The organism is Aeromonas sp., from assembly GCF_051657805.1.
In the GTDB taxonomy this organism is placed as follows: Bacteria; Pseudomonadota; Gammaproteobacteria; order Enterobacterales; family Aeromonadaceae; genus Aeromonas.
In genome coordinates, this window is the sequence record NZ_JBOFLJ010000047.1 from 1 (window position 1) to 57,671 (window position 57,671).

A 57,671-nucleotide genomic window follows, 5' to 3' on the forward strand; every position below is an offset into this window, starting at 1 on the left:
AGCTGCACAGTCGGGAAGGGCTACAGTGGCTGGGTCAGCATCTGACCACGGGTCAACACAGCGAACTGATTGCGAACCAGGGGGTCACGCTTGAGGGTGAGCAACTGACGCTGGGTGGCACTATCGGTGCCGGCAATGCACTGAGCATCCAGGGTAAAGAGGTCAGCCAGAGCGGCGCTCTGGTCAGCGGCCAGGCCATGGTCATCAAGGCCGATGACTTGTCATTGGCGGGGCAGGTTCAGGGGCAGTCCGTTCAACTGACCAGCGACCGTGGTCATCAGCATGGTCGATTGCTGGCATCAGACAATCTGGTATGGCAAAGCACGCAGCTTGAAGGTAATGGCTGGATGCAGGCGGGGGCCGATCTGACCCTGTCAGGAGATACCCTGATCCACAAGGACACGGCACTGGCACAGGGGCGTATGGCGCTCGATTTTACCGAGCTTAGCAGCCAAGGGGGACTGTTTGCCCGTGATATGGCCTTGACAGGCTCTCGGTTGACCCTGAATGGGGTGCTGGAGACGACTCAGGGCGCTCACTTGCAGGGGGATACCTTGCAGCTCGGTGGCGAGTCCCGCATCGGTACGGATCTGACCCTGGGGGCCACTCTGTTAAGCCTGACTGGTGTGCAGCAAGTCGGTGGCACGCTGCAATTGGGGGCGAAAGAGGCCGATCTCGGCGGTGAATTGGAGGTGGGCGAGGCTCTCAACGTGAAGACGGAAGTCCTGCGCAGCACCGGCAAAGTGCTGGCCAAGCAGGCTGACATCGAAGCAGATCAGTGGGATCAACTGGGATCACTGGCAGCGGACGATGCACTGGTCTGGCGTGGAACACGGCTGACCCAGCAAGGCAAAGGCGTGTTGCAGGCAGGTGGCCAGGTATCGCTGGCCGGTAAGACGGTGAACCTGGCGGGAACCTTGGCAGCCAAGGGGAACGTGGGCATTACCGCGGACAACTATGCCCAGCTTGGCACGCTGAGCACAACCCTGGATCTCAGTATTAAGGCCGACAAGCTGCAGCTGGGTGGCTCGACACAAGCCAGGACGGCTGAGTTGCAAAGTCGTGAGGGTCTGAGCAGTGGCCAGCACCTCATTGCAGATGGCTTTAGCTGGCAGAGCGATCTGCTGACCAATAAGGGGTGGTTGCAGGCAGGCAAGGATCTGACTCTGACTACTCGTACTCTCGATAACGATGGAACCCTCATTGCCGGTGGCAAGCACAGCATCGAGGCCGAGGATCGCCTGACCAACCAGGGGAGCCTCGCGGGTAGCCAACTCTCCCTGACCAGCAAAGAGCTGAAAAACGGTGGATTGCTGCAAGGCAAACTGGGAGTCGATCTTTCGGCGAAGAGCGCCACCCTGACCGGGCGTTTCACCAGTCAGGGGGCTGTCCAGCTTGGTGCCAGCCTGCTGGCCCTGGGAGGGAATGCCGATATCGGTGGCTCTTTGACCCTGACAGGGGATGAGCAGCAGTGGTCTGGTAACTGGCGCGTTGGCGGCCTGCTGCAGAGCACGGGCAAACAACTGACGCTCGATGGGGACTGGCAAGCCAGCCAATGGCTGCTGTTGGCCGATTCCCTGGTCAACAAGGGGCGTTTGGCGAGCGAACAGGCGGTGAACTTTAACGTCGGAGCAGTGCATAACCAGCAGGGGGCGACTCTGGTGGCCGGTGGGCCGCTCACTCTGGTCGGCAAGAGCCTGTTGCAAGAAGGCTCTTGGCTCGGTGCAGGCGACCAGTCCATCAAGGTTGATGATGTGCAGCAGCACGGCCAGTGGATCGGTGATGGTGCGCTGCAGATGGAAGGCGCCCAATTCAACAACAGCGGCGCTTTGCGTGCGGCCAGCATGGAGCTGGCATTCGACCAACTGACAAACCGCGGGCGGATGGAGAGTCTGGGGGAATTCGGTTGGGAGGGGAAACAATGGCACAACCTGGGTGCCTTGATCGCCAAAGGAGCGACCCTGTCGGGCCAGCACCTCATCAACAGCGGTGATGTGGGGGTGCATAGCTTGACCATGGTGGCCACGGATCGCCTCGAGAATAATGGGGTCCTGGTTGGCAAGGAGCTCATCAATCTGAGCGCCACAACCCTGGACTCCCAAGGAGACATGCTAAGCAGTGGCGATCTGGTGCTGGGAGCCGACGCCTTGACCCTGGGTGGTCTCACCCAGGCCAAAAACCAACTCACACTGACTGCGGGTCAGGCAACGCTGGCAGGCAATGTCGTGGCCGATCGTCTGCAATGGAGTGGTCAGCATCTGGCCATGGGAGGGACAACCGTCGCCCGCGAAGCTGAACTCAGTGGCACTCAGATCTCTCTGGAGGGGACCCTCAAAGGGGATCGCCAGACACTGGAAGCCGGCACCCTGACTACAGGCAAGGCAAGCAGCTTGCTGGCCAAGGAAAAGCAGCAGCTAAAAGCCGACCAGATGACATTGCAGGGCAGCATAGTGGCTGGCCAGCAGCAGAGAATCCTGGCGACAGCCTTGACCCAGCAGGGTGTGCTGGCCAGCGGGGGGAGCCTGGCATTGCAGGTGGCGGATACCCTGCGTAACGAAGGCAAGATCTCGAGCGAGACGCTTGCGCTGGAAGCCGGTCATATCGACAACGGTGGTGCGTTGGTCAGCAAGGGTGCGCTGGCCTTGAAAACTGGCGATCTGATCAATCGTGGCCATTGGCAATCCGATCAGGGCATCACGCTGACGGCAACTCGTCTGCTCAATAGCGGGCACTGGGTCAGTGGCTTGGCGCAGAACCTGACGCTGGATGAATTGGACAACAGCGGTACGCTGCAATCTGGTAGCGCAATGACCCTGACGGCGGAGCACCTCAATAGCCGTGGCAAGTTGTTGGCCAACCAGGATATGTCCCTGACTGCCGACGAGATCATTCTTGAGAGCGGCAGCACCACGGCCACTAACGGCCGGTTGGCACTCAAGGGGGCTGATGTCAGCAGCGCCGGCATGCTCTCCGCCGCGGATGATCTGAGTTGGCAGGGGCAACGCTTCAACCACAGTGGCACGATTGTCACGGATGGGGCGCTGCGACTAGAAGGCGAGACCTTGACCTTGGATGGCGCCTTGCAGGGGGGAACTGTCGCTCTCGATACGAACAGCCTGACGACAGGAGGCAGCCTCAACAGCCAGGGTAATCTGGTGGTTAACGCCCGGGGTGCGGTTCAGCATGGCGGGCAGTTGCAAGGCGGCAATCTCGTTTTGAACAGTGCGAGCTGGCAAGGGGCGGGCACTCTGGGTAGCAACGGCACTCTGACGCTGCGCACCGGCCAACTGCAACAACAGGGTCCATGGCGTATCCTCGGCGTGACCGATATCCAGGCGGATACAGTCACGTTAAACGGTTCATTGATAAGCGGCGGCGATCTAACGCTGCTGAGCCGCGGCGATCTGGGCAGCAAGAGTGGCAGCCAGCTGGTATCTGGCGGTAACTTGTCGGTCGAAGGCAAGCAGCTGACTCAACAGGGGCTCTGGCAGTCCGAGCGAGCGATGCAGATCAAGGGCAGCCGCTTTGAACAGCAGGGGGATCTGCTGGCAGGGACCGATCTCGGACTGCGCAGCGGCAGCTGGCAACAGAGCGGCAAGACCCGCGCCAACGGCACCTTGAATGCCACATTCACCGAGAATTCGGTACTTGCGGGCACGGTACAGGCCGATGGGGGCATCCTTCTCTCCGCGCCTTCACTGACTCTCAAAGGAACCTTGGCCTCCAAGGGCAATGTAAATCTCACCACCACCTCCCAGCTAAGCCAGTTGGGTAATCTGCTCAGTGGCGGTGAACTGACTCTGGGGGTGGCTCGCATCGACCAGCAAGGCCGTATTGAGGCTGGCAGCCTGCAGAGCCGCGGCGAGCTGCAAAACGACGGCATCATGCTGGTTGCCGGTCAAGGGAGTTTGAGTGGCGCCCGACTGGATAACCGGGGAACCTTGCAAGGGGATGGCCTCACCATCACGAATGCTCAACTCGATAACCGGGGGGCGTTACTCGCCAATAATCTGGCCATCATCAATGCCGGGGTTCAGAACCGTGGGCGCGTACAAGGGGGCTCTGTGCGCCTTGAGACACAGTCCCTCGACAATCAGCAGGGTGCCGTGCTGCGAGCACAGAACCAGGGAGATATCTCTGCTACCACGCTGAGCAATGCCGGCGAGCTCTCATCCGGCAATCGGTTGGTCCTCAAGGGAAATCAGTTCAGCAATTCGGGCCTCGTCAGCGCCAACTGGCTGGAGGCCTCGCCACTTGCACGTCTGGTCAATACCGGCACCCTGTTTGGGCAGCAGCTGACCCTGCGCAGTGCCGACATCCATGCGCCCGGCAAGATCCTGGCGGGGCAGAAGGCCACATTGGAGGCAAACCAGGTAACAGGCATAGGTGAATGGCTGTCCGGTGGCGATCTCTCCCTCAAGGTAGGTTCATCGCTCAATAGTCAGGGGACCCTGAGTGCCAAGGGCATACTGGACTTGCAGGTGCAAGGCAACTGGCAACATCAGGGTCAGTGGGGGGCTGGTCAACGTTTTAATGCGGGCGCCACCGGTCAGCTCATCAATAGCGGGGCTCTGGTGAGCAACGGCGTGATGCAACTTAGCGCCCAGCGACTGGAGAACAATGGCAGCGTCCAGTCCAGTCAGGGTCTGACTCTGAATACCCAGGGTGAGCTGCGCAATACCGGGCTGATGGCCAGCAACGGAAATATGGGGTGGCAAGGTGACTCCCTTTATAACCGAGGGACTATCTATAGTGGTGGCACCCAGAATCTAACGGCCAACAGTAATTTGGCCAATGAATATGGCACTATTTTGGCTGAACGAGATGCGAATATTCGAGTTAACAATGGAAGCATAACTAACTCATCAGGAACCATAGAAGTTAGCGGAAGTTTGATGCTGACGGCTAATGACATTCTTAACCAACGAGCCAAGTTTGTGGTGAGTCGCCTGGGAGGTGAGAGTGCTCAACCATCGCAGACCAAGGTCGTCATGCCAACACTGTCTGTTTCTGTTAGGGGCGGTGCTGCTGATCATGATGATCAATATACTATTTGGGCAAACTACTCACGTACAGTGGCAGAAGCGGTCACTGGTGCCGAGATTCGAGTGTCGGAAGCTTCCGCAGAAGGTCAAATTACCGCGGGTCAACATCTACAATTGGCGTCGACGCATCTTAATAACGTTTACTCGAATATCACTGCCGGTGGCAATATTACCATTCAGTCCGGCGACGTAAAAAATGAGTCTCTATCAGAGGGAAAAGTTGAGCTTCAGTTGGAATATGGTCCTGCTGATGGATTCGGTCTGCGTAAGGTGGTGGGGGGGGGGCGCGGCTCTGGCCCCAGCGATCCTGGTGCCCCAAAGGCATCTCTGGCAGCGACTTATGTGTTACGTGCTGTCAATGAGGTCCAGCTTGAAGCTGGCAGGACGTTCAATAGCCTCATCTCCGCCGGTGGCAATCTAACCGGCACCGTTGCCGGAATGGTAGATAACGTCACTATCAAAGCCAATGCTGGCCCGGTCAGCAGCACCACCCAACGTCCCGGTATGTCATTGCCTCAAGCTCAGGGCGCAGGTACGGCCCCTGGAGTGCAGGGTGATGCCCAATATCTTTCACAGGTACTCAAGCCGGTCGGCCCCGATAACGGGGTACCGATGCCGGACTTCCAGTTGCCCTCGGGAGACAAGGGTCTCTTTACCATCAATGACAGCGGTGACAGTCCTTATCTGATCGAGGTCAATCCTCTGCTGGCCAACCTGGGGCAATCCGGCAACGGCATGATGGATCGTATCGATGCAGCTCTCCAGCAGCAGTTGCAGGGTGCTGGGCAACTCTCCTTCGATAGCATTTCTGGCAATGGCGGTATCACCCAGGCTAATGGTCAGAACGCGAACTGGTCGTTGCCTGGGCGTGTGATTGGCGAAGCTGTATCCCCCGATTTCCAAGGCTTGAATGGCGTCAAGCCAGTCAACAATGGCCATGCCACCGTCTCTCAGCAATGGCAGCAGAGTTTGCAACCAGGCTTTGATTCCAATGTACAGGGTCCTCAGGTCGGGTCTGGCACGACCGGTGTCTCAGGACAATGGCAACAGAGCTTGCAACAGGGCTTCAATCCCAGTGGGCAGGGGCCGCACATTTCGGGTGGACATTCGGGGGCAGCCGGTCAATGGGAGCAAAGCCTGCAGGATGGATTCACCCATACTGGTAGTGGGCCACAAGTCAGCGGAGGAGGGGGACAAGTCGCCGGCCAATGGCAACAGAGTCTGCAAAATGGCTGGCAGGGTCAACCCGTCAGCGGCGTGACGGTGACGACGCCAGGCGCCGTGCAGATAAACAACCAGCCCGTGCCAGCCGTGGTAACGGCTCCAGTGGTTGAAACCAGTCCGGTTCTGACCCAGGTCGACCAGTTCCTTGGTTCCAATTACTTCTTCGATCAGGTGAACTTCACCCCGGAGAAAGACATCAAGCTGCTCGGGGATGCGGCTTTTGATACCCGCGTTATCCGTGATGCGGTATTGGCCCAGACCGGTCGGCGCTTCATCAACAACGAGATGGGGTCTGATCTGGCTCAGATGAAGGCTCTGATCGACAACGCGGCCAGGAACCAGCGTGAGCTTGGGCTCTCTCCAGGGGTTGCCTTGAGCGCCGAGCAGGTGGCCCAACTCGGCCGCAGCATGGTGTGGTGGGAGCCAGTCTGGTATCAGGGCAAGATAGTGCTCGCCCCCAAGCTCTACCTGACCGAAGCCGACAAACGCCACCTCTCCGGTAGTGTCATCACTGCCGCCAATATCGATCTGACTGCGGGGGGCATCAACAACAGCGGTACCCTGCTGGCCGATGGCACCCTATCCCTCAAGAGCGGCAGCACCCTGGTCAACCAGGGCCAGATCCAGGCCGGTGGGCGTCTCGAGCTGATCGCCAAGGGAGACATCCTTAATCAGAACCTCATCAAGGGGGGAGATGTCGCCATTGCCTCGCTGGACGGCTCGGTTCGCAACGAAACCCAGACTGCTCAGCGTCATGTGGATGTCAACGGCGTGCTGTCGAGCGAACTCACCGATCAGACCCGCTTCAGCCGTACTGACGTGGGGGACATCGCCCGTATCGAGTCAACCGGCAACCTCTTGCTGCAGGCCGGGCAGGATATCTCCTTGTCGGCCAGCAATCTCCTCGCGGGCCTCGACATGTCTCTGTCGGCAGGGCGGGATATCATCATTGGCAGCCTGGAAGATCGAAGCAAGTGGGAAGAGGGCCAGAACCGCTTCACCCGGGTCGAGCAGCTGATGAGCAGCCTGGATGCGGGTCGTTCATTGGCCCTCTCGGCAGACAGGGATCTGAATATCAGTGCCACCTCCCTCACGGCGAAAGGGGATGCACTGTTGCAGGCTGGCAACGAACTCAGTTTGAAAACCGCGGATAACCAAGCCTCCTTGCATACCACTCGCCGCAATGGCTATGACATCGAACGTCAGAGTGAAGAGGTGGGGGTCAACCTGACCGCCAGCAACATAGCGCTGCGTTCGGGCGGGGATCTCAGCCTGCGCGCCGCCAGCGTACAGGCGACAGAGCAGCTATCGGCCACTGCTGGGCGAGATCTTCTGGTCGAGTCCGGTGAGACCACCGACTACCGTGAGTCTTATACCAAGGAGACCAAGAAAAAGGCGTTCAGCAAGAAGACCACCACCACCCATGACATCGTCGAGCAGCATGCCGCCCAGGCCAGCGATCTGGGTGGCCAGTATGTGTTGCTCAAGGCGCAGCAGGATATGGATATCAAGGGAAGCAATGTGATCGGGGATCTCGGTGCTACCTTGCTGGCGGGCCGCGATCTGAATATTTCCGCTGTCGATCTGCTGAGCCGCGAGATGCACTTCAGCGAGACCAAACGCTCCGGCCTGATGGGCGGCGGCGGTCTGGCGGTCACCATCGGCAAGCAGCAGCAAAGCAGCGACATGATGGGCACCACTCTGGCCAAAGAGGGCTCCAGCGTCGGCAGCGTGCAGGGAAATGTTACCCTGCAGGCGGGCAATCAACTGGTGGTGACAGGCAGCGATGTCATCGCCGGCAAGGATATCCTGATGACGGGCAAGGATGTCGCCATCCTGTCCGAGCAGCAGATCATCACGCGCAAGGAGGAGTTCAAGAGCCAGAAATCTGGTCTGACCCTGGCCTTGACCGGGGGGGCCGTCACCGCCGTACAGGCTGCCTATGATACCGCCAAGACCAGCAAGGAGAGCAGCAACGATCGTCTGGTCGCCCTGCAAGGCACCAAGGCGGCGATGAGTGGTTACCAGGCCTGGGAGGCATTGCAATCCAGCTCGGGAGGCCCCGGCGGAGTGCCTGACGCCTCCTTCGTTGGCATCGCCATTTCGGTGGGTAACCAGCGCAGCCACTCGAGCAGCCAGAGCAGTGAGAGCAATGCCTTCACCTCAGAGATCAACGCAGGCGGTGATGTGACCATAGTTGCGAAAGGGGATGCAGCCAATACCTCGGGTGACCTCCTGATGACAGGCAGTAGCGTCAAGGGGCAGAACGTGACCCTGGGCGCGGCCCGTGATCTGGTGTTGCAATCGGCAGTCAACAGCAGCGATAGCAAGGGCAGCAACCATAGCAGCGGCTGGAATGTGGGGCTCAGTATCGGGGTGTCCCAAGGCAGCTTCGGGATCAGCATCTTTGCCAATATGAATGCCGCCAAGGGCAAGGAGAATGGCGATTCGGATCGCTATACCGAAACCAATGTCACCGCCGGCAATGCGCTGACACTTACCTCGGGCCGTGATGCAACCCTGCTCGGGGCCATGGTCAGCGGCGACAAGGTCAGTGCCGATATAGGCCGCAACCTGACCCTCACCAGTCAGCAGGATAACGATCACTACCAGAGCAAGCAGAGCAGCATAGCAGCGGGAGGCAGCTTCACCTTTGGCTCCATGTCAGGCTCTGGCTACATCAATGCCAGTCGTCAGAAGATTAATAGCGACTTCGAGAGCGTGGTGGAACAGACCGGGGTCTTTGCCGGCAAGCAAGGCTTCGATATCCGGGTCGGTGAGCATACCCAGCTCAATGGTGCCGTGCTGGCGGGCAGTGAGGACGATAGCAAGAACCGGCTCTCTACCGGCACGCTGGGCTGGAGCGACTTGGTCAACCGCGCCGATTACAAGGTCGAAAGCCAGAGCATAGGCATCAGTAGCAGTGGTGGATCCAAGGAGGAGGGATTCTCAGGTAAAGGCGCAATGACAGCCGCCGCCATGCTGGGGGGGGGCAACAGTAGCGGCAGTGCCAGCTCGACCACTCATGCATCCATCAGCGCGGGTCAGATAGAGATCCGTAACGAAGAGGCGCAGCAGCAGGATCTAGTGACTCTGCACCGGGATCCGACCCAGGCGGCCAACGGCCTTTCACCCATCTTCGACAAGCAGAAAGAGCTGGAGAGGATGCAGGAGGCCCAGATGATCGGCGAAGTCGGGCAGCAGGCGACCCAGTTGGTGGTGACCAAATATCTGGGGGAGGCAAACGAGCAGGCCAAGAAGGATCCCAAGTATGCCCAGAGCAAGGAGTACAAGGAGCTCCAAGCAAAATGGGGGGTCGGCAGTGACTTCCAGCGGGGCATGCAGGCGGCGACAGCCGCCCTGCAAGGACTGGCCGGCGGGGATATCACTCAGGCCGCTGCCGGTGCCGCGGCCCCTTATCTGGCTCAGTTGATTAAACAGCAAACCCCGGAGGGTCCATCCAGGGTGATGGCCCATGCCCTGGTTCAGGGAGCCCTGGCCGCCGCCCAGAACAAGAATGCCATGGTCAGCGCTACCGGCGCCGCCACCGGCGAGTTGGTCGGCATGTTGGCGACTGAACTCTACCACAAAGATGCCAGCCAACTGACCGAAGGAGAGAAGGAGACCGTCTCGACTCTGGCCACCCTCTCCGCCGGTTTGGCCGGTGGCTTGACCGGCGCTGATGGTACCGATGTGCTGGCAGGCGCTCAGACCGGCAAGACGGTGGTGGAGAATAACTTCTTGAGTAGTAAATCATCTGAAAGGCGCGATGTTTTGGCAGACAAAGTGCTATCTGGTGACCGCTCTTTGACGACAGCGAGAGAGTTTTTAGCACTGGAAAATGCAGATCGACGTAGCGAAGCTCTTTTGGCTAAATATGTTATCGATCAAAAATCAATGACAGCCACAGAGATAGCAGAGCTGACCAGCTATTTGAAAATATATGCATCAGAAATGCAAGCTACCAAAACTGATGAACAAATCCAAACGCTGGTTGATGGTATGCTACGAGGTGATAATGGATTGAAGTCTGCCCCGAATAGAGAAGCACAAAACATTGCCAAAAGCACAATGACTGAGTGGAGGTATCATACATCCAATGCCAGTATAGGTGATCCGGTGATCTTATATGGGTTAGGTCCGCTAGGAAATTCAATTAAAACTGGAATGTTAACGAATGCTGCAATTGGTGCTGGTGTCAACACAGCCGTGCAATTGGCTGGGAACAAGAACTTTGACTACATAGATGTTATGGTTGCTGGAGTTACTTCAGCGGCAACAACAGGTAAAGGAATGTTGCCATCAATTGGAATTAATGCTGGTGGTGCAGCATTGGGTAGCTTGATCAAGGGGGAAGATCCAACAAACTCCGTAATAGGCGCAGGGGCAGGTACTGTAGTTGGAGGTTTGGGTGGGCCGCTAATAAAAGTAGGGCTATCCAAAGTCACCAAGGAAAGTACTGCTGAGTTATCAGGGTCTGTTCTTGGCTCATATATAGGTGAAAAAACAAGCAAGTATACCGAAGAAATGCTCAAAGGTACGGATAACCATAATGAAGAAAATTGATCTGCGCAGTCTAATTAAACTGGTTTTTATTTGTTCCTTATTTATGATTGCAGCAGGGCCTCTGGGTTATTTTATTTCATCGGTAATAGTGTATTTCAAAATAGGGATTTTCATTTTTAATTGGCATGAGTTCCTTTATGGTTCTCTAAGACAAGGCATCGCAGGAGGGGCTGTATTTGGTATTGGTCTTTGGATCAAAGACAAGCTATTAGAGAAACAGGAACAGAAAAACCAAGACCCGTAGGTTCGAAGCGTAATCGGGTATTTGCGAAGATCTGCCTATCATAAAACACCGGCCTTTAGCCGGTGTTTATATTGTCCACCAGCTCTGCTGGCAAGCGGGTCGTTCAAGCAGACTCCCACCTGGTCCTGAAAGTGGATGCCGAGCCGGCGTAGGGTTGGCTCGAGCGGGAAGTGCCCGAGCACTGGGCGGCATTGCTCCAATGGCCGCTGTTGGTACGGCGTTGGTATCAGCGATATTAATTAGGCATATTGGAACACATCTTTTTGATAGGGTCCCGCCAGTCTGGTGGGGTTTTGTCTTATCGGGGATGTGATTATTCCCCATAGAGCCTTATCTCGAGCACATTGGCGATGGCGCTGCCGTTCCAGTGGTATTCCAGATGCTGGGTCTGATGGATCTTGGTGATGAGGCGGGGGCGGTAGAGCACGTAGCAGTCGTGGCCGCTGTGGCGCACCGAGCGGTAGTGGATGCCATCCTGGCCCTGGGTCTGCTGCTCCCGGGCAAACTCCTGGGAGTGGCCGTAGTCGGTGGCGTGATAGAGGGGGGAGGCGAGATAACCATCCCCCCGGATATCGACGAGGCGAGCGCAAAACTCGGTGTGGAGCACCCGCATCTGCAGCTTCTGGGCCGGTTCCTGGGTGTAGCCGAAGACGCGCTCCTGGTGATAGACGGTCTCTTTCACCGCGGTATCGAGGACGGGGGCGCAGTAGTAGCCGCCAAAATCCCCCGTGGTGAAGCGGGCCCCCTCGGGATTGAGGTGAGTGAAGGTCGCCATCACATAGCTGCCACCGGCCAACCCTACCAACCAGTCCGCCTTTGGCACCCGGCCAAGATCTCCGGCTTCCTCTCGCAATCTGTCGTTGGTGAGGGCCTCGACGGCCCAGACCGCCTCCAGCTCGTCGGCGTTGGCCACGTCCTCATAGAGGCAGATGGGGGGATAGCGGCTCGGGATGATGCGAAAGGCGTGTTGATCGTCCAACTCGCTTAAGGGCGGGGCGGATGTCATCAGGCTTGGCCCCCACGCCAGGCGTGCAAGCGGGTCGCGACCTCATAGAGATCGGCCACGCGCCCTCCCTGCATGACGTCCATGGCGCTGCGCCCGGCGAAGAAGGGGTGGCTGTTGGGTTTGCGCACCCAGCCGTAGATGCTCTCATCGAGGCTGAACAGCAGTCGCAGGCTCTTGTGGATGTTGAGGATGTAGCTCATCCGCTCCTGCAGATCGACCCCCAGACGTATGCCACCGCTCGATTCCTTGTACTTGTTCAAAGTTGAACGGGACGAGATGCCAAGCAGGGTCAGCTGTTCATCTGTGCTGCACTGCCATTTATCCAGGATGCGAAACACCACTGGCAGCGCCTTGCTGGGATCGATGGCGTTCTCTTGCCGGGATATCTGTGCTATTGCGACCATGATGCCTCCTGAATCTCTGTGCCGAAGCGGGCACGGATACGACTATCGCTTGGCTATCAGTGTAGAAGAGTTGTGTATATATGTACATATGTATACAAAATCGCACGCATATGTTCATTGTTGCTATGGATGGATCTATTGGCCGGTCTATGGCTGGGATCAGAAAGGGGACCAATAAAAAGCCCCGCCAATGGGGCGGGGCTTTGTCTTCAACAACCTATGGCTATCAGAGCGCGGGCAGGAAGCCGAGGCTCACGCTGACCTGAACGCCGACAATCAGCACCCCCATGGCGCCGGCCAGACCCAGGGCCAGCACGCCACCCGGGGCGCGGTAGTGGTGCGCCTCGGCCCGTTTGCGGCTCTGCCACACCAGGGCCACCGGCAGCAGCACCGCCAGCACCGCCAGCGCAATGGCGGCGTAGCCCAGCGCCATGATGAAGCCCTGCGGGAAGTAGAGGGCAAATAGCAGGGGCGGCACAAAGGTGATCATGCCTGTTTGCACGCGGCCGCTGGCGTTGTCCTTGCGGCGGGTCACCTTGGCCATGAAGTCGAACAGGCCGAGCGTCACCCCGAGGAAGGAGGTGGCGAGCGCCAGGTCTGCAAACAGGTGCATCGCCTGATTGAAAGCCGGCCAGCTGACCAGGTTGCCGACGTTGGCGAGCAGGCTGTCCAGCGCCCCGCCGGTCTGGATCAGGCTCTCTTGACCGAGCAGGCCCAGGATGGCGACCTGCCACAGCACGTAGAGGATGAGAGGCAGGGCGGAGCCCCACACGAAGACCCGGCGCAGTCGCTTGGGGCAGTCGCCGAGGTAGAGCATCACGCTCGGGATGGAGCCGTGGAAGCCGAAGGAGGTGAAGATGACCGGCAGGCCCGCCAGCAGCAGTCCCTGGCCGAGGGGCATGGAGAGCAGGTGCTGGCCCTCGGCGCGGGGCAGCAGCAGCGCCAGCACCCCTACCATGATCACCAGTTTCACGGTGAACATCAGCCGATTGAGGTAATCCACCTGTTTGGTGCCGACGCAGACCATGCCGCCGAACAGCAGGGTGAAGGCCCAGGCGGCCTGCTCCTGGCTGACGGTCATGCCGGCGTCGGTCAGGGCCTGCACCAGCAGGCTGCTGCCGCCGCTGATGTAGGCGGAGGCGAGGGCGTAGAACAGCATCAGGATGCAGAAGGAGGCGACGCGCTTGCCCCAGGGGCCGAGCAGGTGATCCGCGAGCTGGTGCAGGTACCACTTGCCGGTATTGAGGCTGGCCTCCACCTGCAGCATGGCGGTGAAGGCCATCAGGGCCCAGAGCCCGACCATCAGCAGCAGGGTGGCGGGGCCGCCGAGGGAGGAGGAAGCCAGCGGCAGGGCCAGCATGCCGGCGCCGATCGTGGTGCCGGCGATGAGCAGGGTACAACCCAGGGTCTTGGTGTTCATGATGTCCATCCGAATTCAGAGAAAGGGTGCCAGGGGCAGGAGCGGGAGGCGCCTCCGGGATCGAGACCGGAGGCTAGGGATATCGGAATGGCTGCATCTGTACAAAAGACCTGTCGATTGTAAAAGAGGGTTGCCAAGTTAACGGATAAAAATATCGTAAACAAGCTATAACGGCTGGATCTTGTTCTGATGACGGCGAAAGAGTGGAAACAAAAGCTGACGGCAGGCGAGGTGAGCGAGCGGGAGAAAGAAGGAGGGCATGGTCGATGGTGAAGGGCGGTGGGCCGCTCTTCACCATCAGGCACGATTAGCGACGGCGTTTGAGGGTGCGGCTGATGAGGTGCTGGCCGCTCTGGTATTCACCGCCGATCGCCTTGAGGGCGAGCTCCAGCGCCTGGCTGGCGAGGGCGTCGTGCTGCTGGGGCAGGGAGTTGATGCCGAAGGGGAGGAAGTCGAGCAGCCTGTCGTCGCCAAAGGTGGCCATGGCGAGCCGGCTCATGTCGCTCTCCTGCTCCAGCTCTGTTTCCAGCAAATAATCGAGCACCCCCTCCATCAGGATGTAGGAGGTGGCGACCAGCGCCTCGGGCAGCTGGCCGAGCCGTTGATGGAGCGCCTTGATCAACCGGTACCCCTCCAGCCGGGAGAAGTGATCCCCCTCGCAGAGGTGGGCCGAGAGCCGGGCACCGTCGTAGCCTGCCAGCGCCTGCTCGAAGCCCGCCTTGCGCTCCCGGCTGATCGTGAGATCCGGCAGGGCGGTGATCAGCGCCACATGGCGGATGGTCGGGCCGAGCAGGGAGGCGGTGAGATCGCAGCTCGCCTTCTGGTTCTCGCTCGCCACCGTGATGAAGTGGGCGGCGTCCATGGCCCGGTCGATGGCCAGGATCTGCACCCCTTGGGCCTGCTGCTGCAAATAGAAGGGATCTGCCGGCGGCAGGCAGCTCGCCACCAGCAGCGCATCCACGTGGCGGCTGACCAGCATGCGGGCCAGCTCCTTCTCGGTATCCGGCTCATCCTCCGAGCAGACGATCAGCAACTGGTAACCCTGAGCTCGAGCCCCTTGCTCGAGCCGCTTGGCGAGCTTGGCATAACTGGCGTTCTCCAGATCCGGCAGGATGAAACCGAGCGTCCTGGTCTGGCCGCCGCGCAGGGAGGCGGCGCGGCTGTCCGGTTGATAGTTGTGGGCATTGACCACCGCCATCACCTTGTCGCGGGTGGCCTGGCTGATGCGGTATTGATCGGCCTTGCCGTTGATCACATAGCTGGCGGTGGTGCGCGAGACGCCAGCCAGGGCGGCGATTTCATCCAGTTTCATCATATTGGCTCTGTTTGAGTTACAAGGCCCGCGACTGCCCGAGGCAGGGGCACCGAAAAGTGTGCGCGGGATCATATCATTGAAAAGCACTCTCTGCGGGCACTTGATCAATTGGCTGAAACGATTCAGTCTGAGTGTAAGTGAAACGATTCAGCTTGTCAGCAAGCAATGACCGACCGGGTTTAAAAACGGGCCCTGGATCACCAGAGGACACATTCCGGTCTACTTTTGGCAGGCAAGTTTCCTGAAATTCAAATTGTGTTGAGCAGAACCCGCTGTCAGGCGAGGTCGACTCTTGAGGAGAATCTCTATGTTGAAGTTGGCGCGACAGCAGATCCTGCTGGGGCAATCGGTCGGGACCAAGGCGGAGGCCATCGCCCTGCTGGCCGGCAAACTGACCGAGGCCGGTCTGGTGGAAGCCGGGTATGTGGATGGCATGCTGGCCCGTGAGGCGCAGCACGCCACCTACCTTGGCAGCGGCATCGCCATTCCCCACGGCACCACGGACACCCGTCATCTGGTCAAGAGCACAGGTGTCATGGTGGCCCAGTTCCCGCAGGGGATAGAGTGGGACGAGGGCCAGATTGCCTATGTGGCCATCGGCATTGCCGCCAAGTCCGACGAGCATCTGGGGATCTTGCGTCAGCTCACCCATGTGCTGGGTGACGATCAGGCCGCTCAAACGCTCAGAACTGCCACCGATGAAGAGACCATCATCAAGATCCTGACTGGTGCCAACGAGGCGAAAGAGGTGCAATTCTTGACCCTGGCCGATTTCCCGGCCGACGATCGCGATCAGCTGCTGCTGGGGGCTGCCGCCCGTGCCAAGTCCGCCGGCTGGGGGGACGCAGCCATGGTGAGCGCACTGCTGGCAAGGGAGCCCGCCTATCTGGGGGAGGGTGTCTGGCTGGCCCGTGCCAATGTGCAGCACACCGCCTCCGCCCAGACCGGCTGGGTATTGGCGACCCCGAGCAGCGTATTGAGTGCCGGCGAGCTGCCGGTGAGCGCCCTGCTGCTGCTGTGCGCCGTCGATGCCAGCCACCTGCCGCAGCTGGAGAATCTCGCCAAGCTTGCCGCCGCATCCCAGCTCGCGACCTTGACGGGCAGCGAGGGGCTCGCCATGTTGCAGGCGGGGCCGGCATCTGGCCTGTCAGATACCTTCACCATCATCAATCCCCACGGCCTGCACGCCCGCCCGGGCGCCATGCTGGTCAAGGTGGCCAAGGAGTTTGAATCCGACATCCGGGTGGCGAACCTGGATGGCAGCGGCGAGGCCGTCTCCGCCAAGAGCCTGATGAAGGTCATCGGCCTGGGTGTGAAATGCGGTCACCGCTTGGCGTTTCGCGCCGAAGGGGCGGACGCCGAGGCCGCCCTCAAGGGCATAGGCGCCGCCATTGCCGCCGGTCTGGGCGAGGGGGCGCTCTCATGACACTAATGACCATCACCCTGAACCCGGCGCTGGATCTCACCACCCGCCTCGAGGCCCTGGCCCCTGGTGAGGTGAACCTGGTGAGCGAGGCCAACCTGCGAGCCGCCGGCAAGGGGATCAATGTCGCCATGGTCTTGAAAGATCTTGGCCGCGAGGTGGGGCTGAGCGGCTGGCTCGGCGCCGATAACCAGCAGAGCTTCGTGTCGCTGTTTGCCGAGCGGGGCTTGGCCGATCACTTCGTGCGGGTCGCGGGCAGCACCCGCATCAACGTCAAGATCTCCGAGCAATCGGGGCGGGTCACGGATCTCAATTTGCCGGGACTGGACATCAGCGATGAGGCCATTCATCAGCTGGAGGCGGCCATCGACGAGCTGGCCCCTCATGCCGACTGGTTCGTGCTGGCGGGCAGCCTGCCCAAGGGCGTGGAGCCTGCCTACTGCGCCCGTCTCATCACCCTGCTCAAGGCCAAGGGCAAGAAGGTCATTTTCGATTGCAGTGGCGCGGCGCTTAAAGCCGGCCTTAGCGCCGCTCCGACCCTGGTCAAACCGAATCTCGAGGAGCTTGAGCAGTGGGCCGGGCGCCCCATCAAGACCCTGAAAGAGCAGGCCGAGTGTGCCCGCGCCCTGCAGGCGGACGGCATAGAACACGTAGTGGTCTCCAACGGCGCCGATGGCCTCATCTGGTTTGGCCCGGATGCCGTCTGGCAGGCCGTACCGCCGCGCATGCAGGTGGTCAGCACGGTCGGCGCCGGTGATTCTCTGGTTGCAGGGCTCGCCCATGGCCTCAGCCTCGGCTGGGCGCCGGAGCAGACCCTGCGCCTCGCCACCGCCGTCTCGGCCCTGGCGGTGAGCCAGGTCGCGGTGGGCTTTAGCGACATCCGCGTCTTGACCCCCTTACTGGAGCAGGTTCGGGTACAACGCCTCGATCCCGCTCAATGTGATCCCATGGAACCTTCAGGAGATGCCCAATGAAAGCAATCTTGGTCACGGCTTGCCCCGCGGGCATCGCCACCAGCTTTCTCGTTGCCAAACGAATAGAACAACAGGCCAAGCTGGCCGGTTGGGAGCTGCAACTCGACGTTGACTCGAGCGTGCAGCCACGCCAGCAGCCATCGGCCGCCGACATCGCCGCCGCCGATCTGGTGCTGGTGGTGGCAAGTGCCCCGGTGGATCTCGCCGCCTATGACGGCAAGCGCCTCTACCAGGGCAGCATGGATCTCGCCTTGCAGGATCCCGCCAACCTGCTGAGCGCAGCCGAGGGGGAGGCCAAGGTCTATCGCCATCAGGCCGCGCCGGTCGTTGCCGCGACGCCTGCGAGTGCAACCAAGCGCATCGTGGCGGTCACCGCCTGCCCGACCGGGGTGGCACACACCTTTATGTCGGCGGAAGCGCTCGAGACCATGGCCAAACAGCTGGGTTATCAGATCCGCGTCGAAACCCAGGGCTCGGTCGGTGCCCAGAATGCCCTGACGGCGGAGGAGATTGCCGCCGCCGATCTGGTGTTCCTCGCCACCGACATCGAGGTGGACATGGCCCGCTTCGATGGCAAGCCGGTCTATCACACCAGCACGGGGGCGGCCCTGAAGAAGACCCGCAGCGAACTAGACAAGGCCTGGAACGAGGCAACCGTCTATCGTCACAGCGGCGCCGCCGTCGCCAAGAAAGAAGAGAAGGCCGGCCCCTACAAGCACCTGCTGACCGGGGTCTCCTTCATGTTGCCCATGGTGGTGGCCGGTGGTCTCATCATCGCCATCTCCTTCATCTTCGGGATTGAGGCGTTCAAGGAGCAGGGGACCCTGGCTGCCGCCCTGATGCAGATCGGCGGCGGCTCGGCCTTCGCCCTGATGATCCCGGTGCTGGCGGGCTACATCGCCTACTCCATCGCCGACAGACCTGGCTTGGCCCCGGGCATGATCGCCGGTATGCTGGCAAGCTCGCTCGGCGCCGGTTTCCTCGGTGGCATCGTCGGCGGCTTCCTGGCCGGTTACAGCGCCAAGTTCCTGAACGACAAGGTGCGCCTGCCGGTGACCCTGGAAGCGCTCAAGCCCATCCTCATCATCCCGCTGGTTGCCAGCCTGTTCACCGGCCTCGTCATGATCTACGTGGTGGGCGGTCCGGTGGCCGGCATCATGAGCGCCATGACCGAGTTCCTGAACAACATGGGCTCCGCCAACGCCGTGCTGCTGGGTGTCATCATCGGCGCCATGATGTGCTTCGACATGGGTGGCCCGGTCAACAAGGCTGCCTATGCATTCGGGGTCGGCCTGCTCGCCTCCAAGACCTATGCTCCCATGGCCGCCGTGATGGCTGCCGGCATGGTGCCGGCACTCGGGATGGGGATAGCCACCTTCCTCGCCAGCAAGAAGTTCATCAAGGCGGAGCAGGAAGCGGGCAAGGCCTCCTTCGTGCTGGGTCTGTGCTTCATCTCCGAGGGGGCCATTCCGTTTGCCGCCAAGGATCCCATGCGGGTCATCCCGGCCTGCATGGTGGGTGGCGCCCTGACCGGTGCGCTCTCCATGCTGTTCGGTTGCGAACTGGTGGCGCCTCACGGTGGCCTGTTCGTGCTCTTCATCCCGAATGCCATCAGCCATGTGCTCATGTACATACTGGCGATAGCGGCAGGGTCGCTTGTGACCGGTGTCGCCTATGCCATGCTCAAGCGCAGCGAGCAAGGGGCGACCAAGCTGGCGACGGCCTGAGTGGCTAACAGCTTGCGAGTGAAATAGCGCAAGAAGGCGACCCTATGGTCGCCTTCTTTTTTATTGCCAGTAGGATTTCCAACAGGGTGGCATGCAGCGAAACAGGCTCGCAATATCGAACGTCGGCTGTCAAAAATCCCAACCTGTGGGGGGCGATGGCGGCAGCTCGGCGGCCTCGCGCGCCTTGCGCCGCGCCGCCTCCACCCGCGCCTTGCGGCCCCGGCACAGACGCATCACCTCCTGCTGCTCGGCCGGGGTCATGGTCAGCCAGTTGAAACGCTCCTCCCGACTGCGCAGGCACCCCTTGCAGTAACCCTTGTTGTTGACCTCACAGACCCCGATGCAGGGGCTCTGGAGCGGGAAAATCTCGAGCTGTTCCATCCACCACCTCTCGTGCCTCGTTACCTTGTTATAACCCAGAGTGGCCCGTTGGCGAAGGGGCTGCCATAAAGGGGGCAATGTCTGGCGGGTGAGGGGAGAGGGTTCGAGCCAACGGGATGCCAGATGCGAGGGCGCTAGAACACAGAATGGGAGAGGTACGGGGATGGCGCTCCCCGTGTCCGGCCCTCGGCTAAGCTTCGAGATGCTGTTTATCTATCAGGAGTCACAGACATGAAAGGGTTACACCAAGGATCGGGTCTCGCACTGATATGGCTGCTGGCCAGCGGGGCATTGGGCGCCGCCGAGCTGGTCAATCGCAACATCACGGAGGCAGACGTCAAGAGCGCGCAGGATGGCTGGGGCAAGGCCCTGATCCAGATCAGCGACGACTACCGGGCGGGGGGTATCGAGAAGGCGAAGGCTACCGCCACCGCCGTGCTCGACAGCGCCTACGGCTATGCCGACGGGCCCGTGCTGTTCAAGCCGACCCTGGCGAGCGGGGAGCAGACCTTTCGCCTGACCAAGGCGGGGGCGCTGGCCTACTTCGTCGGTCAGGATCCGGCCTATCCGGCGGATACCGGTTTTGCCCTGAAAAACTGGAAGAGTTACCGCTACGACAATGCCGCCGTCTACATCGACGGCAACATGGCGCTGACCATGGGGACAGTGCACCTCGTCGATCGCGACGACAAGGAGGTCGATGTGGACAAGACCTGGGGCTTTCGCAAAGGGGACGATGGCAAGGTGCGCATCGTCCTGCATCACTCCTCGTTGCCTTACTCCCACTGAGCCCGTTTAGCCCTGGGCTGGCCCTGTGCGATGAGGCACTGGGCCGGCCCGCCTCCCTCCCTTGTCGCGGCGCCATGCGCCATTCTGTCCTGAACCGTCTCTGTGTGCATCCCTGTCGCAGGGATCGACAAAGGCGATGAATTTTGCAATTTATGGGGTCAACAGGGCCTTTGTTTTTGTATGATAGCGCCGCCTGTGGCGGGGCCGGGGACGCGCCTTGAGGGGCTCGGGATCTCCCGCCCGGATCATTGAGTTAATTCATCATTATTTTCATGAAGTTAGCGTTTTCTGGTTAGACGAGGAATTATGAACAAACGCGCGTACTGGTTGAGTGCCCTGGTGCTTGGGTTGGCGGGTTGTGCCAGCGACCCCGAGCCCGCCAAGGTCCCCCAGAAGAAGTCAGATGCCAGATGCTTTTTGAACTGCGAGGTGCCAGTCAATCTGGGCAAGCAGTATCTGGACGGCACACTGCCGGACGATCTGGTGCGGGTGGAGTATGTCAACAGCCGCCAGTCGTCGGATTTCAGCCGATTCGGCCCCCAGAGCCGGTTGGTACTGGAGCGCTCCGGCCGGATGGCGAGCCGCTACGGTGAGCTCTATCGCCAGCTCTCCCGCTGGGTGGCGAACGGTGGCAATCCCGCCCAGATCACCCAGTACGGCATCAGCCTGGCCCAGCTCGGCGGCGCCGATCGTATGGGCAACGTGCTCTTCACCGGCTACTACTCGCCGGTGCTGGAGGTGCGCCACCGCCCGGATGCCAAGTACAAGTACCCCATCTATGCCATGCCCAACTGCGCGGGTCGCTGCCCGAGTCGCGCCCAGATCCACCAGGGGGCCCTGGCGAATCGCGGGCTCGAGCTTGGGTACAGCAAGTCCCTCATCGACAACTTCCTGATGGACGTGCAGGGCTCGGGCTTCGTGCACTACGGGGACGACGACAGGCTGCAATACCTGGGTTACAGCGGCAAGAACGGCCACGGTTATGTGAGTATTGGCCGGGTGCTGATCGACAGGGGCGAGGTGCCCAAGGAGCAGATGTCCATGAAGGCCATCAAGGAGTGGGCCAACCGCCAGCCGGAAGAAAACGTCATGGAGCTGGTGGAGCAGAACCCCTCCTACGTCTTCTTCGAGCGCCGCCCCACCAACGACGTGGTCGGCGCCGCCGGCATTCCGCTGCTGCCCATGTCAGCGGTGGCGGCCGACAAGACACTGCTGCCCATGGGTACCCCCATCCTCGCGGAAGTGCCGCTGCTCGACAAAGCCGGCAACTGGACCGGCAAGCACCAGCTGCGCCTGTTGATCGCCCTGGATGTGGGCGGTGCGGTGAAGAAGGGGCACCTGGATCTCTACCACGGCATGGGGGAGAAGGCCGGGGTGGCCGCGGGCCACTACAAGCACTTCGGCCGGGTCTGGAAGCTGGGTCTGCACCACGGGCCGACCGCCGCCCCCTGGATCTGACGCCATAAGCTGACCGACGCGGGCAGTACATACATGAGAAGTAAAAAAGCCGCCGGATTATCCGGCGGCTTTTTTGTAGGAGCTCGGCGACGAGATGTGGCCGGCTTCGATCTGTGAAGGGATCAGGCCTTCTTGAGATCCAGCCGTATGGCGCCCACCGGCTTGCAGCAGCAGGGTAGGCACTCCCCCTGGGAGACGAAGGCCAGCGGCACATTGGGATAGTGCACCCGGCCTTCGAGCAGCGGCGTGCGGCAGGCGCCGCAATAGCCGCTGCGGCACTGGAACTCCACCTGATGGCCGTGGCGTTCGAGGGTCTCCAGCAGGCTCTCGCCAGGGTGGGGCGAGAGGGTGCCATCCCGGGTGTGCACCAAGGGCGTCAGGACGTCCTGCTCGGCTTCATGGCACAGGGCAGGGGACGGGGTGCCGATGGCATCACTCATAACGCCGTGTCACCGCGTCGACACCCGCTGCCCGTCACGGCGCGACAAGCCCCATGCCTCATCACAGCTCGAAGTCACCGAGATCGTCGGCGTGTACTTCGCTGTCGATCTGGCCGACCAGATAGGAGCTCACTTCCACCTCCTGGGGGGCGACCTGCACGTTGTCGGAAGAGAGCCAGGTGTTGATCCAGGGGATGGGGTTTTGCTTGGCGCCAGCGAAGGCTGGCTGCAGACCGACCGCCGCCATGCGCAGGTTGGTGATGTATTCCACGTACTGGCAGAGGATGTCCTTGTTCAGGCCGATCATGGAGCCGTCCTGGAACAGGTACTCGGCCCACTCCTTCTCCTGGATGGCGGCCTCCTTGAACAGCTCGAAGCAGGCCTGCTCGCACTCGACGGCGATCTCGGCCATGTCCGGATCGTCGTTGCCGCTGCGCATCAGGTTCAGCATATGCTGGGTACCGGTGAGGTGAAGGGCCTCGTCGCGGGCGATCATCTTGATGATCTTGGCGTTGCCCTCCATCAGCTCGCGCTCGGCGAAGGCGAAGGAGCAGGCGAAGCTCACGTAGAAGCGGATCGCCTCCAGGGCGTTGACGCTCATCAGGCACAGATAGAGCTTCTTCTTCAGCTCCCGCAATGTGATGTTCACGGCGCGGCCTGCCACCTGGTGAGTCCCTTCTCCGTGCAGGTGATAGAGGGCGGTCGCCTCGATCAGATCATCGTAGAAGTGGCTGATGGAGCCGGCGCGCTTCAAGATCTGTTCGTTGGTGACGATGTCATCGAACACCTGACCCGGGTTGTTGACGATGTTGCGGATGATGTGGGTGTAGGAGCGAGAGTGGATGGTCTCTGAGAAGGCCCAGGTCTCGATCCAGGTCTCCAGTTCCGGGATGGAGACCAGCGGCAGCAGCGCTACGTTCGGGCTGCGACCCTGGATGGAATCCAGCAGGGTCTGGTACTTCAGGTTGGAGATGAAGATGTGCTGCTCGTGGGGGGGCAGGGCCTGATAGTCGATGCGGTCGTGGGAGACGTCCACCTCTTCCGGGCGCCAGAAGAAGGAGAGCTGCTTCTCGATCAGCCGCTCGAAGATGTCGTGTTTCTGTTGATCATAACGGGCCACGTTGACCGATTGGCCAAAGAACATGGGCTCCTTGAGTTGATCGTTTTGGGTCTGGCAGAAAGTTGAATAGGCCATGGTTGTCGAATGTCGCGAAATGGGGGAAACAGGAGGGCGGGAGCTTGTCGCTCCCGCCCGGTTCATCAGATCTTACAGGCGCCGCCAGCACAACCGTCATCTTGCAGATCGGTCTGGGCATCGTCCGCACCATCACGGGTGTTGTGATAGTACAGGGTCTTGAGGCCGTATTTGTAGGCGGTCAGCAGATCCTTGAGCAGCTGCTTCATCGGTACCTTGTTGCCTTCGAAACGGGCGGGATCATAGTTGGTGTTGGCGGAGATCGCCTGATCCACGAATTTTTGCATGATACCGACCAGCTGCAGGTAACCATCCACGCTCGGTTGCTTCCACAGCAGTTCGTACTGATCCTTCAGGCGGTGATACTCGGGCACCACCTGCTTGAGGATGCCGTCCTTGGAGGCCTTGACCGACACCAGGCCGCGGGGCGGCTCGATGCCGTTGGTGGCGTTGGAGATCTGGCTGGAGGTCTCGCTCGGCATCAGGGCCGTCAGGGTGGAGTTGCGCAGACCCACTGTCTTGATGTCAGAGCGCAGCGCTTCCCAGTCCAGGTGCAGGGGCTCGTTGCACAGGGCGTCCAGATCCTTTTTATAGGTATCGATGGGCAGGATCCCCTGGGCATAGGTGGTCTCGTTGAAGGCCGGGCAGGGGCCGAACTCGCGGGCAAGCTGCACGGAGGCCTTCAGCAGGTAGTACTGGATCGCCTCGAAGGTGCGGTGAGTCAGCGCGAGGCCGGAGCCGTCGGAGTAGCGAGCACCGTTCTTGGCCAGGTAATAGGCATAGTTGATGACACCGATCCCCAGGGTGCGGCGATTCATGCTGCCTTTTTGCGCGGCTTTCAGCGGGTAGTCCTGATAATCGAGCAGGGCATCCAGGGCGCGCACGGCCAGATCTGCCATCTCTTCCAGATCTTCCAGCTTCTCGATGGCGCCGAGGTTGAAGGCGGAGAGGGTGCACAGGGCGATTTCGCCATCCTCGTCATCCACGTTGTTCAGCGGCTTGGTGGGCAGCGCGATCTCGAGGCAGAGGTTGGACTGGCGCACCGGCGCGACGGCCGGATCGAACGGGCTGTGGGTGTTGCAGTGATCCACGTTCTGGATGTAGATGCGACCGGTACCGGCGCGCTCCTGCATCATCAGGGAGAAGAGATCGACCGCCTTGAGAGTCTTCTTGCGAATGGCCGGATCCTGCTCGTACTTGACGTAGAGCTCCTCGAACTTGTCCTGATCCGCGAAGAAGGCGTCATACAGACCAGGGGCGTCGGAGGGGGAGAATAGGGTGATGTCGCCGCCCTTGATCAGGCGCTGGTACATCAGCTTGTTGATCTGCACCCCGTAGTCCATGTGACGGACCCGGTTCTCTTCCACGCCGCGGTTGTTTTTCAGTACCAGCAGGCTCTCCACTTCGGTGTGCCACAGGGGGTAGAACAGAGTCGCCGCGCCGCCGCGCACACCGCCCTGGGAGCAGCACTTGACCGCGGTCTGGAAGTACTTGTAGAAGGGGATGCAGCCGGTGTGGAAGGCTTCGCCGCCACGGATGGGGCTGCCCAGACCACGGATGCGGCCGGCGTTGATGCCGATGCCGGCGCGCTGGGAGACGTAGCGCACGATGGCGCTGGCGGTGGCATTGATGGAATCCAGGCTGTCATCGCACTCGATCAGCACGCAGGAGCTGAACTGACGGGTCGGGGTGCGCACACCGCTCATGATGGGGGTGGGCAGGGAGATCTTGAAGGTCGAGACCGCATCGTAGAAGCGCTTGATGTAGTCCAGACGGGTATCTTTCGGATACTTGGAGAAGAGGCAGGCCGCTACCAGGATGTAGAGGAACTGCGGGCTCTCGTAAATTTCACCGGTGACGCGGTTCTGCACCAGGTACTTGCCTTCCAGCTGCTTGACCGCGGCGTAGGAGAAGTCCATGTCGCGCCAGTGATCCAGGTGGGCGTTGAGCTCCTCGAATTCGGCCTGGGTGTAGTCGGTCAGCAGGTGCTTGTCGTACTTGCCTATGTCCACCAGCTTGGCGACGTGCTGGTAGAGGTGGGGCGGTTCGAACTGGCCGTAGGCCTTCTTGCGCAGGTGGAAGATGGCCAGACGGGCGGCCATGTACTGGTAGTCCGGGCTCTGTTCGGAGATCAGATCGGCGGCAGCCTTGATGATGGTCTCGTGGATGTCGGCGGTACGGATACCGTCATAGAACTGGATGTGGGACTTGAGCTCTACCTGGGAGACCGACACGTTGTCGAGCTTCTCGGCAGCCCAGTCGAGCACGCGGTGGATCTTGTCCAGATCGATGGGTTCTTTGTGTCCGTTACGCTTCGTCACAAACAAGTTCATTGGCTGATGACCCTTATGAGTTGATGCCTGCCGGCATCGGTTGATTCCCGAAAAACCATCGCGCCACGCACCCCACGGACCTGGCTTGGTAAAGAGTGGGGGCGTACTGCGCGATGAATCACAAGATATAGTGTTATTTTGATTTCGAACTACAAGATAGTGAGGTCGTCCCCGCATTGCAACGTGTGGATAACCTGATTGCTGTGGATAAATTGTGGGTGTTCGGGCCGGAGTTAGTGGGCGCTCACAGTGAGTGGGTTTTCATGCGTCCGATCCGTCAAATGCAAGTCCGATGATCGAAGATGGAAAATTAAAATAACTTTTTTTGCTTGCGAAAAGGGGATGGTTTTACTAGCAAATGGGCACTGGTTATCCCTTGTGCAGCAAGGGTCAAAAGCTGTCCGGTCCCGCCCGTCGTCCTCGCTCGGAGCATGAAAAAGGAGCCGGTATCGGCTCCCTCTGCTTGGCTGTCAAATGGCAGCATGACCCGCTCTGTGAACGTCAGCTGGCAGCATAAGGTGCCTGCCATATCCATCAACGGATCACATGCCCGGGCCTGCTCAGCTCAGCTCGTAGCGCAGCCAGTGGTGCAGAGCCTGCACGGTGTCGAAGTGCAAGTCCGCCCCCCAATCGGCGGGATCCTCGTCGTCGTGCAGATAGCCCCAGCCCGCCACCGCGGTGCGCATACCCGCATTACGACCCGCTTCGATGTCCCGCACATGATCCCCCACATAGAGGCAGTGAGCGGCGTCCACCCCGAGCTGCTCGCAGGCGTAATACATGGGGGCGGGGTCGGGCTTGCGCACCGGCAATGTGTCGGCGCTGACGGTGACGCCGCAGCCCGCGAGGGCTGGCAGGGCCGCCAGCAGCGGTTCGGTGAGAAAGCCCGGCTTGTTGGTGACGATGCCCCAGGGCAGCTCTTTCTCCTCCAGCCACTCGATCAGCGCCAGCATGCCGTCGTAGGGGCGGGTGCCGACGCAGAGGTTCGCCGCATAGTAGTCGAGCAGGGCGGTGCGAAGGCGCGTGGCGCCGAGCTCCTCGAGCAGCTCGTCCCCAAGACCTGCCTTCAGCAGCCCCAGCGCCCCGTGGGAGGTGGTCTGGCGGATCACCTCGTCTGAGAGCGGCGCGAAGCCTTCATTTATCAGCACGTGGTTGACGGCGGCGCCGAGATCCGGGGCGGTGTCGAGCAAGGTGCCGTCCAGGTCGAACAGCACGCAGCGCAGTGGGGCCTTGCTGGCGGCGCTCATCAGCCTTGCTCCGGACGGGTGAAGCTCACCATGTAGTTGACGTCCACGTTGGCGCCGAGTTTGAAGTGGCCGGTGAGGGGGTTGTAGTGGACCCCGCTCATGTCCTGCACCACCAGGCCTGCCGCCTCACCCATGCGGCACAGCTCGGCCGGGGTGATGAACTTCTTGTGGTCGTGGGTCCCCTTGGGCACCATCTTCATCAGGTACTCGGCCCCCAGGATCATCATCAGATAGGCCTTGGGGTTGCGGTTGATGGTGGAAACCACCACCCGGCCACCCGGGCGCACCAGGGTCGCGATGGCCCGCAGCACCGAGGTGGGATCCGGCACGTGCTCCAGCATCTCCATGCAGGTGACCAGATCATACTGGCCGGGAGCCTCGGCGGCGTGAGCCTCGGCGGTGATCTGGCGGTATTCGAGCTCCACCCCGGCTTCCAGGGCGTGGAGGCGGGCGACCCCGAGGGGCTCCTTGCCCATGTCGATGCCGGTCACCCTGGCGCCACGGCGGGCCATGCTCTCGGAGAGGATGCCGCCACCGCAACCGATGTCGAGGGCGCGCTTGCCAAACAGGCCGCCACTCTTGTCGGTGATCCAGTCGAGGCGCACCGGGTTGATCTGGTGCAGCGGCTTGAACTCGCCCTCCATGTCCCACCAGCGGGAGGCAATGGCTTCAAATTTGGCGATTTCTGTCAGATCGACGTTGGCGTCACTGTGCATTTTCATGGATCCTGTGGCAGGGGCGCGCAAGGGAGGAGAGGCGCGCAATCTATTGTCCTGGCGGGCATTATAACGGACGGACTTTGGCAAACCAGCCTGATTTGCGGCTTAAGGTATTTCACGTCCTGTGTTACCATGTCGCGCTGTTTAAGCCAAAGAACAACTAATTAGGGATTAAGGCTTTCTATGAGCGATCTGGCCAGAGAGATCACGCCGGTCAACATCGAAGAAGAGCTCAAGAGTTCCTATCTGGATTACGCCATGAGCGTGATCGTAGGACGAGCTCTGCCGGATGTGCGTGATGGCTTGAAACCGGTTCACCGCCGCGTTCTGTATGCAATGAACGAGTTGGGGAACGACTGGAACAAGCCCTATAAAAAATCGGCCCGTGTGGTCGGTGACGTAATCGGTAAATATCACCCGCATGGCGACAGTGCCGTGTATGACACCATCGTCCGCATGGCGCAGGATTTCTCCATGCGTTACATGCTGGTCGACGGTCAGGGCAACTTCGGTTCGGTGGACGGCGATAACGCCGCCGCCATGCGTTATACCGAAGTGCGGATGGCGCGCATCTCCCACGAGCTGCTGGCCGATCTGGACAAAGAGACCGTGGACTGGGTGCCGAACTATGACGGCACCGAGATGATCCCGGCTGTCATGCCCACCAAGGTTCCCACTCTGTTGATCAACGGCTCCTCCGGTATCGCGGTGGGCATGGCGACCAACATTCCTCCTCATAACCTCACCGAGATAGTGAACGGCTGTCTGGCGCTGATCGAAAATGGTGATCTCACCATCGATGAGCTGATGACCTATGTCACCGGCCCGGATTTCCCCACCGGCGGCATCATCAACGGTCGCTCCGGCATCGTGCAGGCCTATCGTACCGGCCGCGGCTCCGTCTATGTGCGGGCCAAGGCCGAGGTGGAAGTGGACGACAAGAGCGGTCGCGAGACCATCATAGTCCACGAGATCCCCTATCAGGTGAACAAGGCGCGGCTCATCGAGAAGATCGCCGAGCTGGTCAAAGAGAAGAAGATCGAGGGCATCAGCGCCCTGCGCGATGAGTCTGATAAAGACGGCATGCGCATCGTTATCGAGATCAAGCGCGGCGAGTCCGGCGAGATTGTGCTGAACAATCTCTACAAGCACACCCAGATGCAGACCACGTTCGGCATCAACATGGTGGCGCTCGATAACAACCAGCCCAAGGTGATGAACCTTAAAGAGATCCTGGATGCCTTCCTGCTGCACCGCCGTGAGGTGGTGACCCGCAGAACCGTGTTCGAGCTGCGCAAGGCGCGGGATCGGGCCCACATCCTGGAAGGTCTGGCGGTCGCCCTGGCCAACATCGACCCCATCATCGAGCTCATTCGTCACAGCGCGACTCCGGCCGATGCGAAGGCTGGCCTGGTCGCCCGCGGCTGGGAGCTCGGCAACGTGGCCTCCATGCTGGAGAAATCCGGCGATGACGCGGCCCGTCCCGAGTGGCTGGAGCCGGAGTTCGGCATCCGTGAGGGTCATTACTACCTGACGGAACAGCAGGCCCAGGCCATCCTTGACCTGCGTCTGCACAAGCTGACCGGCCTCGAACACGAGAAGATCCTGGAAGAGTACCAATCTCTGCTGGATCTCATCGCCGAGCTGCTGCACATCCTGGCAAGCCCGGAACGCCTGATGGAGGTGATCCGCGATGAACTGCTGGCGGTACGCGAGCAGTATGGCGACGAGCGTCGCACCGAGATCAGCATGTCCAGTGCCGAGATCAACATCGAAGATCTGATCACCCCGGAAGACGTGGTGGTTACCCTGTCTCACCAGGGTTATGTGAAGTATCAGCCGCTCTCCGACTACGAGGCCCAGCGCCGCGGTGGTCGTGGCAAGTCGGCCACCCGGATCAAGGAAGAGGACTTCGTGGAGCGTCTGCTGGTGGCCAACACCCACGACACCATCCTGTGCTTCTCCACCCGTGGCAAGGTCTACTGGCTCAAGGTGTATCAGCTGCCGGAGGCGTCCCGTGGCGCCCGCGGTCGTCCGATCATCAACCTGCTGCCGCTGGAAGAGGGTGAGCGCATCACCGCCATCCTGCCGGTGAAAGAGTATGCCGACGACAAGTACGTCTTCTTTGCCACCGCCGACGGTACCGTGAAGAAGACCAGCCTGTCTGCGTTCAGCCGTCCGCTCTCCTCCGGGATCCGGGCCATCAACCTCAAAGAGGGGGATGAGCTCATCGGGGTGGATATCACAGACGGTAGCAACGAGATCATGCTCTTCTCCGACGCGGGCAAGGTGGTGCGCTTCGCCGAAGGCAGCGGCCGCGCCGACGCGGCGGATGCGGGTGACGACGTCGAGAACGACGACGATGCCGGCAACGATGACGACGGCAGCGACAACGGTGAAGGCGGCGAAACCAAGGGTGCCTTCAAGGGCGTGCGTCCCATGGGTCGTACCGCTGCCGGTGTCCGCGGTATCCGTCTGCCGAGCGGCAACAAGGTGGTCTCCCTCATCGTCCCCCGTGGCGAGGGTGCCATTCTCACCGCCACCGAGAACGGTTACGGCAAGCGCACCGCGCTGGACGAATACCCGACCAAGAGCCGTGGCACCCAGGGCGTCATCTCCATCAAGGTGGATGAGCGTAACGGCAAGGTGATCGATGCGATCCAGGTCGAGGATACCGACCAGATCATGCTGATCACCAACGGCGGTACCCTGGTCCGCACCCGTGTCGCCGAGGTGAGCATCATAGGCCGCAACACCGGAGGTGTCCGTCTGATCCGTACCGGTGAAGACGAGACAGTCGTCGGCCTGCAGCGCATCGCGGAAAGCGACGAGGAAGAAAACGACATCGTCGCCACGGGCGAGACCGAGGGCTCAGTTGCATCGGGTGAAGGCGCAGGCGATCAAGCCAGCGATGAAGGTGTGGTAAGCGACGAATAATCCCGTGCTGCTGCCATTACGCCGATAACAGGTGCACCGATAAGAGAGCGACCTCTGGGTCGCTCTCTTTGTTTGCGGTCGTTGCTGGCAGCCGCTCTCGCTGTATAGATCCGAGCCTCGTATCCGGCATATCACGTATGCTAGGACGTTCTCTGTTTCTGGCCACTGTCTCTTCGCTGGGATAGCGCCAGCCCCACCATTTCGGCGTCTCCTGTCCTCCGTCTTGGCGGGGCACTCCTCGCCTCGTTGTCTGCCATATATCTTTCACCCCGGCGTTATCCCGTTGTCATGAGGGGCGGGCAAACTGCCCCCTGTCTCGGAGTCGAGTCAGAACGAAACTGTTACTGCCATCCAAAGGGAGCCGCTTATGACCAGCTGGGTAATGTGGGAGATCTGGTGGAGCCGGATGTGGGGGGAGGTGGCTCCCGCCTTGGGGCAAGGCGTCGGGCATGGGCACGAAGAGGAGGTGGCCCCTGAGCCATCCCGTCTGCCGGTGGAGCTGATCGCGGAGGGAAGGGCGGCGCGGCCCTATCCCCCGAGGCCGCGGGGCTGACGCCTCTTGCTGCCCGCTGTCCCTGAGATCCTATTAGGAGCAGGAGCAGGAGCAGGAGCAGGAGCAGGAGCAGGAGCGGGCGCGATGGCTCGCAGGAATTCATGACAGGATCTGGCCGGGCGGGATCTGCCGCTCGTAGTCTCTTGGTACAGCCACAGCCAATATACGAAGGGCTGGGATAGGGGAAGGAGATCAGACTCCGTCTAACAAGGCGCCAGCTGTGCTTCCATGGCGCCTCATGACACTGCCTCTAGAACAGCCGAAGTTGCTCGTTGGGGCGGATGAAGCGCTCGGTATTGAGTGCAATATGGCGCTTGCCCAACCCCAGCCGTTTGGCGATCAGCCGAAAACGCTGGGCGAGCAGATCGGCAAATTGCCCCTCACCGCGCATGCGGGTGCCGAAGGCGGGGCTGTTGAGGTTGCCGCCTCGGCTCGCCCGCAGCTGGTTCAGCACCGCTTCTTTCTGCCCCGGGTAATGCTCATCCAGCCAGTCGCTGAAGAGCGTCGTCAGTTCATGGGGCAGGCGCAGCAAGATGTAGTCGGCGCAGCCGGCGCCGGCTGCGACGGCGGCCTTGATGATCTGCTCGAGCTCGGGCTCGTTGAGACGGGGGATCATGGGGGCGGCCAGCACCCCGACCGGTACGCCGGCCCCGGCCAGCTTCTCGATCACCTTCAAACGGCCGACCCCTGTGCTGGCCCTGGGCTCCAGCTGTCGCCTCAGGGTTTCGTTGAGCGTGGTGACCGACACCATCACCTGACAGAGCCCCTCCCGGGCCAGCTCCCCAAGCAGATCGAGATCCCGCAGTATCATGGCGCTCTTGGTGATGATCCCCACCGGATGGCGATGGGTTAGCATCACCTCGAGCAGCTGGCGGGTGAGGCGATAATGCTGCTCGATGGGCTGGTAAGGGTCCGTGTTGGCGCCGAGCACTATGGTCTGGGGCTGGTAGCTCGGCTTGGCAAATTCACGGCGCAGCAGGGCCGCGGCATTGAGCTTGGCAAACAGCCTGGTCTCGAAGTCCAGACCTGGCGAGAGCTCCAGGTAGGCGTGGCTGGGTCTGGCGTAACAGTAGATGCAGCCATGTTCACAGCCCTGATAGGGGTTGATGGAGCGACCGAAGGGCACATCCGGCGAGAGGTTATGGCTGATGATGCTCTTGGCTTCGATCTCCTGCACCTGGGTCTGGATCGCTTGTGTGTCAAACGCAGGTTCCCACTCCTGGGTCTGCCACCCATCGTCGACGGTGTCTATTCGGGGACCGCTGAACCTGTGGTCGATATTGTGACTGCTGCCTCGTCCCGCCATGCCATGACACCAATACTGTTTATATATACAGTTATTGTGGCGATAATACTCCGGGAGTGCAAGTCGTACCTCCGGGCGTTATCTAAAACTGCATCGCAAATGGATCTCTTGCTTGATCTGTCGCTACATTTCGTTTACATAGACGAAATGCGAACTGGATCACGGAATTCCCTATGAAACCCACTACCTCCCGCTGGCTTTTTATCGGTGTCATTGGCCTGGTCATCTGGCGTCTGATCCCGCTCTCCACCGAGCAGGAGATGGCGGCGGCCAACCGGGCCTGGCGGGTCGGTCATTTCGATGAGGCGACCCGGATCTGGCAGCCGCTGGCGGAGCAGGGCCAATCCAGGGCCCAGGCCCTGATGGGCTGGAGCTTCGAGGTGGGGCAGGGGAGCGAGCAGGATCTGAAGCGCGCCATCGCGCTCTATCGGCAATCCGCCGAGGCGGGGGACGCCTTCGGCCAATACCGGCTCGGGGAGCTCTATCTGCGCGGGGTCGGGGTGCCGCGGGATCTGCAGATCGCGTTTCACTGGATGGACAAGGCGGCCCGCAACGGCGACGTGCCCGCCATGCTGAAAGTGGGGGTGCTGCACCTGATGGGGGTCAATGGCCGGGTGGAGATGGCCGAGGCCAAGCAGTGGCTCTATCAGGCGTCCCAGAAGGGCAACAAGCTGGCACTCAAGGTGCTGCAGGAGCTGGCGCTGGCACAGGAGGGGCGTAGCGAATTCGACTTCAATTGGCAGCCCCTGCTCGGCACCTCCTGAACATGGTCCTGACAAACCCGGAAGTATGATGTCAGGACACTCCGTCAGGCCGATCCCGCTTGCGGGATTGCGAGGGAAGGGGACCAGGCCAGCGCCTCCTCCAGCGGCATGGGTTTGGCATAGACATAGCCCTGAATGAGATAGACCCCCCGCGCGAGCAGATAGTCTATCTGGGCCTGGTGCTCGACCCCTTCGGCAATCATCTCCATCTTGGACTCGCGGCCGAAGGCAATGATGGCGTCCAGCACGCTGCGCTTGAAGTCCTGGGTGCCTATGGTGTCGACGAACATCTTGTCGATCTTGATGCTCTTGATCCCGAGCTGCTGCAAGTAGGCAAAGCCGCCGTAGCCGGTGCCGAAGTCATCGATCTTGAAGTGATACCCCCTCAGTCCCAGCTTGGCTATCTCGCGTGCCGCGGCCTTGATGTTGGTGATGGGGAGCCGCTCGGTGAGTTCGAAGGTCAGCCTGTCGGGGCTAGGCCATTGCACCTTCTCCAGCATTTGAGGCAGATAGGCGTGCTCGAGATGATCCGCCACCAGATTGACGCTGACCCAGCGGGGCTCGGTGAGCCGATCGAGATCGGCCACCACCTGGCGCACGAGCTGATCCGTGATGGGGACGATCAGCCCCTGCTGCTCCGCATAGTCGATAAACATGCCGGGGGAGATGACTTCGTCGCCCCGTTGCCAGCGAATGAGCGCCTCATAGCCCACCACTTCCCGGGTGCGGCAATCGACGATGGGTTGGTAGAAGGGGATGAACTCACCCCGCTGCAGGCCCAATTTCAGCAAGCCGCTCAGGGAGTTGCGATAGTTGCGCAGCAGCCAGTAGGCCAGCACCAGCAGGAGGCCGAGAGAGGCGGCGCCGAGCAGGCCATAGTGGCGAACCTGCTTGGCGGCGTACCGGCGCAGCTCCGCCCCGGCCCACAGGGTCTGTTCCACCCGATTGTACTCATCGATCTCGGTGACGGAGATCCGCTCAGGTTGCTGCTTGATGGCCCCGTTGCCGCGCGGGAAATAGAGATGCTCGTGGGCGGGATCCTGATGGGAAAACTCCAGGTAGAAGCAGTCGCGGCAAGGGGTCTGCATCAGCTCATAGACCCAGCTGTTGCTGAGCGCCCAGTAGATGAGGTGCCCGTCGTACTTGGCGTAGATGAGCAGCTCACGGTCGGTATCAAACGGGCTGTAGGTGGTGGTGAAGGCAAAATCCGTCAGGCTGGACGTCTCCTTGGCATCTTCCAGGATGGGCAGGCCCGGCCCCAGGGTCGAGCAACTCTTCCCCTGTGCGGTGCGGATGCCGGCGAAGCGAATGTGGCGGTTGTAGTAGGTCGGGTCTTGCAGCAGCGCCATGTCGTCCGGGCCGCAGTCGAATCGAAACTGGGGCAGCTGGGTCAGAACTGCATGCTCCAGCGCCTGGTTGCGCGATGCCTGATAGGCGAGCAGCTCATGCTCCTTGCGCTCGAGCAGCTGCCGGCTGATGGTGGCGGTGAGCAGGGGGCCGAGGGACAAGACCAGCAACAGAGGGGCGAAGAACAATCCCAGTGACCAGAACAGGGGATGTCGTGACATCGGGCGTTTTCCTCATCTGTGGTATCCGGGAGCTGACAGCGGACGAGCGCTACAAGTTGTAACATTTGGAGCCAGGTTAGCGCAGCCGATTTTTCGCCCAGTATGCCTTGTCACCTTTGCCCGGGTGGTGACGTCTGATACAATCCTGCACTTATCCTCTCAATAAATGGCCTCGCACGGTTCTTACCGTGTGTCTCACGGCGTGTAGCAACCGTATTGTGAACGGTGAAACATCAAAGTGAGTCGCTTGAAATGACAGGATTTTTCTCACTCTGCATGTGACCTTTGGTAGGGGTCACCACTGTATAAGGAAACTCACGATGCCAATCATTACTCTGCCTGACGGCAGTCAACGTCAATTTGCCCACGCCGTTTCCGTCATGGATGTGGCCGCGGACATAGGTCCCGGTCTCGCCAAGGCGTGCATTGCCGGTCGGGTAAACGGTGAACTGGTGGATGCCTGCGAGTTGATCGAAACCGACTCTTCGCTCGCCATCATCACCGCCAAAGACGAAGAGGGTCTGGACATCCTGCGCCACTCCTGTGCGCACCTGCTCGGCCATGCCATCAAGCAGCTCTGGCCCCAGACCAAGATGGCCATCGGTCCTGTCATCGACAACGGCTTCTATTACGACATCGATCTCGACCGCACCCTGACCGACGAAGACCTGGCCGCCCTGGAAGAGCGCATGCTTGCCCTGGCCGCCAAGGATTACGACGTCATCAAGAAGAAGGTCTCCTGGCAGGAAGCGCGCGACGTGTTCGAAGCCCGTGGCGAGACCTACAAGGTCGAGATACTGGATCAGAACATCGCCCGTGATGACCAGCCCGGTCTGTATCATCACGAAGAGTACATCGACATGTGCCGCGGCCCCCACGTGCCGAACATGCGTCACTGTCACCACTTCAAGTTGCAGAAGATGTCCGGCGCCTACTGGCGCGGTGACTCCAACAACAAGATGCTGCAGCGCATCTACGGCACCGCCTGGGCCGACAAGAAGCAGCTCAAGGCCTATCTGCAGCGCCTGGAAGAGGCCGCAAAGCGCGATCACCGCAAGATCGGCAAGCAGCTCGACCTCTATCACATGCAGGAAGAAGCCCCCGGCATGGTGTTCTGGCACAACGACGGCTGGACCATCTTCCGCGAGCTGGAGACCTTCATCCGCGGCAAGCTCAAGGAGTACGACTATCAGGAGGTGAAAGGCCCCTTCATGATGGATCGCGTACTGTGGGAGCGTTCAGGTCACTGGGAGAAATACGCCCAGGCCATGTTCACCACCCAGTCCGAGAACCGCGAGTACGCCATCAAGCCGATGAACTGCCCGGGTCACGTGCAAATCTTCAACCAGGGTCTGAAGTCCTACCGGGATCTGCCCCTGCGCATGGCCGAGTTCGGCTCCTGCCATCGCAACGAGCCGTCCGGTTCCTTGCACGGTCTGATGCGGGTGCGCGGCTTCACTCAGGATGATGCCCACATCTTCTGTACCGAAGATCAGATCATGGAAGAGGTCTCGGCCTGTATCCGCATGGTCTACGACGTCTACGGCACCTTCGGCTTCGAGAACATCGTGGTCAAGCTCTCCACCCGTCCCGAGCAGCGCATCGGTTCCGATGAAGCCTGGGATCGCGCCGAGGCCGCCCTGGCCGAAGCCCTGGTGCTGAACGGCCTGAAGTACGACCTGCAGCCGGGTGAGGGCGCCTTCTACGGTCCCAAGATCGAATTCACCCTGCACGATTGTCTTGATCGTGCGTGGCAGTGTGGTACCGTGCAGCTCGATTTTGCCTTGCCGGGCCGTCTTGGCGCCACCTATGTGGGCGAAGACAACGAGCGCCACGTCCCCGTGATGATCCACCGTGCCATTCTGGGTTCCTTGGAGCGCTTCATCGGGATCCTGACCGAAGAGTACGCCGGTCTGTTCCCGACCTGGTTGGCGCCGACCCAGGCCGTGGTCATGAATATCACGGATGCTCAGGCCGATTATGCGGTGAAAGTAGCCAAGGCATTGAATGATGCGGGCCTTCGCGCAAAAGCGGACTTGAGAAATGAGAAGATTGGCTTTAAAATCCGCGAGCATACTTTGAAGCGAGTGCCTTTCATGCTGGTCTGCGGCGATAAAGAAGTAGAAGCCGGCAAGATTGCAGTACGGACTCGTAAAGGGGCTGACCTGGGGACTTATCCTGTTGAAGAGCTGATTGCTCTGTTGACCCAGGAAGTTCAGACCCGCGGACAAAAGAAAGTGGAGGAATAAGCTATAAAAGGCGGAAAAAAACTGGGCAAGCAACCGCAAGCCCGCGCTCACCGGATCAATGAAGAGATCCGTCTGAAAGAAGTTCGTCTGACCGGTCTGGATGGTGAAGCCATTGGCATCACCTCCATCCAGGATGCTCTGAACTTGGCCCTCGAGGCCGGAGTGGATCTGGTCGAGATCAGTCCTAACGCTGAGCCGCCCGTTTGCCGGATCATGGATTACGGCAAATTCCTCTACGAAAAGAGCAAGACCACTAAAGAACAGAAGAAAAAGCAGAAAGTCGTCCAGGTCAAGGAAATCAAATTCCGTCCTGGCACTGACGAAGGCGACTATCAGGTAAAACTACGCAACCTGGTTCGCTTTCTGGAAGACGGGGACAAGGCTAAGGTCACCCTGCGCTTCCGTGGTCGTGAAATGGCCCACCAGGATCTTGGTATCAAGGTTCTGGAGCGAGTCAAGAACGATCTGGAAGAGTTGGCCGTAGTCGAATCGTTCCCGAAAGTCGAAGGCCGTCAAGCTGTGATGGTTCTCGCACCTAAGAAGAAATCTTAAGGCCCACAAGTAATTGACTCATGGGCATGTCCCATGAGTCGGTTCGCCTTGCGATTTTGTTGTCACTCACAATGCGGAGTATGAAATGCCGAAGATGAAAACCAACCGGGGCGCCGCAAAGCGCTTCAAGAAGACTGGCTCAGGTCGCTTCAAGTGCAAGCACAACCACCTGCGTCACATCCTGACCAAGAAGAGCAGTAAGCGTAAGCGTAAGCTGGGGCCGAAGTTCATGGTTTCTGCTGCCGACCACAAACGTGTTGTCGCTTGTCTGCCGTACGCATAAGGGGGATGTGAAAAATGCCAAGAGTTAAACGTGGTGTGACCGCTCGCGCTCGTCACAAGAAAGTAATGAAAGCCGCCAAGGGTTACTACGGCGCCCGTTCCCGTGTCTACCGCGTAGCGGTACAAGCGGTAACCAAAGCTGGTCAGTATGCCTACCGTGACCGTCGTCAGAAGAAGCGCCAGTTCCGTCAACTGTGGATCGCGCGTATCAACGCTGCTGCCCGTCAGAACGGTCTGTCCTACAGCCGTCTGATCAACGGTCTGAAGAAGGCTTCCATCGAGATCGATCGCAAGATCCTGTCCGATATCGCCGTTCACGACAAGCTGGCTTTCACCGCCCTGGTTGAAAAGGCTAAAGCAGCGCTGGTTTAATCCGGTTCTGTTATGAAAGATAAAGGAGGCTTCGGCCTCCTTTTTTGTGTCTGTAAAATACTGTTGTACATCATTTTTTCCCTTTCTTGTGTTCATGCTTTTCTGGATGTGATCACTCGGTAGTTATGCCAGTTTCACCTCGAGTACTGAGCTCATCGTCAAGCATCTCCCTCGCTTACCTGGATAATGCTCTTTGATGACGAAGAAATAGAGGAGTTTACCCATTGGCAAATCAACTGACAGATAAAGACTTATGCGAGGTTTTATCAGACATCTTCGTTGATAACGAAGTTGACTATGAACATACCGCTTCAGTTGCGAGGCATTTTCCACCGGAGCATGTTGAATCTGCTCTATTTGAATGGGTTGCACCCGTTTGTTACACCAACGCCCTCACACTCGTTCCTCCTATCTGGTCTGGTTTTGAGAGGGAAGCTCTGTGGCATGATATCCAGGAACTTTTAGCCAAAGAGCAAAGCGCAGGTTTGGTCAGGAAGAGGGTTATCAGCTTCAGACAACGATATCTTAGAAAAGAGTATGCCGATGAATGGCGCAAGTTATCGGCTTTGCTGATCCAACAGAGATAAAGTTGAGCTAGAGATGTCGTTGGGTTGGATGTACCTATGTGATCTTCAACATTTCAGTTACCAGATCCACTCTCATTACACCTAACCAACTGAAACAATGAGACTTCTTTATTTTTTCGCACAACCCAGCTGATACTCCTCGACAGTTCAACCTCTCACTAAAACTAGTATTAACACAACAAATTCAAATGCTTACGTTTTAGTTTTTGCTAGCCAGTCCCCACCTAACTGCAAGACCCTGAAACTTCTTTCGATCCTTTCAGATCCTTAATGGATCGCAGATCCTTTGTCTGGCAGGCCCGGGCCCTATGGTTTTGCGGTAGTGCACTTTTGCAAAAATTTTATCGGTGAACTCCGCAGGCGGGAGCGGATGAGCGCGGATTCCATCATCTGTAGCGCCAGTAAGGGTTTGACCGCTTTGAGGAAGGGTGGATTAGGCTAGTGGATGACTAGGGTGAGTCATAGGTCCAGCTGAGCTGGGTCAGAGCCTAGGGGCTTTCTGAACAAGAAAGCCCCAAACATTTGTAAAGTTAAAATAGCAGTAGAGTCAGGTAGCCCATCATGACAGCCATTCCCAGTATCACTATCAGGAAAGCTACTATCATGGGGGTTCTGAACATCGATTTGAGCAGGATCACTTCCGTCAAACTGGCACCTGCACTACCAATGATTAGCGCCATTACCGCCCCCATGCCCATCCCTTTCCCCAATAGTACCGAAGCAAGAGGAATCACCGCTTCGGCACGAATGTAAAGTGGTATCCCTACAACTGCACTGAATGGAATGGCTAGGACATTATCTGATCCTGCATGAGAGGCGATCCACTCGGCAGGAATAAAACCGTAGATTAATGACCCAACCAGTACCCCCAACAACAAATAGGGCAATACATGTTTGAACTGCTCCCAAGCATCCGCTCGTGCTCTGTTGAATGTGCTTGGGGTCATTGGGGAAAGTGTCATAGTCACGGTTCCATCAGAGCAACAGGACTGTACAGGGGCAACCTCTTCTACTTGTTGTCGAGTGCAGCAAGAGACTGTCGTGTTCAACGGCTGGATGGACTTGATCGCGCTGTTCGTACCGCAAGCTGTTGTGTTCGCTCTGGCTGCTTCACCCTTTGAAGTGTTGCAACTGGTGGCACAATTACCTTGTTCCTTGTTCCTTGTTCCTTGTTCCTTGTTCCTTGTTCCTTGTTCCTTGTTCCTGGAGTCGATGACATAGCGTTCAAATCCAAGTGTATCCAGTAACATGCTTGACAGCACAGAGACGCTTGCAGCGATTGCGGCATATAGCAATGTCACCTTCCAGCCGAAGGTGACCCACAGTAAGCCGATAATGATTGGGTTAAGCAGTGGCGATACAAACAAGAAAGCCAGGGTCGGGCCAAAGCCTGCTCTGGCAGACAAGAGGCCGCGTAACATCGGGATGGTAGAGCAACTACAAAATGGTGTCAGTGATCCTAACATTGCTGAGATTACATAGCCTTTTCCTTTCCTTGCCCCTAGCATCTCTTGGATTTTTGTATCGGGTATTTTCTGGCGAATCCAGCTCACTCCAGCGCTGATCACCAAGAACAGCACGGAAAGCTCGATAGTCAGGAATAGAAACATCTGTATTGCATCGGTCAGCATGACAAACCAGTCATTCATCTTCATTTTCTCTCATTAAATCCATATTTCCAGAATAATGGAAATGTTCGGGTGATCAAGATATTTCTGGTATTATCGAAATATCGGTTTTCAGGACATTTGAGCAATGCAGCTAGAACAGGTCGCTAAGGCATTGAAAGAGCTTGGTCATCCAACCCGCCTCTTCATTTTTAAGCATCTAGTTAAAGCAGGTGAGCAGGGCCTGCCTGTGGGCGATTTACAGAAGCAGCTGGTCATCCCTGCATCGACATTGAGTCACCATATTTCTGCGTTGGTATCAGTGGGGCTCGTCAAGCAGAATCGGGATAGTCGTACCCTCATGTGTGTGTCTCAATATGAGGTGTTGGAAGAGATCATCCTATTTTTACGAGAAGAGTGTTGTGTGAACGGTGAGCGTTCATACGAAGAGGAAAGGTAGACTTGATGCGTGTCGATTCAATAAGTAAAGGCCCTGATGGGCCTTTACTTATTACTCGATGATGGGGGAGAGCTTGTTGGTCATGTTCGGTCACGGCTGCGCTGTGACTTGGTGCCGGCCGCTAGTGGCAGCCGGAAGATGTTCATGCTATCCGTTCCCACCCAGGAGCGGGGCGCCTCCAGATGCTGCAGTTCGCAGGCAACAGAGCGGCGTAGCTGACCCACCACTAGACCAGATCCCCGCGGTGGTCTGACTCAGGTTGCCCAGGCTCGCCAAGGTGAGATCGTCGCCGGCCAGCAGGCCGATGGCGCCCAGCGCCTTGATGAGCTTGAGCCCGCCCACCTCCTCGGTGTTGTGCCGCCTGCAGCTGATGCTGGCTATGTTCCCCAAGGCAGTTATTACCCCAACCGATGTCGTTAGAGGGACTTTCCTGTGTCGACCAGTCATAGGTAAGTCACTGGTTTAAATCTAAGCAGTTGTTTTACATAGCGATAAATGCAGGATTAGGCTTCTCTTTTGGTTTTCATCTGCATAGTTGCAAACCGATGACATTTTTTGTCGTGGTGGGGGTGATAAAGCGGATGGCTATCTCGGCGCATTCTCTCGGCGTTCTCTCTCCTGTCTCGACCTCGCGCATTCCCTCTGCACTCCCATACTCCAATCCACGCCAGCCCCTATGCTGGTTGGCTTTCCCGCCTCCCTGATCTGTTTTATCCCTCTTTGCTCACGGTTCTCGCATTGTCAGCTACCCTTTACGTTTCGTACATAAAACAATCTATTGTTTTATCTGTAAATAGTTGATTAAAAAACAATATCGAGTGAGTCTGGGTCGGCTAGAGTATTTATGCCCAGAGAAAAACAAACGTTTACAACAGGGAGTGCACATGAAACCCATGCAAAGAAAAATGAAACCCCTTTTCGTCAAACTGGTGTTGGCTGGCTTGGTCACTAGCCTGTCCCTGCCGAGCCTGGCGGCTGAGGATCTGCGCAAGGAGGCCGCGGCCGCCACCCAGGCCGCCAACGACAAGCTGCTGACAGAGCTGCCGTTCGCGGACAAGACCGACTTCGAGAATGCCAACAAGGGCTTCATTGCCGCCCTGCCGTCGGCCCCCATCAAGGGGGAAGCGGGCAACCTCATCTGGGATCCACAGAAGTACGGCTTCATCAAGGAAGGGGAGAAGGCCCCCGCCACCGTCAACCCCAGCCTCTGGCGCCAGTCCCAGCTGATCAACATCAGCGGCCTGTTCAAGGTGACGGATGGCATCTACCAGGTGCGTAACCTGGACTTGTCCAATATGACCATCATAGAGGGCAAGGAGGGGCTCACCCTGGTGGATCCCCTGGTCTCTGCGGAGACTGCCAAGATAGCCCTGGATCTCTACTACGAGCATCAGGGCAAGAAACCGGTCAAGGCCGTGATCTACACCCACAGCCACGTGGATCACTACGGCGGCGTGCGCGGTGTGGTCGACGAGGCCGATGTGAAGGCCGGCAAGGTGAAGATCTACGCGCCGGAGGGCTTCATGGAAGCCGCGGTCGCCGAGAACATCATGGCGGGCAACGTCATGAGCCGCCGCGCCAGCTACATGTATGGCAACCTGCTGCCGGCGGACGAGAAGGGCCAGGTCGGTGCCGGCCTCGGCACCACCACCTCGGCGGGGACTGTGACCCTGATCGCGCCCACCGACATCATCACCAAGACCGGCCAGAAAGAGGTCATCGACGGGCTGACCTACGAGTTCATGATGGCGCCGGGATCGGAGGCACCGTCCGAGATGCTCTGGTACATCGAGGAGAAGAAGGCCATCTCCGCCGCCGAGGATGCGACCCACACCCTGCACAACACCTACTCCCTGCGCGGCGCCAAGATCCGCGAGCCGCTGCCCTGGTCCAAGTACCTCAACCAGGCGCTCTCCATGTGGGGTGACAAGGCCGAGGTGATGTTTGCCCAGCACCACTGGCCCACCTGGGGCAACAAGGAGGTCACCACTCTGCTCAAATCCCAGCGCGATCTCTATCGTTACATCAACGATGAGACCCTGCGCCTGGCCAACATGGGTTACACCCGTGACGAGATCGCCGAGCAGTTCAAGCTGCCGGACACCCTGGCCAACACCTGGGCCAACCGCGGCTACTACGGCTCCATCAGCCACAACGTGAAGGCCACCTATGTGCTCTATCTGGGCTGGTTCGACGGCAACCCGGCGACCCTGAACGAGCTGTCACCGGTCGAGTCGGCCAAGAAATACGTCGAGTTCATGGGTGGCGCCGACGAGGTGCTGAAAAAAGCCAAGGCTTCCTATGACAAGGGCGAATACCGCTGGGTCGCTCAGGTGGTCAAGCACGTGGTGTTCGCGGATCCCAGCAACAAGGCGGCCAAGGAGCTCGAAGCCGATGCCCTGGAGCAGATGGGCTACCAGGCCGAATCCGGCCCGTGGCGCAACTTCTACCTGACCGGCGCCAAGGAGCTGCGCAGCGGCGTGACCCAGTTGCCGACCCCGAACACGGCGAGCCCGGACACGGTGCGGGCCATGTCGCTCGACATGTTCTTCGACTACCTGGCGGTGCGCCTGAACGGACCCAAGTCCGGGGATGCTAAGGCGGTGCTGAACTTCGACTTCGGCGACACAGGCGGCAAGTACAAGGTGGAGCTGGAAAACGGGGTGCTGAACCACACGGCCAATGCCGAGGCCAGCAACGCCGACACCACCATTACCCTGTCGCGGGATACACTGAACAACCTGATCTTGAAGCAAACCACCCTGGAGAAGGCCGTTGCGGCGGGGGATGTGAAGATCACCGGCAGCAGCGACAAACTCAAGGAAGTGCTGGGTTATCTCGACAACTTCGAGTTCTGGTTCAACATAGTGACCCCCTGACAGGGTCTGCGTATCAGGCATTCACCCAGGGCGTGGTCAGCAGACCACGCCTTTTTTGTTTCAGTGGTCATGGCGCGGGCTGGCAAGGGGCCGCAGGTGTGAGCCGAAAACCGGTTCTCCAACCCGGGAGCAGGGATGGTAGGGAGCCAAGTGCGATGACATGATCTCCATCACATTGATTTGGCTTTGAATTTTTAGCCTGTCTATCAGACGGTGAGGGAGGGGATGACTAGACTTGTGGGATCCGGGGGGAGGGGACAGCCTTGTCCCTGGTCATAACAAAATGATTTCTCGGGAGAAAAGCCCACCTTAACTATGGTCAGCGGACGGCCTTTTTTTGTATTATCCCCCTCTTGACCTTATTTAGCCTAAAGGCTCCTGTTCCGGGAGTGGTGACGAGGAAGACATGCAACAGCTTGAAGAAGTAGTCGGCCAGGCCAAGGCCGAAATTGAGGGCGTGAGCGACATCGCGACCCTCGACGAGATCCGGGTCAAATATCTGGGTAAAAAAGGCTTTTTTACCGAGCAGATGAAGGGCCTCGGCGCTCTCTCTGCCGAGGAGCGCCCCGCCGCGGGGGCCGTGATAAACCAGGCCAAGCAGCAGGTTCAGGATGCCCTGAACGCGTGCCGTGAAGCCCTGGAAGCCGCCGTGCTGAACCAGAAGCTGGCGGCCGAGACCATCGACATCAGCCTGCCGGGTCGTCGCATCGAAAACGGCGGCCTGCACCCTGTGACCCGCACCATAGAGCGCATAGAGCGCCTGTTTGGCGAGATGGGCTTCAAAGTGGAGCGCGGTCCCGAGATCGAGGACGGCTTCCACAACTTCGATGCCCTGAACATCCCGGCTCATCACCCGGCCCGCACCGATCACGACACCTTCTACTTCAACCCGGACCTGATGCTGCGCACCCACACCTCGGGCGTGCAGATCCGTACCATGGAGCATCAGCAGCCGCCCATTCGCATCATAGCGCCGGGCCGGGTCTATCGTAACGACTATGACATGACCCACACCCCCATGTTCCACCAGGTCGAGGGCCTGCTGGTCGACGAACATGCCAGCTTCACCGAGCTGAAGGGGATACTGCACGACTTCCTGCGCAACTACTTCGAGGAAGATCTGACCATTCGCTTCCGTCCCTCCTACTTCCCGTTTACCGAGCCGAGTGCCGAAGTGGACGTGATGGGCAAGAACGGCAAGTGGCTGGAAGTGCTGGGCTGCGGCATGGTGCACCCGAACGTGCTGCGTTCGGTCGGTATCGATCCGGAAAAATACTCCGGCTTTGCCTTCGGCATGGGCGTCGAGCGCCTGACCATGCTGCGTTACGGGGTCAACGACCTGCGTGCCTTCTTCGAAAACGACCTGCGCTTCCTCAAGCAGTTCAAGTAAGGGCGAGAGAACATGAAATTCAGTAAATCCTGGGTGATGGAGTGGGTCCGCACCGAGTTGAGTGATAACGCACTGGCCGAACAGATCACCATGGCCGGTCTCGAAGTCGACGCCATCGAGGCGGTCGCCGGTCAGTTCAACAATGTCGTGGTCGGTGAAGTGGTCGAGTGTGCCCAGCACCCGGACGCCGACAAGCTGCGGGTGACCAAGGTCAATGTGGGCGAAGCCGAGCTGCTGGACATCGTCTGCGGCGCGCCGAACTGCCGCACCGGCCTGAAAGTGTGCGTGGCCAAGGTGGGTGCGACCCTGCCGGGCGACTTCACCATCAAGAAGGCCAAGCTGCGCGGCCAGCCGTCCCACGGCATGCTCTGTTCCTTCAGCGAGCTCGGCATCGAGGTGGAAGCGGACGGCATCATAGAGCTGCCGAGCGATGCTCCCATCGGCACCGATATCCGTGAATACCTGAACCTCAACGACGTCGCCATCGACGTGGACTTGACGCCGAACCGTGCCGACTGCCTCGGCATCGCCGGGCTTGCCCGCGAGATCGGCGTGCTCAACAGCGCCGACGTGGTGGAGCCGAGCTGGGTACCAGCCCCTGCCACCATTGATGCCAGCTTCCCCATTCGGGTCGAAGCACCGGCGGACTGCCCCCGTTATCTAGGCCGCGTCATCAAGGGCTTGAACTTGAAGGCCCAGAGCCCGCTCTGGATGCAGGAGAAGCTGCGCCGTGGCGGCATTCGTTCCATCGATGCCATCGTCGACATCACCAACTTCCTGCTGCTGGAATACGGTCAGCCGATGCATGCCTTCGATCTGGCCAAGCTGGAAGGGGAACTGGTGGTGCGCCGCGCCCGTGCGGATGAGCCCATGACCCTGCTGGACGGCAGCGAGGTCAAACTCAAAGAGACCACGCTGGTTATCGCCGACGCCAAAGGTCCTGCCTGCATGGCCGGTATCTTCGGCGGTGAGCGTACCGGCGTGTCCGAGAGCACCACCGACATCCTGCTGGAGTGTGCCTTCTTCGCGCCGCTCTCCATCACCGGCCGTGCCCGTGCCTACGGTCTGCACACCGACTCCTCCCATCGCTTCGAGCGCGGGGTGGATCCCGAGCTGCAGGCCAAGGTGATGGACAGAGCCACCCGTCTGCTGCTGGATATCTGCGGCGGTGAAGCGGGTCCCGTCATCGAGGTCAAGTCCGACGCCCATCTGCCGAAGGCCGCCCCGATCAAGCTGCGCCGTGCCAAGCTCGACAAGGTGATCGGCATCAGCGTGCCGGACGCCCAGGTGCTCGAGATCCTGACTCGCCTCGGCATGCAGGTGACCACAGAGGCCGATGGCTGGACCGCGCTGGCGCCCTCCTGGCGTTTCGACATCGCCATCGAGGAAGATCTCATCGAAGAAGTGGCCCGCATCTACGGCTACAACAACATCCCGAACCTGAAACCGGCCGCCTCCCTGGCCATGGTCGAGCAGGCGGAAGGCCAGGTGACCCTCAAGCGGGTGCGCGACCTGCTGGTGGATCGTGGCTTCCAGGAAGCCATCACCTACAGCTTCGTGGATCCCAAGGCCCAGCAGACCCTGTTCCCCCAGAGCGATGCCATAGTGCTGCCGAACCCTATCTCGGTCGAGATGTCCGCCATGCGCGTCTCCCTGTTCCCGGGTCTGGTGCAGGCCGTGGTCTACAACCAGAACCGTCAGCAGGGCCGGGTGCGTCTGTTCGAGCAGGGCCTGCGCTTCATCAAGGACGCCAATGCCGAAAACGGCATCCGTCAGGAGCCCATGCTGGCCGGCATCATCACCGGCAACCAGAGCGATGAGCACTGGGACATCAAGAGCCGTGGCAGCGACTTCTTTGATCTGAAAGGGGATCTGGAAGCCGTGCTGGATCTGACCGCCGAGGGTGCCACCTTCAGCTTCGAGCGTACCGAGCACAGCGCCCTGCACCCGGGCCAGAGCGCGGCCATACTGCGCAATGGCGTCGTCATCGGTCACATCGGTGTCATCCACCCGAGCCTCGACAAGAAGCTGGGTCTCAAGTCCCGGGCCATCATGTTCGAGCTGGAACTGGACAAGCTGATCCCGGCCAAGGTGCCGGTTGCGACCGAGGTTTCCCGCTTCCCGGCGAACCGTCGCGACATCGCCGTGGTGGTAGACAGTCAAGTTCTGGCCGGTGATGTCCTGGCAGTAATTAAAAAAGTTGGCGGAAATCAGTTAGTTGGAATAAACTTGTTCGACGTATATCAGGGTGCTGGTATGGCCGAGAACAAGAAGAGTCTGGCTATCAGCCTGGTGTTGCAAGACGCCCAGCGCACCCTGGAGGAGAAAGAGATCGCCGAGACCGTGGACAATGTCGTGCGGGCCCTCGGTGAAGAGTTGAATGCATCCTTGAGGGATTGATCTATGGCGCTTACCAAAGCCGACATTGCAGAGCACCTGTTCACCCAGCTCGGGATGAGCAAGCGTGAAGCCAAAGACATGGTGGAAGCCTTCTTTGAGGAAATCAGACAAGCGCTCGAGCGCGGTGAACAAGTCAAGATTTCAGGCTTCGGTAATTTTGACCTTCGTGAGAAGAATCAGCGTCCCGGACGTAACCCCAAGACGGGCGAGGATATTCCCATCAGCGCCCGCCGCGTGGTGACCTTCCGGCCTGGCCAGAAGCTCAAGGCCAGGGTAGAAAATGTTGAACCCAACGAGTAATAGAAAGCCAGGCAGATGCCTGGCTTTTGCATTTCGATGACAAAAATATATCTGTTGTTGGGTGCGCTGCTGGCTCTGCCGCTGCGCGCCGCCGTACTGCCCCTGCCGCCCGTTGCCCAGGCCTATGCCGACGGCATCAGCCAGCTGACCTTCTGCTACCCGAGCCTGGAGCGCCCCCCTTATCTCGAAGGCAAGGGGGGGCTGCTCATCGATCAGATGAGCCGCCTGGCCCGGCAACTGCCGGTGCCCCTGCACTTCAAGACGCTGCCCAACTGGTCGGCGGTGGAGCAGGGCCTGCGGGATGGCCGGTGCGATCTCATTCCCCACATAGGGCCTTCCGTCGAGGCGGACTCCGGCATGGTGCTGAGCCGGGCCATGCTGGAGGCGGAATCCGCCATCCTCTATCGGGGGGATCTCGAGCATGCGGCCTTCCTGGTCTCGCCGGTCTGGCAGGCGGGGAAGGTGCTCAAACGCCTCTATCCCCACTCCACCCAGCTGCAGCTGACCGACGCCGACAACTGGTATCTGGCACTGTTTGCAGAGAAGGGCAGCGCCTACCTCGGTGACTACCTGCAACTGCGCTACCTGATGCGGGAGTACCCGGACGAGGGGCTGCGCCTGCGCCGCCTGCGCAGCGACGATCTGGTGGTGAGTTATCGGCTGATGATGCGAGACACACCAGGGTTGCTGCAACTGATGGACACGGCGATCCGCTTCCTGCCGCCGGGCAGCCTCTATCGGGATCTGGGGCGCTATTTGCCCCAGAGCGAGCAGGACATCAATCCCCTGCATTTCACCGACAAGGAGCAGGCCTGGCTCATCGGCTCGGCCCGCACCATCAAGCTGGTGGCGGCCCCGGGCTTCATGCCCTACAGCGGCATCAATGCCCAGGGGGAGCTCATCGGCTGGAGCGACGACGTGTTGCGGCGGGTGAGCCGGCAGACGGGGCTCAGCTTCGAACTCATTCCCACCGCCAGCAAGGAGGAGGCGCTGGCCAAGCTGCGCAGCGGTGAGGCGGTGATGATGGCGGGCCTGCCGGAGTCGCCGGCCCTGGGACAGGAGTTTCACTTCACCCGCGTCATGGCCATGAGCCGCTACGCCCTGGTCAGCCGCAAGCGGGGGGAATATCAGGCGCTGGATGCGGTGCCCGGCCAGATCGCGGTGCCCAACTCCCTCTATGACGACAGCCAGCTCGCCCGTCTCGGGGATCACCACTGGATGCAGGTGCCGGACCTGCAGCAGGGCATCCAGGCGGTGCAGGAGGGGAAGGCGGATGCCATGCTGGCGGAGCTCTACCAACTGCAATACCCCATGCGCAACAACCTCTTGGCGGATCTCGCCATCCGGGAGCTGCCGCAGACTCTGGGCCTGGGCTTCGCCATCCGCAACGATCAGCCAAGGCTTGCCGGCGTGATGGAGCAGAGTCTGATGACCATCAACGATCGGCAGGTGGATGAGTTGGTGCAGCGCTGGCACCGGCTGATCCTGAACCAGCAGGAGGGAGTCAGCTATCGCTTCTGGCTCGCCTCCGTGCTGCTGGCTCTGCTGATCAGCGGTGCCATCATCTGGCTGATCTGGCGCTCGCGCCAGCAGCTGGCCCAGGCCGCCCGCGAGCGCCAAAAGGCCGAACAGGCGCTGGCGCTGGAGAGCAAGTTCCGTGAGTCGCTGTTTCAGGCGCTGCCGGTGCCCGTGTTCCTGAGAAGCGACAAGGGGGAGATCATCAAGCGCAACAAGCGGGCCAAGCAGCTGGAGGCGCGCTACCTGGCGGATCTGGTGCTGCCCGCCCCCCAGTTGCAGGGGGGAGAGGGGGAGCTGGCCCTGCGGGATCAGGTCTACTCCTATGCCCAGATCCCGCTGCAACTGGGCAGTCAGGCGCCGGCGGGGGATCTTATCGCGCTCTCGGACATCAGCGCCCTGCGCGAGCGCACCCGCTTGCTGCGCCAGGCCGAGCGACGGCTGCGGGCATTGACCAATACGGTTCCCGGTGTGGTGCTGCAGTTTACCCTCAAGGAGGGCACCATAGGGCGGGTGGAGTTTGTCAGCCGCGGCAGCCATGAGCTGCTGGGGCTGGCCAGCCAGCAGATCCGGCTCAACCCCAACGAGACCCTTGTCAGGCTGGCGCGCCAGGACAGGCGGGAGATGCGCGCCCCCATGCTGGCCATGTTGCTGGCGGGCCGCCCCTTCGCCCACCTGCTGCGGTATCGTCACCCGAGCAAGGGTACCCGTTGGTTGCAGTTCTCCGGAAGGGGGCGCCGGCAGGGGGAGGGATGGCGCATCTATGGGGTGGTGCAGGATGTGACCACCCGGGTCGAGCAGGAGAAGGCCCTGCAGATCTCCCACGAAGAGGCCCAGCAGGCGGTGCTGGCCAAGGGACGCTTCCTCGCGGCCGTGAGTCATGAGATCCGCACCCCCATGAATGCCATCCTGGGGTTGCTGGAGTGGCTAGATCAGACCGAGCTCTCGGCGGAACAGTCCTCGGTTCTGACCCACGTCAGGCAGGCGGGCAACGAGTTGCTGGGGCTGCTCAACGATGTGCTGGACTTCAGCCGCAACGAGACGCGTCAGCTGCGGCTCTCACCGCAACCGACGGATCTGGTGGAGCTGTGCGAGCACGTGGCGGCGGTGCACTGGTCCAAGGCTCGCTCCAAGGGGCTGCAGCTTCGTCTGCGCCTCGATCCCGCCCTACCGGCCTTGCTGGAGCTGGATCCCCACAGGGTGCAGCAGGTGCTGCACAACCTGCTCTCCAACGCCATCAAGTTCAGCGAACAGGGGCAGGTCATCCTCTGGGCACGGCGCCAGGGCGAGCTGCTCTGCTGCGGCGTGGATGACGAAGGGCCGGGGATCAGTGCCGAGCTGCTGCCCCGACTCTTCCTCCCCTTCGAGCAAGGGGAGGAGCCCGGCCAGCTGAGGGCCCAGGGCACCGGGCTTGGGCTCGCCATCTGCCATCAGCTGATGGAGCAGATGGGCGGTGAGATAGGCGTCGAGCCCCGGGCCTCTGGCGGCAGTCGCTTCACCTGCCGCTTCCCCTTGTGCCCCTTGCAGGAGCGGGCCCCCTGGCAACCCATGATCCGGGAGATCAGCCTGCAACTGGCGGGGGAGGAGCGCGACTACATGCTGGCCTGGCTGCAGGAGCTGGGGGTGAGGGAGAGTCCCGCGGGAGAGTGCCTGAGCACCGCTCTGGACGAGCAGGGGTTGCAGCACTGGTTCTGGCAGGGGGAGCCCTGGATCCCAGGATCCGTGGTGACCCTGTTGCAACCCAGGCTGAGCCATAACCAGGAGGCGTCCAGCTCCCTGCCCGGGGCAGGCATGCGGGTGCTGCTGGTGGAAGATCACGAGGTGAATCGGGTGTTGATCAGCATGCAGCTGAGCCAGCTCGGCGCCCGGGTGCTGAGTGCGGCCAATGGTCGCCTGGCCTTGGATCTGTTGCAGCAAGAGTCGGTGGATCTGGTGCTGACGGATCTGCAGATGCCGGTGATGGATGGCGCCGAGCTGTGCAGACAGCTCAGAAGCAGCGAGCGTTGGCAGCATCTGCCCGTCTACGTGATCACCGCAGACTTGAGCGAGCAGGCGGCGCAGCGGTTGGCCAGCTGCGGCTGCCACGGCCATCTGGACAAACCCGTCCTGCTCAAGGAGCTCGCCACCTTGCTGCGCACCGTCTCCGGCCGGGGGAGCTTCACCCCCCAGGAACAGGAGGAACCCGCCCCCAGCTGGGTGCAGCAGGGCTTGATGCCACTGAGCGCCGACCTGGTGGCGCTCTATCTGGCCTCGACCCGCCAGGATCTCGCCGACATTGAGCGCTGCGTCACACAAGGGGATAAGGCAGCCCTCGAGACGGCTTTACACAAGATGAAGGGGGCCGCCAAAATGGTGGGGGCGGCGCCCCTGGTCCGGGTGATCGACGCCTGGCAGAAGGCTCCTGCCCAGCCCTTGGTTGAGCCCCTGACCCATGCCGTGGATGACGTCTGTCGGCAACTGAGCAAGAGAGCATGAGATGATCATCACCGAGGAAGAGTTATTAGCGCTGCTGGAGTCCGATGTGAGCCAGGAGCCGGTGTTTCACCCCGTCAGCCTCTATGCCCTTGACGCCGTCTCCTACCAGGCGGCCAAGGCGCAGGGAATACCGGATTATGCCAGCCTACACCGCGTCCAGCCCGATCTCCACTGGCGCTGGGAGGGTGCCTTCACCGCCAGCGCCATCGCCCTGTTCGATCCGGCGGCCCATGCCGGCCAACCCTATCTGCCCCGTTTGATGGCAAAGGATCAGGGGATCTACCGGGTGACGGATCCCTGGCTGGCCGAGCTGCAGGTGCGGGAGCTGCGCTGGCGTGACTGGCTGGCGGGGCTCTCCGTGCTGCTGCTCGAGGATCATCCCTTTCAGGGGGCCTGCATCGCCCAGGAGATCCAGTCCCTCGGGTTGCCCTGCCAGTGGGTACAGGACGGGGAAGCCTGCCTCAACGTGCTCGCGCAGCAGGAGGTGGGACTGCTGGTCTGCGATCTCAGCCTGGGGGAGCAGGATGCCATCGGCTTGCTGATGGGTCAGCCTCAACACAAACAGCTGCCCATAGTACTGCTCTCCGGCCACGATCAGACCCTGATTGACGGCGCTCGCCGGCTGCTCCACGACGCGGGTTTCAACGTGCTGGCGGCGCTGGCCAAGCCCCTGAATCACGGGGATCTGCTGCGGCAGCTCAAGACCCTCTACCTGGGGCCGGCCCAGTCCCTCAGGCGTCACGGGGTGAAGCGCACCATTCGCAACTGGCAGGAAGAGGTGCTGGGCCAGATCAGCCTGATGGCGGATGCCGCCACGACCGGCCAACCCATTTGGCTGGCCCTGAGCGGCGTGCCTCCCCATTGGGAGCCGCTCAAGGCCTGGCTGGAGCAGCACGGGCGGCGAGCCGACGAACTGACCCTGATAGTGCACAAGCGGGATCAATTGCTGAGCCGGGCGGATCGCTTCGCCCTGGTGCTGCAGGCGAGCATGGCGGGGGGACGGCTGGCGCTGCTGCTGGACAATGGCCAGCATCTGCCCTTTGAGGAGCTGGAGCGCCTGCCCTTGCGCTATCTGCTGCTGGGACCTCACTTGCTCCCCGAATTGGAGGCGATGGCGACGGATTCCCTGCTGGAGCGCTTCATCGCGCGCGCCAGGGAGCTCGGGATAGCCCTCTACATCGATGATCCCTTCAACCTGCAGGATGCGGCCCATTGGCAGGATCGCGGCATAGTGGGGCACTGGTGACCCGTTATCTCTGCTGGCCGATCGACGAGCCGCGCCTGCTGGCGGGATTCGCCGGCTGGCTGCACCCCGCCAGCCGCAGTGACTTGCCGGTCATGATGGTGGTGGGGGTGCGCGATTGCTGGTTGCGGGAGCTGGCGGGGGCGGATCCCGCCCCCCTGGTGGCGGCCTACGGGCGTCTCAGCGAGCAGACGGTCTACCTGCGTTTCATGCGCCCCAAGCAGGCGCCAAGCGCCGAGCAGGTATCCTTCTTCGTCGATTACCCGCGGGAAGCCCAGATTGGCTTGCTGTTGACGGACGGTGACGGCGCGCCCCTGGCGCTGGCGCAATCGATCCGGCGGCGGCGACACCCGGATCGGGCCGAGTTCTCCTGTGTGGTGGCGGATGACTTTCAGCATCAGGGGGCGGGGCGGCGCATCTTGCTGGCGCTGGCCCTGCTGGCATATGGGGAGGGGATCCGGGAGTGGACCGCCGAGGTGCTGAGCCAGAACCGTCCCATGCTGAGCCTGCTGAAGGGGCTGGGATTACCGCTGACCCTGGTGACGGGGCGGGAGATGGTCTTCGTGAGGCTGGACTTGAGCGTACTCGGCAAGCTGGATCTCAATCAGGTCTAAGACCAAGGGCGAATGGGCCAGCGTCGCCCCCTGTGCTAAGGTCTGCTGGTCATCGTTAGAGGAAATCAACATGGTGCAGTCTGCCAAACATATCGTGATCCTCACCGGTGCCGGCATCTCGGCCGAGTCCGGTATCAAGACCTTCCGGGCCAGTGACGGCCTCTGGGAGGAGCACAGGGTTGAGGATGTCGCCACCCCGGAAGGCTATGCCCGGGATCCCGAGCTGGTGCAGGGCTTCTACAATGCCCGTCGCCAGCACCTGCAAAGTGCCGACATTCACCCCAATCCCGCTCACTATGCCCTGGCCCGCCTCGAGCGCCTGCTGCCCGGGCGCGTGACCCTGGTAACCCAGAACATCGATAACCTGCACGGGGAGGCGGGCAGCAAGAATCTCATCCACATGCACGGTGAGCTGCTCAAGGCCCGCTGTCCGGCATCGGGTCAGGTGGTGGAGTGGCGAGGGGATCTGCATCAGGACGAGCTCTGCGCCTGCTGCCAGTTCCCGCAACCCCTGAGGCCCCACGTGGTCTGGTTCGGGGAGATGCCCCTCGGGCTGGATCGCATCTATGCCGCCCTGGCCCAGTGCGATCTCTTCATCGCCATCGGCACCTCGGGGGCCGTCTACCCGGCGGCCGGCTTCGTCCACGAGGCGGGGCTCAACGGTGCTCATACCATAGAGCTCAATCTGGAACCGAGCGAAGTGGGCAGCCAGTTCGACGAGAAGCGCTACGGCCCGGCCTCGGTGCTGGTACCCGCCTTCGTGGACGAATTGCTGCTCTCCCTTGGGGTGCACCAGCCCAAGGCCGTCTCGGGGCATAACTGGATGGAGATGCGCGGCCCCTGACTATTGTGTTGTTGCACAGTTGCATTGATTCGCTGAAGTCGCCACACTGACCATTAAAGTATCGGGTGCAGCTGGCGCAACCTCTCATGGACATCTTGAAGCAATGGATTGCTGGTCTCCTGCTGGTGCTGATCACATTCGGCGCCCAGGCCTCTTCCCCCCTGTTGCAGCTGGCACTGGCTGACAAGCAGGTCATCACCTTGGACGAAGCGGCGCTGGCAGTCCTGCCAGAGACCGAGTTCGAAACGGCCACCCCCTGGACCACGGGCGTGCACCGTTACCGTGGCCCGACTCTGGCATCCGTGCTGGCGGCGCAGGGCGTCAAGCAGGCGCGCCTCATCGAGGCGGTCGGTCTCAACGGCTATCGCCAGCAACTGGATCTCTCCCTGTTTGCCGGTGTACCCCTGACCCTGGTGCGGTTTGAGGATGATAAGCCACTGACCCGCCGCAACAAGGGGCCGCTCTGGCTGTTGATGCCATTCTCCGCCTATCCGGCACTCGATGTCTCCGCCATCCATAGCTGCATGGTGTGGCAAGTTGTCCGCATCGAGGTCATCCAATGAGTCGTCGCCAGCGCCATAACCTGCTGCTGGCCGCCATCTCCTTGCTGTTTCTGTTCTCCTCTGTGTGGGGGCTCTTCCTCCAGAATCGTCATGAACAGCTTGTCGACATCTTCTATCGCAACACCCACTGGAATATCAGTCAGGCCATGCTGGAGTCCCAGCGCTTCCTGTTCGATCTGAGGCTCTATCGAGCAGGCAAGCTCGGCATGGAGACCCTGAGCCTGGATTACGATCTGCTGTGGAACCGGCTGGACGTGTTTCTCATCAGCAGTGAGACCGCCGATGCCCGCGCTCGCCACGGCCTTGGCGAGGTGCTGGCGCAACTGTTTGCCCAGATCAAGCTGCTGGAACCCCAGATGCAGGCCGGTGCCTTGCAGGAAGGGGCCGTTCTGGACAGGACCGAAGCCAGGATCGCGGAGCTGACCCGTCAGGTGGAGCAGATAGGGGAGCAGATCCTCTCGGGCCAGGAGCGGGAGGCCTCGGTCAATCAGTTGCGTCAGAGCCTGTTCTGGCTGCAGATCTGGCAACTCCTGCTGCTGGTGACCGGGGGCATACTGGTGTTTGCCCTCATTCGCACCAACTTGCAAAACCGCCGCCTCTCCCTGCTCGATCCCATGACGCGTCTCGGCAACCGCCGCGCCCTGCAGGGGCAGCTGCGCCAATCGCTGCTCAAGAGCCGAGCCCTCGGGCTGGTGGTGCTGGATCTCAAGCGCTTCAAACAGGTCAATGATCAGCTCGGCTATCAGGTGGGGGATCGCCTGCTGCAGACGGTGGCGGCCAAGTTGAGGCAGGCCCATCCCAACCGGGCCTATCGGCTGGGGGGGGATGAATTCGCGGTGATCCTGCACGGGGATCTGCCGCGGCTGGAGTCCCAGATGATCGCCCTGCACGATATCTTGCGCTTCGAGTTCGTCACCCGGGAGAGCAGCTTCGACCTCGCCTGTCGCTTCGGGGTGGCCCTGGCCGACGGGGTGGGGGATATGAACCTGTTGCAGGAGCAGGCGATCCTGGCTCTCAACCAGGCCAAGCGGGACAACCAGTCCCTGATCTGGTTCCAGCCCGCCATGCAGGAGGCGCTCAAGCGGGATCACCAGCAGCTGCAGCTGCTGCGCAATTGGCTGGCGGGCAACGGGCTTGCGCCGCTGGAAAGCGTCTTTGAGGATCTCGAGGATGAGAGTGCTCTGCCCGTGGCGGCCATCCGCCTGCGCTGGCGAGTGGGGCAGCAGGCGTGCGCCATGGGCTGGATGCAGGAGCGGGGCATACTGGGACCCGTGGTCTCGCGGCTCCTCTCCGACGCCGTCGGTCCCTTGCCGCTGATGCTGGAACTGGAGCAGCAGGGACAACTGGCCCATCTGCTCGCCTATTTACCGCTCTTGCCCGCTGGCGCCGTGATCCTGGCGTTGCCCACCCTGAGCGATGATCCTGAACTGCTGGCCAAGCTGCAACAGAGTGGCTGCGTGCTGGCGCTGAGGGAGCTTGGCAGCCGCACGCCGGATCTGCTGCGGGCCGGTTGGCCCCTGCGCTACTGGTTGCCGACGAGCGGCGAGCACGACATTCTGCTGCAGCCTCTGGCGCAGCGACTCGGGTTGCAACGGCTGAGCCACGCCAGGGTAAGCGCCAAGCTGGACGAGTTGATGGGCTAGAGGCTGATCATTCGGATGGGGCGCACGTTAGCCAGCGATTCATGAAAAAGGCGACCCAAGGGTCGCCTTTTTCATGCTCCACGTGCGCTGGCGCTCATGGATGGGGGTAGGGGGCGCAGGAGGCGCGGATCACCAGATCCGGCTCCACGGTGATCAACCGGTTGTCGATGGACTCGCCGTTGATGCGCGCCAGCAGCCGGGTGACCGCGAGGCGACCCAGCTCCTCCTTGGGCTGATTGATGGTGGTCAGCGGTGGTGACATGTACTGGGCGAGGGCCACGTTGTCATAGCCCACCAGGGAGAGATCACGGGGGATGTGCAGGCCCGCCTGATGGGCCGCGCTGATGGCCCCCATGGCCATCATGTCGTTGCAGACGAAGAGCGCGCTGGGGCGATTGGGCTGGGCCAGCAGACGCACCATGGCGTCGTGGCCGCTGGCACAGTCGAAATCCCCCTCCTGGATCCAGGCCGGATTGATGGCCAGTCCCGCCTCCTGCATCGCCCGAGTGAAACCGGCGAGGCGCTGATCGGCGGGGGCGCGGTCGTGGGGGCCCGTGATGCAGCCGATCTCCCTGTGGCCCAGTGCCAGCAGGTGGCGGGTGGCCAGATAGCCCCCCTGATGGGAGTTGTCGGCGATGAGATCCACCTCGCGGCTCTC

The 57,671-nt window shown here is 60.5% G+C and carries 40 protein-coding genes (1 of these 40 running past the window's edge); 26 read left to right on the top strand and 14 right to left on the bottom strand.

Going from position 1 to position 57,671, the window contains the following annotated elements; all coding sequences use genetic code 11:
* Window positions 1-197: 197 nt before the first annotated feature.
* Both ACRCYW_RS14840 and ACRCYW_RS14845 read left to right on the top strand, forming a co-directional pair.
* On the top strand, window positions 198-10,835 hold the full coding sequence (locus ACRCYW_RS14840; protein ID WP_438550829.1) for a hemagglutinin repeat-containing protein: 10,638 nt from the start codon (window positions 198-200) through the stop codon (window positions 10,833-10,835).
* Window positions 10,822-11,079, top strand: coding sequence for a hypothetical protein (locus ACRCYW_RS14845; protein WP_438550830.1), 258 nt, complete (start codon window positions 10,822-10,824; stop codon window positions 11,077-11,079). Before ACRCYW_RS14840 ends, ACRCYW_RS14845 begins: the two co-directional genes overlap by 14 nt.
* 313 nt (window positions 11,080-11,392) lie before the next feature.
* Here the strand turns inward: ACRCYW_RS14845 and ACRCYW_RS14850 are convergent, their stop codons facing one another.
* The 4 genes from ACRCYW_RS14850 to cra form a co-directional block, all read right to left on the bottom strand.
* A complete protein-coding gene (locus tag ACRCYW_RS14850) occupies window positions 11,393-12,085 on the bottom strand; it encodes an RES family NAD+ phosphorylase (RefSeq protein WP_438550831.1) in 693 nt (230 codons plus the stop codon).
* A complete protein-coding gene (locus ACRCYW_RS14855; protein ID WP_438550832.1) occupies window positions 12,085-12,489 on the bottom strand; it encodes an MbcA/ParS/Xre antitoxin family protein in 405 nt (134 codons plus the stop codon). The genes ACRCYW_RS14850 and ACRCYW_RS14855 overlap by 1 nt, the downstream gene beginning before the upstream one ends.
* A 226-nt stretch (window positions 12,490-12,715) precedes the next feature.
* Window positions 12,716-13,909 (bottom strand): aromatic amino acid transport family protein, encoded by a 1,194-nt coding sequence (locus tag ACRCYW_RS14860; protein ID WP_438550833.1) that lies wholly within the window; start codon window positions 13,907-13,909, stop codon window positions 12,716-12,718.
* Between the two features lie 307 nt (window positions 13,910-14,216).
* A complete protein-coding gene (gene cra, locus ACRCYW_RS14865; protein WP_438550834.1) occupies window positions 14,217-15,224 on the bottom strand; it encodes a catabolite repressor/activator in 1,008 nt (335 codons plus the stop codon).
* A gap of 307 nt (window positions 15,225-15,531) precedes the next feature.
* Here cra and fruB point away from each other — a divergent pair, with 307 nt between their 5' ends.
* From fruB to fruA, 3 genes are read left to right on the top strand one after another with little or no spacing between them, the layout of a single operon-like run.
* A complete protein-coding gene (gene fruB / locus ACRCYW_RS14870) occupies window positions 15,532-16,650 on the top strand; it encodes a fused PTS fructose transporter subunit IIA/HPr protein (RefSeq protein ID WP_438550835.1) in 1,119 nt (372 codons plus the stop codon).
* Complete coding sequence (gene pfkB, locus ACRCYW_RS14875) at window positions 16,647-17,621, top strand: 1-phosphofructokinase (protein WP_438550836.1); 975 nt, start codon at window positions 16,647-16,649, stop codon at window positions 17,619-17,621. The genes fruB and pfkB overlap by 4 nt, the downstream gene beginning before the upstream one ends.
* Window positions 17,618-19,348 carry a PTS fructose transporter subunit IIBC gene (gene fruA, locus ACRCYW_RS14880; RefSeq protein WP_438550837.1) on the top strand — a complete coding sequence of 577 codons (1,731 nt, stop codon included), beginning with the start codon at window positions 17,618-17,620 and terminating at the stop codon, window positions 19,346-19,348. The genes pfkB and fruA overlap by 4 nt, the downstream gene beginning before the upstream one ends.
* 129 nt (window positions 19,349-19,477) lie before the next feature.
* Here fruA and ACRCYW_RS14885 read toward each other — a convergent pair whose 3' ends face one another.
* Window positions 19,478-19,729 carry a DUF1289 domain-containing protein gene (locus ACRCYW_RS14885; RefSeq protein ID WP_438550838.1) on the bottom strand — a complete coding sequence of 84 codons (252 nt, stop codon included), beginning with the start codon at window positions 19,727-19,729 and terminating at the stop codon, window positions 19,478-19,480.
* 231 nt (window positions 19,730-19,960) lie between these two features.
* Between ACRCYW_RS14885 and ACRCYW_RS14890 the strand changes: the two genes are divergently transcribed.
* Window positions 19,961-20,518, top strand: a complete 558-nt coding sequence (locus ACRCYW_RS14890; RefSeq protein WP_438550839.1) for a hypothetical protein — start codon at window positions 19,961-19,963, stop codon at window positions 20,516-20,518.
* A gap of 306 nt (window positions 20,519-20,824) precedes the next feature.
* Complete coding sequence (gene mltA / locus ACRCYW_RS14895; protein WP_438550840.1) at window positions 20,825-21,976, top strand: murein transglycosylase A; 1,152 nt, start codon at window positions 20,825-20,827, stop codon at window positions 21,974-21,976.
* Window positions 21,977-22,098: 122 nt separating this feature from the next.
* Here mltA and yfaE read toward each other — a convergent pair whose 3' ends face one another.
* From yfaE to ubiG, 5 genes are all read right to left on the bottom strand, one after another.
* Window positions 22,099-22,416, bottom strand: a complete 318-nt coding sequence (gene yfaE, locus ACRCYW_RS14900) for a class I ribonucleotide reductase maintenance protein YfaE (protein ID WP_438550841.1) — start codon at window positions 22,414-22,416, stop codon at window positions 22,099-22,101.
* A gap of 61 nt (window positions 22,417-22,477) precedes the next feature.
* Window positions 22,478-23,611: a class Ia ribonucleoside-diphosphate reductase subunit beta gene (gene nrdB / locus ACRCYW_RS14905; protein WP_438550842.1), complete on the bottom strand. Its 1,134-nt coding sequence runs from the start codon at window positions 23,609-23,611 to the stop codon at window positions 22,478-22,480.
* A 65-nt stretch (window positions 23,612-23,676) separates the two neighbouring features.
* Window positions 23,677-25,944 carry a class 1a ribonucleoside-diphosphate reductase subunit alpha gene (nrdA, locus tag ACRCYW_RS14910; protein WP_438550843.1) on the bottom strand — a complete coding sequence of 756 codons (2,268 nt, stop codon included), beginning with the start codon at window positions 25,942-25,944 and terminating at the stop codon, window positions 23,677-23,679.
* Between the two features lie 560 nt (window positions 25,945-26,504).
* The gene (locus tag ACRCYW_RS14915; protein WP_438550844.1) at window positions 26,505-27,191 is read right to left on the bottom strand and encodes an HAD family hydrolase; all 687 of its coding nucleotides are present in this window, start codon (window positions 27,189-27,191) and stop codon (window positions 26,505-26,507) included.
* Window positions 27,191-27,907 carry a bifunctional 2-polyprenyl-6-hydroxyphenol methylase/3-demethylubiquinol 3-O-methyltransferase UbiG gene (ubiG, locus tag ACRCYW_RS14920; protein WP_438550957.1) on the bottom strand — a complete coding sequence of 239 codons (717 nt, stop codon included), beginning with the start codon at window positions 27,905-27,907 and terminating at the stop codon, window positions 27,191-27,193. The genes ACRCYW_RS14915 and ubiG overlap by 1 nt, the downstream gene beginning before the upstream one ends.
* A 186-nt stretch (window positions 27,908-28,093) precedes the next feature.
* On the opposite strand from ubiG, the gene gyrA reads away from it, so the two are divergent.
* On the top strand, window positions 28,094-30,847 hold the full coding sequence (gyrA, locus tag ACRCYW_RS14925) for a DNA topoisomerase (ATP-hydrolyzing) subunit A (RefSeq protein ID WP_438550845.1): 2,754 nt from the start codon (window positions 28,094-28,096) through the stop codon (window positions 30,845-30,847).
* 367 nt (window positions 30,848-31,214) lie between these two features.
* Window positions 31,215-31,400 (top strand): hypothetical protein, encoded by a 186-nt coding sequence (locus tag ACRCYW_RS14930; RefSeq protein WP_438550846.1) that lies wholly within the window; start codon window positions 31,215-31,217, stop codon window positions 31,398-31,400.
* Window positions 31,401-31,650: 250 nt separating this feature from the next.
* Here the strand turns inward: ACRCYW_RS14930 and ACRCYW_RS14935 are convergent, their stop codons facing one another.
* Window positions 31,651-32,706 (bottom strand): PA0069 family radical SAM protein, encoded by a 1,056-nt coding sequence (locus ACRCYW_RS14935; protein ID WP_438550847.1) that lies wholly within the window; start codon window positions 32,704-32,706, stop codon window positions 31,651-31,653.
* 173 nt (window positions 32,707-32,879) lie between these two features.
* Here ACRCYW_RS14935 and ACRCYW_RS14940 point away from each other — a divergent pair, with 173 nt between their 5' ends.
* Entirely contained in the window at window positions 32,880-33,470 is a 591-nt protein-coding gene (locus ACRCYW_RS14940; RefSeq protein WP_438550848.1) for a tetratricopeptide repeat protein, read from the top strand.
* A gap of 44 nt (window positions 33,471-33,514) precedes the next feature.
* Here the strand turns inward: ACRCYW_RS14940 and ACRCYW_RS14945 are convergent, their stop codons facing one another.
* Window positions 33,515-35,038, bottom strand: a complete 1,524-nt coding sequence (locus ACRCYW_RS14945) for an EAL domain-containing protein (protein ID WP_438550849.1) — start codon at window positions 35,036-35,038, stop codon at window positions 33,515-33,517.
* Window positions 35,039-35,358: 320 nt separating this feature from the next.
* Here ACRCYW_RS14945 and thrS point away from each other — a divergent pair, with 320 nt between their 5' ends.
* From thrS to ACRCYW_RS14970, 5 genes are all read left to right on the top strand, one after another.
* Window positions 35,359-37,287 (top strand): threonine--tRNA ligase, encoded by a 1,929-nt coding sequence (gene thrS / locus ACRCYW_RS14950; protein ID WP_438550850.1) that lies wholly within the window; start codon window positions 35,359-35,361, stop codon window positions 37,285-37,287.
* Window positions 37,288-37,308: 21 nt separating this feature from the next.
* Complete coding sequence (infC, locus tag ACRCYW_RS14955) at window positions 37,309-37,839, top strand: translation initiation factor IF-3 (protein ID WP_185219337.1); 531 nt, start codon at window positions 37,309-37,311, stop codon at window positions 37,837-37,839.
* Window positions 37,840-37,924: 85 nt separating this feature from the next.
* Complete coding sequence (gene rpmI / locus ACRCYW_RS14960; RefSeq protein WP_005315535.1) at window positions 37,925-38,122, top strand: 50S ribosomal protein L35; 198 nt, start codon at window positions 37,925-37,927, stop codon at window positions 38,120-38,122.
* Between the two features lie 14 nt (window positions 38,123-38,136).
* Window positions 38,137-38,493, top strand: a complete 357-nt coding sequence (gene rplT, locus ACRCYW_RS14965; protein ID WP_005300683.1) for a 50S ribosomal protein L20 — start codon at window positions 38,137-38,139, stop codon at window positions 38,491-38,493.
* Between the two features lie 224 nt (window positions 38,494-38,717).
* A complete protein-coding gene (locus tag ACRCYW_RS14970) occupies window positions 38,718-39,080 on the top strand; it encodes a DUF7079 family protein (protein WP_438550851.1) in 363 nt (120 codons plus the stop codon).
* A 530-nt stretch (window positions 39,081-39,610) separates the two neighbouring features.
* On the opposite strand, the gene ACRCYW_RS14975 is transcribed toward ACRCYW_RS14970, so the two are convergent.
* The gene (locus tag ACRCYW_RS14975; RefSeq protein ID WP_438550958.1) at window positions 39,611-40,729 is read right to left on the bottom strand and encodes a permease; all 1,119 of its coding nucleotides are present in this window, start codon (window positions 40,727-40,729) and stop codon (window positions 39,611-39,613) included.
* Window positions 40,730-40,835: 106 nt separating this feature from the next.
* On the opposite strand from ACRCYW_RS14975, the gene ACRCYW_RS14980 reads away from it, so the two are divergent.
* The 11 genes from ACRCYW_RS14980 to ACRCYW_RS15030 all read left to right on the top strand — a co-directional run bounded on the left by ACRCYW_RS14980 (window position 40,836) and on the right by ACRCYW_RS15030 (window position 57,013).
* Complete coding sequence (locus tag ACRCYW_RS14980) at window positions 40,836-41,147, top strand: ArsR/SmtB family transcription factor (RefSeq protein ID WP_438550852.1); 312 nt, start codon at window positions 40,836-40,838, stop codon at window positions 41,145-41,147.
* A 905-nt stretch (window positions 41,148-42,052) separates the two neighbouring features.
* Complete coding sequence (locus ACRCYW_RS14985) at window positions 42,053-44,026, top strand: alkyl/aryl-sulfatase (RefSeq protein WP_438550853.1); 1,974 nt, start codon at window positions 42,053-42,055, stop codon at window positions 44,024-44,026.
* A gap of 406 nt (window positions 44,027-44,432) precedes the next feature.
* Window positions 44,433-45,416, top strand: a complete 984-nt coding sequence (gene pheS, locus ACRCYW_RS14990) for a phenylalanine--tRNA ligase subunit alpha (RefSeq protein WP_438550854.1) — start codon at window positions 44,433-44,435, stop codon at window positions 45,414-45,416.
* A gap of 12 nt (window positions 45,417-45,428) precedes the next feature.
* Window positions 45,429-47,816: a phenylalanine--tRNA ligase subunit beta gene (pheT, locus tag ACRCYW_RS14995; protein WP_438550855.1), complete on the top strand. Its 2,388-nt coding sequence runs from the start codon at window positions 45,429-45,431 to the stop codon at window positions 47,814-47,816.
* 3 nt (window positions 47,817-47,819) lie between these two features.
* The gene (ihfA, locus tag ACRCYW_RS15000; RefSeq protein WP_005300715.1) at window positions 47,820-48,116 is read left to right on the top strand and encodes an integration host factor subunit alpha; all 297 of its coding nucleotides are present in this window, start codon (window positions 47,820-47,822) and stop codon (window positions 48,114-48,116) included.
* 36 nt (window positions 48,117-48,152) lie between these two features.
* Window positions 48,153-52,106: a response regulator gene (locus tag ACRCYW_RS15005; protein ID WP_438550856.1), complete on the top strand. Its 3,954-nt coding sequence runs from the start codon at window positions 48,153-48,155 to the stop codon at window positions 52,104-52,106.
* Window position 52,107: 1 nt separating this feature from the next.
* The gene (locus tag ACRCYW_RS15010; protein ID WP_438550857.1) at window positions 52,108-53,352 is read left to right on the top strand and encodes a response regulator; all 1,245 of its coding nucleotides are present in this window, start codon (window positions 52,108-52,110) and stop codon (window positions 53,350-53,352) included.
* Window positions 53,349-53,963, top strand: a complete 615-nt coding sequence (locus ACRCYW_RS15015) for a GNAT family N-acetyltransferase (protein ID WP_438550858.1) — start codon at window positions 53,349-53,351, stop codon at window positions 53,961-53,963. The genes ACRCYW_RS15010 and ACRCYW_RS15015 overlap by 4 nt, the downstream gene beginning before the upstream one ends.
* A gap of 70 nt (window positions 53,964-54,033) precedes the next feature.
* Window positions 54,034-54,807, top strand: coding sequence for a Sir2 family NAD+-dependent deacetylase (gene cobB, locus ACRCYW_RS15020; RefSeq protein WP_438550859.1), 774 nt, complete (start codon window positions 54,034-54,036; stop codon window positions 54,805-54,807).
* 86 nt (window positions 54,808-54,893) lie between these two features.
* The gene (locus ACRCYW_RS15025; protein WP_438550860.1) at window positions 54,894-55,370 is read left to right on the top strand and encodes a hypothetical protein; all 477 of its coding nucleotides are present in this window, start codon (window positions 54,894-54,896) and stop codon (window positions 55,368-55,370) included.
* Complete coding sequence (locus ACRCYW_RS15030) at window positions 55,367-57,013, top strand: diguanylate cyclase domain-containing protein (protein ID WP_438550861.1); 1,647 nt, start codon at window positions 55,367-55,369, stop codon at window positions 57,011-57,013. Before ACRCYW_RS15025 ends, ACRCYW_RS15030 begins: the two co-directional genes overlap by 4 nt.
* A gap of 94 nt (window positions 57,014-57,107) precedes the next feature.
* On the opposite strand, the gene ACRCYW_RS15035 is transcribed toward ACRCYW_RS15030, so the two are convergent.
* Window positions 57,108-57,671: the 3' portion of a substrate-binding domain-containing protein gene (locus tag ACRCYW_RS15035; protein ID WP_438550862.1), read on the bottom strand. Its footprint extends 447 nt past the window's final position; 564 of the gene's 1,011 nt are visible here — the last part of the coding sequence; the start codon falls outside the window, past its right edge — the gene reads right to left on this strand; the stop codon is at window positions 57,108-57,110.

Bases quoted from the DNA above. Each gene is read 5' to 3' on its own strand.
- ACRCYW_RS14845 (WP_438550830.1), top strand. From the start codon at position 10,822: ATGAAGAAAATTGATCTGCGCAGTCTAATTAAACTGGTTTTTATTTGT.
- ACRCYW_RS14840 (WP_438550829.1), top strand. From the start codon at position 198: ATGGTCATCAAGGCCGATGACTTGTCATTGGCGGGGCAGGTTCAGGGG.
- ACRCYW_RS15025 (WP_438550860.1), top strand. From the start codon at position 54,894: ATGGACATCTTGAAGCAATGGATTGCTGGTCTCCTGCTGGTGCTGATC.
- ACRCYW_RS14860 (WP_438550833.1), bottom strand. From the start codon at position 13,909: ATGAACACCAAGACCCTGGGTTGTACCCTGCTCATCGCCGGCACCACG.
- ACRCYW_RS14850 (WP_438550831.1), bottom strand. From the start codon at position 12,085: ATGACATCCGCCCCGCCCTTAAGCGAGTTGGACGATCAACACGCCTTT.
- ACRCYW_RS14945 (WP_438550849.1), bottom strand. From the start codon at position 35,038: ATGTCACGACATCCCCTGTTCTGGTCACTGGGATTGTTCTTCGCCCCT.
- gyrA (WP_438550845.1), top strand. From the start codon at position 28,094: ATGAGCGATCTGGCCAGAGAGATCACGCCGGTCAACATCGAAGAAGAG.
- nrdA (WP_438550843.1), bottom strand. From the start codon at position 25,944: ATGAACTTGTTTGTGACGAAGCGTAACGGACACAAAGAACCCATCGAT.
- ACRCYW_RS14980 (WP_438550852.1), top strand. From the start codon at position 40,836: ATGCAGCTAGAACAGGTCGCTAAGGCATTGAAAGAGCTTGGTCATCCA.
- ACRCYW_RS15010 (WP_438550857.1), top strand. From the start codon at position 52,108: ATGATCATCACCGAGGAAGAGTTATTAGCGCTGCTGGAGTCCGATGTG.
- ACRCYW_RS14915 (WP_438550844.1), bottom strand. From the start codon at position 27,191: ATGAGCGCCGCCAGCAAGGCCCCACTGCGCTGCGTGCTGTTCGACCTG.
- rplT (WP_005300683.1), top strand. From the start codon at position 38,137: ATGCCAAGAGTTAAACGTGGTGTGACCGCTCGCGCTCGTCACAAGAAA.
- pfkB (WP_438550836.1), top strand. From the start codon at position 16,647: ATGACACTAATGACCATCACCCTGAACCCGGCGCTGGATCTCACCACC.
- ihfA (WP_005300715.1), top strand. From the start codon at position 47,820: ATGGCGCTTACCAAAGCCGACATTGCAGAGCACCTGTTCACCCAGCTC.
- pheT (WP_438550855.1), top strand. From the start codon at position 45,429: ATGAAATTCAGTAAATCCTGGGTGATGGAGTGGGTCCGCACCGAGTTG.
- ACRCYW_RS14855 (WP_438550832.1), bottom strand. From the start codon at position 12,489: ATGGTCGCAATAGCACAGATATCCCGGCAAGAGAACGCCATCGATCCC.
- pheS (WP_438550854.1), top strand. From the start codon at position 44,433: ATGCAACAGCTTGAAGAAGTAGTCGGCCAGGCCAAGGCCGAAATTGAG.
- ACRCYW_RS15005 (WP_438550856.1), top strand. From the start codon at position 48,153: ATGACAAAAATATATCTGTTGTTGGGTGCGCTGCTGGCTCTGCCGCTG.
- mltA (WP_438550840.1), top strand. From the start codon at position 20,825: ATGAACAAACGCGCGTACTGGTTGAGTGCCCTGGTGCTTGGGTTGGCG.
- ACRCYW_RS14890 (WP_438550839.1), top strand. From the start codon at position 19,961: ATGAAAGGGTTACACCAAGGATCGGGTCTCGCACTGATATGGCTGCTG.
- ACRCYW_RS14930 (WP_438550846.1), top strand. From the start codon at position 31,215: ATGACCAGCTGGGTAATGTGGGAGATCTGGTGGAGCCGGATGTGGGGG.
- ACRCYW_RS14985 (WP_438550853.1), top strand. From the start codon at position 42,053: ATGAAACCCCTTTTCGTCAAACTGGTGTTGGCTGGCTTGGTCACTAGC.
- ACRCYW_RS14940 (WP_438550848.1), top strand. From the start codon at position 32,880: ATGAAACCCACTACCTCCCGCTGGCTTTTTATCGGTGTCATTGGCCTG.
- ACRCYW_RS14885 (WP_438550838.1), bottom strand. From the start codon at position 19,729: ATGGAACAGCTCGAGATTTTCCCGCTCCAGAGCCCCTGCATCGGGGTC.
- nrdB (WP_438550842.1), bottom strand. From the start codon at position 23,611: ATGGCCTATTCAACTTTCTGCCAGACCCAAAACGATCAACTCAAGGAG.
- fruB (WP_438550835.1), top strand. From the start codon at position 15,532: ATGTTGAAGTTGGCGCGACAGCAGATCCTGCTGGGGCAATCGGTCGGG.
- yfaE (WP_438550841.1), bottom strand. From the start codon at position 22,416: ATGAGTGATGCCATCGGCACCCCGTCCCCTGCCCTGTGCCATGAAGCC.
- ACRCYW_RS14975 (WP_438550958.1), bottom strand. From the start codon at position 40,729: ATGAATGACTGGTTTGTCATGCTGACCGATGCAATACAGATGTTTCTA.
- fruA (WP_438550837.1), top strand. From the start codon at position 17,618: ATGAAAGCAATCTTGGTCACGGCTTGCCCCGCGGGCATCGCCACCAGC.
- ACRCYW_RS14935 (WP_438550847.1), bottom strand. From the start codon at position 32,706: ATGGCGGGACGAGGCAGCAGTCACAATATCGACCACAGGTTCAGCGGT.
- thrS (WP_438550850.1), top strand. From the start codon at position 35,359: ATGCCAATCATTACTCTGCCTGACGGCAGTCAACGTCAATTTGCCCAC.
- ACRCYW_RS15030 (WP_438550861.1), top strand. From the start codon at position 55,367: ATGAGTCGTCGCCAGCGCCATAACCTGCTGCTGGCCGCCATCTCCTTG.
- cobB (WP_438550859.1), top strand. From the start codon at position 54,034: ATGGTGCAGTCTGCCAAACATATCGTGATCCTCACCGGTGCCGGCATC.
- ubiG (WP_438550957.1), bottom strand. From the start codon at position 27,907: ATGCACAGTGACGCCAACGTCGATCTGACAGAAATCGCCAAATTTGAA.
- rpmI (WP_005315535.1), top strand. From the start codon at position 37,925: ATGCCGAAGATGAAAACCAACCGGGGCGCCGCAAAGCGCTTCAAGAAG.
- cra (WP_438550834.1), bottom strand. From the start codon at position 15,224: ATGATGAAACTGGATGAAATCGCCGCCCTGGCTGGCGTCTCGCGCACC.